Here is a 44,255-nt window from a genome sequence, read left to right as displayed (position 1 = left end):
TCACTCTTCCTTGTCTACGGTCGCTGAGCGAAGTCGAAGTGATGGTCTACCTGTCTACCTTGTCTTACCTCAACCCCAATCTTAAAAAACCTACCCTTGTGAGCTACAAGAGGGGGGAGGACTAAGGATGCTTCGCTTTTTGTTTCATGGGGGAGACCAAAGGATTCTTCGCTTTTTGTTTCATGAGAAAATCCAGAGGATGCGAGCATATTTTTGTATCTGGGGGAACAATAAATTTCTCAAAGTCCCCCTTTTTAAGGGGGATTTAGGGGGATCTCTTATTTAGTAGGGGTTTCAACATGAAGTTGATACAGATGTTCATGAAGAGTCCCCAACAAAAGGTTTCTTAACCTTAATGAATTAGAGGTAAATCGCGCAAGAAATAGAAGCGATCGCGGTTCAATTCATTACCCTTACTTCTCCCTAAGTAGCCTGTTAACGGCGAGGATAGTTCAATGAGAATATCACGCAATTCATTCGGCATTAAGGGTTTGGGGGGACTCGAACCGATATACGCACCATAAATCGCATCAACTCCCACTTCGCCTAACCCTGCATTTTCCTGGAAGGATTTAACGGATTGGACGATGTGCGATCGCACGGCGATGTCTTGACGCACTTCTACTAGGTATTGCTCGATTTTATCATCGGCTAACCCATAGGCATCTTGCAAGCAGGCTTTGAGTTTCAGTAAGTCTATCGCACCCTTATACTGGGCTTGCAATTCCACGAGATGTTGGAGAGTTTCTGGACGAATCACGCTAATCTGATTATTTAAAGTTGTTCGTAAAGCATCTGGGGTTAATTCACCGGCGGCGACAATGAGTTTTATACAAGGATCGTAGTCTTGTTGCAGGTGATTTTTACCAAGTTGAATTAATTGTCCTGGAGTTCTGCTGGGTACTTTTTCACTTTTAGTTGCTTTGCATTCGCCAACGATGGGATAAGGTGCATCCGCATAAAAATCAATCCCGCCAGCACCGCCAGTTGCTTCGGGATTTAGGCTAGCTTTTGGGTCATTTCTAGAGTTGGTAAATCCTAATTTTAGTAAGCTTTTTCGTACCAGTTTTTCAAAGTGATGACCATCGCTAGAGTTACCGACATCGGCGATTGTTTTAATCCAGATGAAATCAGAATCAAATCTCCCGATTGATTGGCTACTCCAGCCTAAGAATTGTTTGATATCTTGGTCAAGTTCTTTAGCCGCTAGATTACTGTTTGATAATAGCGCGATCGCACTCTGTAATTCCTCTAATTCCGGATGTTGAGGCGGCTGTCGTTCTTCCATCTGGCGACAGCGCTGTTCAAAGAAGGTTTGACTCAAAACAGGTGTGTCTTGAGTCACGGTTAAAGGTTGGGGAAGCGGAATAAATCGGGGACTCGGATGGACAGGAATTTCAATCGGTTGCGGGAGTCGATAAACCCGCAAGTAGGCTAAAAAAATATGACCCCGTTTGACGCGAGTTTGCTCTAATCCGGCTTTTGTCCATACAGTTAACTGGGATAAAAAATCAAGGGATTCGGAATCATCCAAGACTTGACAACGTTCGCATTTTGCCCAGGCTTTAATTTGAACTGTCTCAGAACCAAGTTCAGCCAGACTTTTTTGGGCAGTGGGGATGAAGTTAGAGCGATAATATTGTTCGATAGGCAGAGCGTTACTAGATACATCTGAGGGATAAAGCGCAAATTGTCGTCCCGGATTCAAGAATATTCGAGGAATAGCGGCGATCATTCGCCCTTCGATCAAGGCTTCGATATCTGGGGTGGGTAGACAAAATGCGGTTTGAAGTAAAACCTGCTGGTTCATTTTTATCAAGTTATACGTTTAATTCGATATTATTGTCTACATCAGCAACAGTCTGAGGAATTCTCATCGGCAAATCATCATCCGTTAGATTATCAGGTTCTTGACCCGACGGATCACTTAAAATTTCTCGAATGAGTGCGTTATCAATGGCTAAACGCTTCTGCTTGATAAAATCAAATATCTGATTATTGCTGAGTTCGTAACTTTCCCGATTTTTATAGACGAATAGAATAGCCAGAAGTGGAGTTATATCTTTAGTTTGCAAAAGCACCCATTCTCCGCCTTTCTCTTGCAAAAGCTTCCCGACATTATTTTGAGCTAATCTCGCTCCAGAGTTAATTTTCTTAGAACGAACTAAGCAACCACGAGTTAAGTCAAATTTTTTATAATCAATTAGCCGCTTTAAGGCAGCCCCCTGATACCTTCCTCCCGATTGCTCAAGAACAGCCACTCCAATTTTAACCTCTTGCTCATTTTCTCTGCCAACGATTTTGAAGTGAATATATCCTTGATCCACGCTGTTACATTGGATTTCTTCTACTCTATCAATAGTTACTCCCTCTATTGTTTGCTGGCAGAGCGTTGAGAAAGCTAATTCTAAAGCATCAGCAATGTCATTATTGTACTCTTCTGATAATATATCTATATTTCGCGGAATATCATCTAACTGTGTTTGATAACAAAGCTCAACAATATTTTTGGTTTTGCCATTTTCTGAAAGCTTAAAGTTTTCTGCACACCACCGAATCACTGCCCTTACCGTAGGTTTTTGCTTACCAAGCTCCCTTAATTTGTTTTCATCAAATGGATAAATCGGATCAGGTGGTGTTTGTTGATTTTCATCATAGAATTCTTGGAGCCAATAGGAAACAAGTTCAATTACCTTATCTGAGTTTAAATAGTCCAGTTTTAGCGGTTGCATATCTGCTCTTTCACTAGCCAAACGAGCCACTACCGCCTCAGCTTGAGGTAAACTTCTCACTTGCTGACTCCAAGTATCAGCATACATAGCGAGCAAGAAAGCACCGCGTTTGAGAGTGTTATACAAGTCCTTGACCAAACTGGCAACAAGTTGGGCTACAGTAAAGCCATTATCATCAATCGCTACAATATCTAACTCATCAAAGCAAATCACGGGTACTCGATAATCACTGGTGATGTCGAGAATTTGGCGAGCATTATTTAATGCGTCGGCTTCTCTGTCTTCTCCTTTAGGATTGGGTAGCCCCATTGTCTCAGCTTGTATCTGACTTAACTCGCCACCAGAAAGCCAATGAATTGCATATCGAGCATGAGCAGAAGAAAGCGTCCACAAAATTGCTGTTACGATATAAGGATTATCAATATCTGGTTTAATCTGAAGCACAGGATTGGCGAGCATATCGATGGTTTGGTTTGAGTATTTGCTCAACCACTTGGGAAAAATTGCTATATATTGTCGAGGAGTGTAATTCCAGTTTTTGGCTTCATTAATCAAAGCAGCCGCCAATTCTTGCCACTGCATGACCCCTTGGCTACCAAAGGCTTTAAGGCTAGTGGCTACATTTTGGTTAAATAGAGTATTGATCTTATTTAAGTTGTCATATTTATTCATGTATATAAACAACGCATCACTATTGGCTTGGTAGTGATGGCGAATCCGACTGATAATATGGCTTTTGCCTAACCCTTTTTCAGCCGTAATCGTAATTCCTACGGTTTGACGTTCCCCGCGACGCACTTTAGCCACCGCATCAAATACAGCATCAGATGCATGAGCATTTATTGAGGGAACATCAGGAAAGCTTTTTCCCCAGATCTGTAGTGGTGTAACTACAGTATGTCCTGCAAAGGGATTTTTATTTGTGATTAATTCTTCAATGGAAGACATGAACCTAATCCTTGTTGTGTGATGTGAAGTGAATCAGTAGTACACCCAAGACGATATAGAGAGACTGTAGACTTTATGATGTTAAACGTCGGGCATAGCAGCGTAATCCATCCAATTCGGTTGTGATGGAATCTTCAATCTTGTCCGGTGCGCTATCTTCTACGCTGCCACCTTGAAGCTGTAAGATATCGTTAGCCTGCATTTCCAGCATCCAGTCATTGAACTGGGAACGAGACACGCGATCGCCAATGGTTCGCCTTATCCGATAAATCGGTACTAAGTCATCTAAGTTATAGTCGCGGTTAAGCTGATCGTAGACATCCAACGCCACTTGCTTAAACTGATCATAAGACGCGATCGCCTTTGGCGCTGAGCTTTGCTCAATCGCACTCTCCCCAGTCTTCCCGGCTGCAACCGCCCCATCACCAACGCTACCCGCCGACACATCTTGTTCTCGAATCCATTTGAGTAACGCATTCGCGGTTTTCGCGCCAATCTGACTCTCAAACTCAAACGCCTCACTTTTCAGCCCTGCTTCCAGCATTTGCAATCCCTTGGGCTGTTCCAGAGATACCTTATACCGAGAAACCGCGATCGCACCCTCGTTTTCTAACGTCTCATAACTATCCTGATAATCAGCGGCTGTTTCCTTCTTCCGTTTCAGTCGTTTAGTCAGTTCACCCCTCTTAACATCTGAACCTCCCAGATCCCACAAGTAAAGCAGTAGGCGGACTTGCTTCGCTTTCGCTTCAATATCTGTATCTGTCTTCGCATCAACATCGTTGGACATCGTTGTTACCCTATCCGTCATGGAAATTTCTGAGTCTAAAGAATGAACTTTTGTAAAAATACTCCCTGCTATACTAACCCCATCATCTAATCACTTGCCAGTTCAGTCGCGATCGGTATAAAGCCAGTACAGCGCCAGTAGGAGCAGTTTAGAGAACAATCAATGCATTCCATTGATAACCCCCAGTAAAACCCACCCTCACGCCACAAATTATGTGTTCTGCAAATAGTCTCTAAGTATTTTTACTTAATCCAGAGATTGAACTGTTCAATTTGATCCTGATTTTCGACTGGTTCAGGATGATCGCCGGATCATCAATTGTTGCCCATAATCGTAACTTAACTTAATATTTTTCGAGCAAATGTTAACTTCCATATCATTTCCTTGTCTTTCAACTTGAGAGTGGTAAAGTAAAAGTATGAAGCAAATAAAGCTTCACCGGACAGATACAAAAGCAACGTTTAGATTCAAAGAAAGAGGTAAAAACGCTGGCTAAATCAATCAATCTGTCTTCTCTAAAAACAACAGCAGCAAACCATTTAGACGCTGATATTTCCTAAGCTAGTTAATAGGGAGTAAGGCAACTGAAACTTGAATTCAGTGCAACTCCAGATAGGATTACTAAAAGAAGGAAATCACTCAGCAAGTCGATCGGACGTGCTGCTGTTGTTTTAGCATTTCCAGCCAAATGAATAGGAGAGGGCGACCTGACGAAGAGGAGACGCAACTTCTACAAGCAATGCGCTCAACTCATCGTCGTGTCATCGAAGGAGAATGGTAGTTAAACAAGGTTTGATTTGCAAGCATTCTGAACTTACTTTATCTTTTAGACAGATTGTAGTTCGACAGTCAAGTAAGCGTGAGTTTGGCATTTTGTCAATATAAATATACCTGGTAGGGGCGACCCGCTTGCATTAATTAACAATTGTAGTCCACTCAATTTGATCGGGTCGCCCTCTCCTCTCAGCTCAGATGTAAGCAAGTGTTTCAGGAAGGGAGAAACCGCGATCGCGAGGAGGCTCTCCTCTGCTCCTAGTGGTCTGTCAAGCATATCCAAATCGGGAAAGCATTAATCAAACTTCACATTTTCCTCCATAAAAGTAAACTTACGTATCATTCCCTTGTCCTTTCAATCAAAGGTGGTAAAGTAGAAATATGAAGCAAATAAAGCTTCACCGGACAGATACAAAAGCAACGTTTAGATTCAAAAGAAGAGGTAAAAACGCTGGCTAAATCAATAAATCTGTCTCATCTAAAAACAACAGCAGCCAACCATTTAAACGCTGATATTTCCTAAGCTAGTCAATGGGGAGCAAGGCAACTGAAACTTGAATTCAGTGCAACTCCACAGAGAATCATCAAGAGAAGGAAATCACTCGGCTAGTAGAACTGAAAGGCTGCTGTTGTTTTAGCATTAATTAGCCAAATTAATAAGACAGGGCGACCCAACCCAATTAAACGGATGGAAGTTTTTAATTGATGCAAGCGGGTCGCCCCTACAGGTGGTTAATCCTGGATTTGTCACCATAAATGTGATCGCACTTCGGGGAACCTCCAGCTAGATGAAACCCGCGCAGGCGGGTTTAGTGTGTGTAGCTGCGGTTACCCTACGGGAAGCCGCTCCGCGTCTACAACCGCCCCGTTCTATCATATCCGGTTCAACTCCTTAATGGGTTTGAGCCTTCAGTCGGATATTCATCTCCTGACTCACAGCAACTTGACGATTTTGTTGCACCGGAATCTCAATAATAAACTCAGTTCCTTGTCCAGGAGTAGAGTGACATTGCAAAATTCCCTTATGCTTATCTACAACAATCTGATAACTAATCGAGAGTCCTAAACCCGTCCCTTTACCAATCGGCTTAGTCGTAAAAAACGGATCAAATAACTTTAACTTCACATCATCCGTCATCCCTGAGCCATTATCACTAATTCTCACCCGAATATAATCAGCCGATGGCGCTTCTGACTGAATCCGAATCATCGGCGAAAAATTTGTCTCATTCCGGGCGACAACTTCCTCTAACGCATCAATTGCATTACCCAGGAGATTCATAAACACTTGATTAAGCTGCGACGGATAGCACTCAACCAAGGGTAACTCCCCATACTCTTTCACTAATTCAATCTCTGGATTGTGACCATTCCCTTTTAGCCGATTCCGCAATAATAGTAAGGTACTCTCCATCCCCTCATGAATATCCATGGGTTGCATTTGGGCTTGATCCAAACGCGAGAAATTCCGCAAACTCAACACCAAATGACGAATCCGTTCCGCCCCAATCTCCATGGAACCCAGAGTTTTGGGCAAGTCTTTGATCAGAAACTCTAACTCAATCGCTTGGGCATGATCTTGAATTTCGGGTGCGGGTTCAGGATAATACTCTTGATACAACCGCAGCATTTCTAATAAATCCTCGGTGTATTCTTTGGCATAGTGGAGATTACCGTAAATAAAACTGGTGGGATTATTAATTTCATGGGCTACCCCGGCGACTAATGTCCCTAATGTGGACATTTTTTCCGTCTGCACTAACTGCGCTTGATAGGCTTTTAAATCATGCAACGCTTGCTTCAGTTGTTCCGCTTGCGCGGTGGCTAAGGCGGCGGTTGTGCGACTATGGGCATACAGTTCAGCTTGATCAATGGCACTCGATAGTTGGTCAACTACTGAAACAATTAATTCAACTTCCTGTTCACTCCAGTAGCGACTCTCCTGATAATGTTCACAAACCACCACACCAATTTTATTGCTGCGAGTTTGTAGGGGTACAATTAGCAAAGCTTGCAGTCCAGAATTGAGGAAGCGATCGCGCGTCTTACCCTTAAGCTGACTATCGCTGGCAATATCGTCAATCCGTAGCAACGATTGCTGCTGAATCATTGATGGAAAATCCGGCAAAAGTTCGTCCGCCGTATTCCATTGCACTCCCTTATTTTCACTTAACTCTCCCGCCACTTCCATGGGTTCAAAGCGAGGAGGAGTACCGTAAGGATGATACCACAAAAACTGGCAGCGATCGATATGCAATAAACTACAGATTTCACTCACCGCCGTCTTCAAAATCTGTTCTAATTCCAACGAACTGCGAATTTGACTCGACAAGCGACGTTTCAACAGTTTTTCTTGATCTTGTAACTCGCGAAATTGGGCTTCGGCTTGCAATAATTGGTCTTGAGTGCGTTGCAACTTTTCATTCGTCGTCACCAGTTGCGCCATCGCCGCTTCCAATTCACGGGACTTTTGTTCCAGTTGGCAGTTATATTGAATTGATTGGGAAACCTCTGCCAGCATATCAATGACCACGGGTGAGATCTGATTACTTAACTTTTCAATTCCCAACCAAGGCTGAGGTTTAAGGCGTCCGACACTGGTAAAGACAATTTCAAATTGACCACCCTCCAAAATCTTACCAATCCGGCAATGTTTACTGACATGGTTATTTGTCTCAATCCGAATCTTCCCTCCCGGCGCTGCAAACGTTTGCCCATACGCCGCTTCTCGCACTGATTCCACATCAAAGCCACCCGCTTTTTCTACGGCTTGTTTCCAGAGATAAACCTGGGTATACGCCGACTCAATCGGATCACTGGTCACCCGTTCTTGACCATAACGTGCCTGAAAGTTCTGGACAAATTCGCGGTTTTTCGGGGTATTAATACTCTGAAAGTAACTCCAACTGGCATAATGACCTGCCGCGATATTCCCCCCCATTCGCCGCAGTTCCTCTTCAGCGACACTCACCGCTAAGATAGGAATCTCCGCTGCCGTGATTCCGGCTTCTTGGTACTGTTGATAAAACGCTAAATTACTGTCCCCATTCAGGGTATTAAAGACCACATCCGGTTTAGCTTCTTTAATTCTAGCGATCAAATCGCCAAACTCTGTCATCCCTAAAGGAACATATTCTTCCCCCGCTAAACTTCCCCCTTGCTGTTTAAGTTGCGCCTTAATTAACTTGTTCGCGGTTCGGGGAAAAACATAGTCAGATCCAATCAGATAAAAGCGCTTCCCCTTATGTTCCAGCAACCAGTTAACCGCTGGACCAACTTGTTGATTTGGACAAATACCCGTATAAAAAATGTGGCGAGAACATTCGAGTCCTTCATATTCAACCGGATACCACATCAGGGCGTTGAGTTCTTCTAAGATGGGTAAAACCGCCTTGCGACTTGCAGAAGTCCACCCGCCAAAAATGGTAACCACTTGATCTTGTTCGATCAGCTTTCTGGCTTTAATCGCAAACGTCGCCGATTCGGATGCGCCATCTTCGATCACGGGTTCTATCTGATGTCCTAAGACACCACCCGCTTGATTAATTTCCGCGATCGCCATCAATTCTGCATCCTTTAACGAGGCTTCGCTAATCGCCATCGTGCCGCTTAAAGAATGTAAAATGCCAACACGGATCGCAGCACCAGATCTGATCACTGACTGGTTGAATTCGCTCATTACTGATGTTCCCGAAATGTTCTCCCGTTAAGTGCCTCTCTACTGTCCAATAATCCTTTAACCGTTGCTTTTTGTTGTTGACGTGATCAATTAATTAATCATCTTATTGCAATCTGGATTAATTATTCCGTTTAAGATTTCTCAGTTCTTCCCTGTTTAATTAAAACCTGGGGAAGTGACAAAAGCCAAACACCCTGAGCGCGAATCCCTGGTATTCCATGAAGCTGCATAAAGCAACGATAGGTCAAATGCACGATTGAGGCAAATGCTAAACATTTGACTATTGCTTTTCACAATGTCCCTTTGAATACTAACCTACTGTACTGATGGAGAATTGTATCGATTTTTACCTTTAATTAAATCGGTGACAATTCTAATTATTCGTTACCAAAACTTTACATTTTCCCTGTTCCCTGTTCCCCGTTCCCCGTTCCCCGTTCCCTGTTCCCTGTTCCCTGTAACTAATGCAAAACTTCCTCAATCTGGTGCTGACTCCACAAGTCTTGATAAAGCCCTGGACGTTGGATCAGTTCAGAGTGAGTCCCCATTTGCACAATCTTCCCCGCATCCATGACAAAAATCCGATCAGCGGTAGCGGCGGCGGAGAGTTGGTGGGAGATGAAAATCACCGTTTTGCGGTCAACGCCTGTGGCAAGATTTGCCAAAATTTGGGTTGCCGTCTGATTATCCACACTAGAGAGGGCGTCATCTAAAATCAGAATCGGCGCATCCATCACTAAAGCCCTAGCCAGGGCGATGCGCTGACGCTGACCGCCAGACAGAGTAATTCCCCGTTCTCCCACCATTGTTTCATACTGTTGGGGAAAATTGAGAACTTCGGAGTGAATTTGGGCTTGTTTAGCCGCCTGTTCTATCTGCGGCTGTTCGCTTCCCGGTGCGCCGTAGCCAATGTTATTTTTTAGGCTGGTACTAAATAAAAAGCTATCTTGGGGAACGTAGGCGATCGCGGATCTTAAATCGGGTAAGCGTATCTGAGTGACATCGGAACTATCCAGAAATAACTGATTCGGGGCAATATCTAACAGGCGAGGCAAAACATTTGCCAGGGTTGATTTTCCGGAACCAATCGCCCCGACAATTGCCACCGTTTCACCGGGATGAATATGAAAGTCAACGGCTTGCAGGGCGGGAGTTTTGGCATCAGGGAATGTATAGCTGAGGCGATCGGCTTTCAACTCCCCCTGAATCGGTTCTGGAAGCGCGATCGCATCGGGGGCATTTTTAATTTTGGGTTCAATGGTTAAAATTGACTCTACTCGGTCAATACTCACCTCACCCCGTTGATAGGTAGTAATCGTGAATCCGAGTAAGGCGGTGGGGAAGACTAAGCGTTCCGCATAAAGAATCAGGGCGACAAAATCTCCTATAGTAATCGCCCCCCGCGCGATCGCACCCGATCCAAACCACATCAACAGGAGTAAGCTGATATAGGATAGGGCTTCAATCACTGGAAACAGGACATTACGAGTGCTGGCTAATCCCAGATTTGCCGATAACAGTCGTTGATTCAAACCTCGGAAGGCACGGCGTTCATTTTCTTCCTGGGCGTAAATTTTAATCAGGGAGATACCACTCATATCTTCCTGAACCAATTCGCTAAGATTAGAGAGTTCTTCCTGAACCGCCTGCTGTTGGGTACGCAGCTTATCACTAAACAGACGCACTGTGATCAACATAACTGGATAAACCGCCAGCGCCAAGAACGTCAGCCGCCACTCAATCGACATCATCACGGGTAGCGTCAAACCGTAGGCAAAGACAATATTGGCTAAACTCAACACCGCAAACCCGACAAGACGGCGGATATTGTCCACATCACTCGTGGCGCGGTTAATCAAATCACCGGCTGTATTCGTCGAGAAATAAGACGGTTCTAGGGTAAGCAGATGCTGAAAAATCTTTTGCTTGAGGTCAAATTCTACCCGACGCCCCACTCCAAAGATGAGGATACGCGACGCCATGCGAATCACCCACATCAAGGATGCCAGGATAAAGATCAGTCCGACAACCTGATCAAAGGCGAAGGCGATGCGGAGTTCCTCAATACTATCCCGAATCAAGAGGGGAATATAGACTCCCACAGCATTGACAATCAGCAAAGCCAGGATACCCAAGGATACCTGAGTGGTATGAGGGCGCAGATAGCCCAATAATTTTTGGATACGAGAATTAGCCATGTTACAAATCCTAACAAGTTTTTGGCACAGACAATGGCTTATTTCTACGGTAATCGCCACAGAGAACACAGCCAGAGAACACAGCGCCTAGGGTTTGAGACCATTGACTCGCCGCGATCGCAACTCCTCACAGGAGTAGGGACTACACATTTTAGGTTGTAGGTTGGGTTGACGCAAGGAAACCCAACGGAATCTAGGGTTTGCATCCCCTACTACAAGCCGAATCTAATCTATCTAATTAAGTGTGTCACGCCACTACTTAAACCCATGGATTTTTTTCACAAAATTCCCCATTTCTTTCATGATCCACTTTTTCTCTAACGGGGTTAATAATGTACCAAATATTATATCTTTATGCTTTAATTTAAATACACATAATCTAAGTGTATTGTTACTAATAGGCGACTGAATAGTTTTCAAATCGACCTGATCAATGTCCCCCGTATTCCCCTTAACCGTTTGATAAGCTGTCATGCATTTAAATTGGGTATTAGTAGCGAGCAAGATGCAAAGCCTGCGGCATGGCTTCGCTTCACGCACTACAAGGCTTTCGCCGTTATTGATATTAAGGTTTAAATGCCGAACAGCATAGCACGAACCCAGTAACCACTTCTGTAACTGGAACTCCTGCTCTTTAATTTCTACTCGTGTCCGAGATAATGTGCCGTAGAGAAATCGAGTTAACAACCATAAGCCTATTAGCACACAAATCCCTAAAGGAATCAGATTAGAGGATTTCAGAAATAATGACAATTCTAAAACCATCCAAATCGTTAACGCTAACAATCCATTCCAAACCAGATTGATCAGAGCTAAAACCTGACTCAGTTTACTTCGCAATCCCACGTTTAATATCGCGATGAATTACAGGTGCAATATAGAAACTGCGATCGTCAGTCGTATCAACTTGGAAGTAGTCGAAATAACGGGGAATGGCAGGATGCTTGAGTTGAGCTAAGATGCGGGCTTCTCGCTCAAAGAGTTCTATCTTTTTCCAGTCTTCCATGCGACGCAGCGATAGAACTTTTAGGGCAACGTTTTGACCCGTTTTTAAGTCTTTAGCCGCGTAAGTTATGCCAACACCTCCCTGACCCAAGGTATCGAGTATGCGGTAACGTTCGGTAATAATATCTCCCGGCTGATGTAATTGTTCCATAATTTAATCGTCAGGTTGGTGGGCAATGCCCACCCTACGGTATATCAAAGGTTTTGGCGATCTCACACTGTTTATTTCAGTGCCATTCATGCTAAGAGTTTAATCAGTGCTGTTGTAACCGTAAAATAAGTCAGCAACCTCTTGGTGCGATCGCGCTAACTCCAAAGGGGTGTGACTGGCTTTGTTTGGGGCATGAATATCAACACCTTGAGTAATCAGAAATTCGACAACATCCCGTGAAGGTTTGCGTCCAGTCAAACTCATACCGTAGTAATAGGATGTATTTGGCTTTGTCAGAGCAAAATGGAGACAGTTATTGCCAAAGTTATCCGTCGCGTGAACATCTGCACCCTGCTCAACGAGAAGTTCTGCCATCGCTTTTGTGTCATGCTGCACAGCAATGTGCAATACAGTATGACCATCCGCATCATAGCGGATATGAAGATCCGCCCCCCGATCAATAAGCAGTTGGGCAACTTCAGGTTTATTATTACTCACCGCCCAGTGTAAGGGTGTATGATTCTGATGTTCTCTGGCATTTACATGAACGCCTCGGTCGAGATAGTATTTAACGGTTTCAATATCTCCGCCCATAATCCCCTCATACATGGCTCTGGGCGTAAATCCGATCGCACTCAAAATCGGATACTTGTAATAGTTGAGAACACCCACAACCACAAGCGTCGCCGCCGCTACACCCGCGATCGCACGCCAGGGTGTCGAGGAAGAGGAACAGGATTGGGGACTAGCCTTGGGTTTACGACGCATCGCGAGGCAACAGGAAAAATGTCCTAACCTGCCTTGGTAAGGCTATAGAGGACAGAAGGCATAAGGCAGGAGGCTCCAGGGCAGGTCAAAGGAATAATGACTATTTAGGCGGACATGATATGACGAATGGCAAATGACAAATGACGAATGACGAATGACGAATCAAGAAACCACCTGATAATTAAAACTCAAGGTTGCCCAAGCATTCACATCCAATGCATACACATCAGAACCGATACCCAACTTATCGGGAGTAATGTTACTCGCCTGATGCAAGTCTTGTAGAATCGCCCGTGTGACTTCCAGGGGATTAAACAAATCACCAACTCGTTCTCCCTCTCCCTTGGGACGCATGGCGGCTTCTAATGCCGCGATCGCACCTTTGAACGGAGAAGGGCTGCAAATCAGTTGAATTTCCGCCACACCCACAGGACCGGGAATCATCCAATTAAAGGATGCCGAAGGTTGGGGCAGAATCAGAGTTTCCCCAGGTTTGATCGCACCACTAATCAACGGTGGATTTTGCTCTGACTCCAATCCTTCCGGGGAAGGGAGTTGTTGATAAAACGCGATCGCACCGCCGCTACTTTCCAAACCCAACACCATGAAATACAAAGGGCGATCGCTATAATTTTCTACGCGATACTGCACCCGACTACCAATGGGTAACTTGGGCATTGTTGCTGATCCCACCGAGGGCGATGTATTACTCGCATTTTTCTTCGTTTTATTGGTAGCGAACCCAACAGACGTGCGCCAGGTTTCCCGTTGGATGATTGTCTTGGTTTCCGGGGCAATCATTTCCAGCGACGCCCGCATCCCCAGGCGCGATGACCCTTCATTCGCGGTCAACCGCAGCCATTTCATTGCCAACAAGGTTTTAAATTTGGGATTTAAGCGATTCACTGCTGATTTAACTGCCTCAGCCTCCTCGCCTAAACTATTCGGAATGGGATTCCGGGCACGGGAAAAGAGTCCATAGCCTCCTTTAAACTTCGGTTCTGATGTTTCTGTTGCCTGTTTTTTTCCTCTGCCAAACACATAATCTGTTGCTTGTTCCCCAGCAACGACAACGGATGACACCGAAGGAATACTCGCAAAGGCACTGGTTGCATCCACCCGTTCAATGCGTTCTAAGTGAGTATCCAGGGCGATCGTTAAACCCATATTTCGGGGTAAAACTCTAATCCGTTCGCGTATCAGTTGACCCACTTGCGGTTGCACTTTTTCCCCACCATTGCCACTCAGGATACGTGCCTTGGCGGTTAACCCGTCTTTGGATCGCAGTTGGAGTTGAACGGATTTAGGGACAGGTTGGGCGGGGTTATCCGTAGCTGAGGAATTTTCGGGCGGCGACGGCGGTAAACTCAGCGATTCATCGAGCAACTCTAGAACCGAATTGGGACTATAGTAATCCAGCACAGGTGCCGGTAATCCCGCTAACCATAGCTGTGCCACTTTGCCATTCTCTTCAATCCCCGTGACAACTCCATCTGCCCCCAAGGGAGGATTGGGGGATAAGTAATAGGCAAGCAAGGAATTTTGGCTCTTTTGACCCGTTAACTGAGGCTGTTGATCATTACCCGCGAATTGATTAATCATCCCAGTGGCGCGACTGACGCTAATCTGAACGCTGGTTGCAGCCGTGGCTTGCCACAGATGCTGAGTTAGAGCATAGGTGAATAAACCCGCACTAAAGCCATTCCACTGCATCTCGGTTGCGGGTTGAGACGAACCCGCCGCCGTTAACACCAATCCCGGCATTTGCATGGATTTATCTAATGATTTCCAGGGTTTGGATGAGGCTTTGAGCCGCTGCACGAGTTGTTCTCGAAACGCCAGTTCGTCTGGATTCGGCGCTAGGGCGGGTTTGCGGGGAGAAGAGCGTACTTTTAAACTGCCTTTGAGGATATTCACCGCTTGCGTATGACTGGTATCAAGGACTGTTGTCACCTGATCCGTCTTTAGCGATCGCAACAGCAATGCCAAGGTTTCTGCTAAAAAATCATTAGCAGCAGGTTCGCCTTTTGTGGGTAAGATCCCATCAACGGGTACAAAACTGTTTTGCCAGCGTACCGCCGAGGCTACGGTTTCATCTTGCTGAGGCATCTGCACTTGGCTACCGTAACCACTAAAGTGGAAGACAACCACATCACCTGCCTCGGCTTGCTTGGTCAAATGTTCAATAAACGTGGTTTCAATCGTCTCGCGAGTGGCTTGGCTATTCGTCAGCGTCACGATATCGTTCGCCTGGAACCCAAACCGATGAATTAACAGTTCTCGTTGCAACTCTACATCCGTTACGCACCCCGCCAAAGCTGTCGTGCGCGGATACTCATTGATCCCCACCAGAAGTGCCAACTTACGTCCACCGGGTTGTGCCAGCACCTGAAAATAACGCTCCAACAAAGGCACGGCTAAACTTTTATCACCAAGGAGTGATAGTACCGTTTCACTGACTCCCAGTGCCGCTAGACCCCAGCCAGCTTTTTGCAGGAAAGTCCGCCGATTCAGTCCCATATTAGCCATCTACGCTGTTAATCTCAGCTATCAGCCTACCAGGAATAGGTTAGCGCGTTGTTATAAAGTTTTGAGTGTTGAAGTGTGTAGGGGCGGGTTTTACCGATAACGTTTAGGAGAAAACCCTAATTTCACTAAACCCGCCCTGGCTGAATCCCCATCTCGCCCATCTCCCTCATCTGACACACCGAGCGAAGTCGAGGTGTTCCTCATCTCCCCCATCTCCCCTATCTCCCCCAGCTTCTCCTGCTCAGAGCTGTGGCGTCTTTCCCGACGACTGTTCCGAGTTGAGATTCAGAAAGAGGCGAATGCAGTGAGCCACTTTTTTGTAGTCCCAGAATGGATCAGCATCAGGAGTGATGGCTAAATGCTTACCCGAATTCAAAACCAGAGCCACTCGCTCTATCTGGCGATCTTTGGCATCTCTAATCGTTTCTATCGTCACATCAACAATCTCGGCAAGAGGGAGTTCTATGGTTGTACCCCTGAGCAAACCCCGTTGCTTGAGCATCATGCGATCGCGCACTTTATCAAAGCTCAAGGTAACGACTTTCCCTTTACGCACCGCCACGAACAACCCCACCCCGATCAATAAACTGCCAAACAGATAGCTAAACCAGCGATCGTCTTGCTGCACGTTCAGGGATACCTGGTCTTGATTCATAATAAAAGTATTAATTTGGGAAGCAATAGATTCTTGCTGATTACTATCGGAACTATAGTTCGACGTCAAGGGAATCTCACTGCTTCTAGTCAAGAGGACAACCCGATAAGTATCATTACTCTCATTCCTGGGATTGCTCTCAATGCTGGCATCTCGTAAACTGTCTAAAGGAATAGTTCTAACCTTTGCTCCGACCAACCTGGAGTTAACCAATTCACAACTGCCCGTTTGTCCAGTTCGCTGACAGGTTAGGGCTGAGCCGCCTTGAAAGGCAATTACCCCTAGCCCAACGGCGGCGAGAATACTACTCAAAAGCCACAGCAAAAGAGGTCGATGGCGGATGGTCAGCTTGATGCGATTGTATTCTACGATATCCATTCGTTATTTGCCTTTACCCTGAATTAGCCAATGATCTGACTAATTTTTCTTTAGATAACGTCTAGGATATCTTGACTACAGATATTTGAGTTAAAACAAAATAAATCTTAATTGTTTACTTGTTTCCGAAAACAGAGAACATGTCAGCCGTGTTTTGGCTTTTTTTACGCTTTATTTTTGATGAATAGGACTTTTATTAATTTATAATTATCTGATAAATCCGCTGATAAGTACCGAGACATCAATTTTGTTAATTGAGTTAAAGATTATCAACACGCCTAGGTTGAATAGCACGCTCCTTAAGCATTTAGGGAGTGCCAAAACCCTTTATCTATCGTAGGGTGGGTTTCGACTTCGCTCAACCCACCAGCATACCAGTCAGTGACATTCCGCCTAGATTCCTTGTTCTTTTTTCCTATTACATCATGCCTGACTAAGTCGGTTTGTGGAAAAAGCCCAAACTATATTAAGTTCTGTAAATAGTCCTCAAACCTTTACATAAGACATAAGACAAATTGCCCTTGTGTCAGAATAAGGTAACGTCTTGGATTTACAGGTAATGGCTTGGATAACGGGACAGACGTTACAAAATGGCAAGTACACGATACAACAGGAATTAGGACGAGGACGTTGTGCGATTACCTATCGGGTTCAGGATGATACCGGAAAGGATTTTGTTGTCAAAACCCTCAATCAGGATATTCTCAGTCAACTTCCGGATGTAGAACGAACCAGTATCGAGTCAAAGTTTTGTGATGAGGCGCTGAAGCTGGAACGTTGTAAACATCCTCATATTGTCCGAGTTTACCGCACGTTTCAAGAGGAGTCACTGTTTTGTATTTTGATGGAGTATATCGCCGGGATTAAACTTTCTGACTTGACGCTACCCATACCCCAACAGGAAGCTTTGGTTTATATCCAGCAGGTGGGTGAAGCGTTAATTGAGGTGCATCAACAGGGATTGCTGCATCGGGATGTGAAGCCAGAGAATATTATGGTACGCGCTGGAAAGCAGCAGGCGGTGCTGATTGATTTTGATTTAGCCGGAGAGTTTAATAATCCGTTAACTTCTCGTTGGAAAGATAAGCAATTCGCCCCGGTGGAGTTAAGTTCAACGAACCGAAAACAGGGGGCGTATACAGATGTTTATTCGTTAGCTGCAACATTATATGTTTTACTCACCGGGAAATTTCCCGCAACGGCGTTAGATCGTTTGGATGATATTGCTGAGTTAGTTGAACCGAAGACGCTAAAATTTGATATTTCTGAGCGGGTAAATCAGGCGATTGTCCAGGGTATGAAATTGGAATATGGCGATCGCCCGCAAACAATGGAGGAGTGGTTAGCGTTATTGGGTATCAGGCGGGGGATAAGGGTTCCTGGATTTCCGCAAACGAAGGCGGAATGGGTGAAGGTGGGGAAAATAGTGGGGGGAATTCTGGGAATAGCCGCCGCGATCGCAGGTATTATATCGATGACGGTTGATATTGGGGTTTGGTCTCCGGATTCTTCTTCTCCCTCACCAGAGGAAACCAACTGAAGGTAAGCCAGCCCTCATCCCCTAACCCCTTCTCCCATCATGGGAGAAGGGGAAACAATCACTCCCCGATGCTTCAAAATCACGTCTGTAACACCGCTTTCTTCTTCTCTTATCTTGCTCCCCTCTTTTCATGGTGAGAGAGTGGGATAAGGCGTGAAAGTGAAATAGAAATGGCTCAATTATAGTAAATTTACTTGTACCATTGAATGCCTTGAGCGGTCAATTGTAGGGGCGGGTTTAGGAAATAAAATCAGCCATTCAGAAATAACTGAACAACAAAACCCGCCCTATCTCACCGCTAACTGACAACTGCCTTAATTCAGCAGTCACCAGGGTAATTGGGACATCAAATACATTCAGAAATTAATCAAAGTCCCCCTTTTTAAGGGGGATTTAGGGGGATCTAAACGCTAGGATTGAAGTCAGATGAAAACTGTTGCCTGTTCCCTAATTGACGTTACAACGCTTCATCCAATGCTTCAGCTTCTTCCTCAGAACCCGATAAAGGAACTAACGCCACCGCTGCGATCGCATCCTCTTCATCTAAGCGCTGTACTCGTATCCCTGTCGCCATTCGGGATTGGGGGGAAATGGCATCCAAGGCTTGGCGAATAATAATCCCTCGCATTGTCACCATCATCAACTCATCCCCTTCATTCACCACCCGCAATGCAGCGAGTTTATCTTTCTTATGGCGGAACTTAATTGTCACTAATCCCATTCCTGCCCGATTTTGCAGCCGGAATTGAGACACTGGTACTCGCTTACCTAAACCGCCTGTGGTAACCACCAAAACCCAAGGTCCTTGACCGGCGGTTTCGTGAACTTCTTCCCCATTCACTTCATCGCTGGTATCGTCTTCTGTTTCCACCTCTTCACTGTTAGCTGTAGCAATCAGCCTCTCGACAACTTGAGCCGGGAGAATATCCATACTGATCAACTCATCCTTAGAGCGCAGTTTCATCGCCTTCACCCCTCGTGTCGCCCGACCTAGGGGACGCAGTTGATCGTGATCGGCTTTAAAATGAATTGCCATGCCCTGACTCGAACCAATGATAATACTATCTTCGGCTCGGCATAGACGCACCCAGCGCAGTTGATCGCCTTCACCCAAAGAAATGGCAATTAAACCATTTGCCCGGATATTACTAAAGGCATCCAACGCCGTTTTTTTGATATACCCTTTACGAGTTAACATCACCAAATAAACATCATCGGTGAACTCAGAAACAGGTACAACCGAGGTAATTTTTTCATCGTGGGGAATCGGAAGCATCTGCACGATGGGAACCCCTCTGGCGGTGCGAGATGCGGCGGGGATTTGGTAGGCGCGTAGGGAATAAACCACACCGCGATCGCTAAAAAATAGGAGGCTGTCATGATCACAGCAGGTGAGGAAATGCTCAACCCCGTCATCTTCCTTCATCCGGGCGGCGGCTTTGCCCCGTGTTGCCCGGGCTTGGGCGGCAAAGGAGTGAATCGGCATCCGTTTGATATACCCTTGTTCAGTGACTAAAATCACCGCTTTTTCATTGGCGATTAAGTCAATATCATCCAGTTCCCCTTCCACCTCTTGAATTGCAGTGCGACGGGGTGTATCGTGGGTGGTTTTAATCTGCAGCGCTTCGGTTTCGATAATTTCCAGAATCCGCGATCGATTTGCCAGAATGTCTTGCAGATCGGCAATGCGAACTTGTAACTCTTCGTGTTCCGCTTGAATTTTCTGGGCTTCTAATGCCGTTAAGCGTCGCAGTTGCATTTGCAAAATGGCATCAGCTTGGGGTTCAGACAGTCCGAATTGCTCGATTAATTGACTCTTGGCGGTGGCGGTATCATTAGCAGCGCGAATGACGGCAATTACCGCATCTAGGTTATCCAGGGCAATGAGTAACCCTTGCAATAGATGATCCCGTTCTTCCGCTTTGCGGAGTTCGTATTGGGTGCGCCGGGTAATTGTTTCAATGCGGAACTCCAGGAAGACTTCGAGGAACTGCTTGATTGTCAACAGTTGCGGTTCATTCCCGACTAATGCCAACATATTGGCACCAAAATTGCTTTGCAGGGGGGTTTGCTTATAAAGATTATTGAGAACTACACGGGGATAGGCATCCCGCTTCAGTTCAATCACCACCCGCATTCCCCGGCGATCGCTTTCGTCGCGAATATCGGAAATGCCTTCAATGCGCTTATCATTCACCATTTCGGCAATTTTTTCAATCAGTGCCGCCTTATTGGTTTGGTAGGGCAATTCGGTGACAATAATCGCTTCTTTATCGGGGCGTCCCCGGTGTTCAATGGTTTCAACTTGCGCTACACCCCGCATGGTGATGGAACCGCGTCCGGTAGTGTAGGCGTCTTTGATGCCGGATCTGCCCAGGATTTGACCGCCAGTGGGAAAGTCAGGGGCGGGAATATACTGCATCAATTCTTTTTCGGTGATTTCTGGGTTATGGATTAGGGCGACTAAGCCATCTACCAATTCCCCCAAATTATGGGGCGGGATATTGGTTGCCATACCAACGGCAATACCCGATGATCCATTCAGGAGTATCTGGGGAACCCGGGCGGGGAGAACGATGGGTTCTTGTTGTGATCCATCGAAGTTATCCAGAAAATCGACCGTTTCTGACTCAATGTCCCGGAGTAGGGAGTCTGTGGCTAAGGATTGCAAGCGGCATTCTGTGTAACGCATTGCCGCAGGTGGGTCATTATCCACCGACCCAAAGTTACCATGTCCGTTAATTAGGGGCGATCGCATGGAGAAATCTTGTGCCATGCGAACTAAGGCATCGTACACCGCTGTATCGCCGTGGGGATGATATTTACCCAAGACTTCACCCACAACACGGGCGCATTTACGGAACGGGCGATCGGGCGTGAGTCCCAGTTCATGCATCGCATAGAGAATCCGCCGATGTACAGGCTTGAGTCCATCCCTCGCATCGGGTAGCGCCCGACCCACGATGACGCTCATGGCATATTCTAGGTATGACCTAGACATTTCGCTGCGAAGATTTGTCGGGACAATCCGCTCTTGGGAGGTACTCATAGAACGAAAAACTCCATAAAAATTCAGGATTTAGGCAAAAAAAGCGCAAAAAGTGAGCTAAACCGCCATGTTTAACCCAAATAGTTGCTAAAATGTGCTACTTTCTTTTAAGATTTTAACACAACTTTACCCGGACTCGAAGTTAGGGAAAGCCTTATTGGGATAAGGGATAGGCGTGTTTTCTAGGGGTTGCGATCGCGTAGAGTCCAAATGAGCAGTTGCTCACTACTGACTTATGAGCGGTTTTGAGATAGTTTAGAGTTACGTTGCCGAGTGCCGTATAACGTATAGGGGGAACCCGTACACAAGCCAACCCGACAGAAACCGACAAATCTTGTCCACGAGGAATCGGGTTAAAGGTAACGGCTGATTGATAGTAGGCGATCGGTTAGGCTTTCCGCCTTGCTAAACGCCCTGTAATTACCCGAAACAAGGAAACACAAACCATGGAAGTAGCCATTGCAATAATCGCATTTTGCATCATTGCGACTCTGGTAATGCCGGGGCTGCTGTCTCGGAATCTGACAATTGCGTTACTTGGCTTTGCTGTCTTGTATCTAGTCAGACCGAATCTACTGACCACAGAACAAGCTCTGGCGATTATTGTTTTCGGTATTCTTTTTATGTTGGTTATCCCTGATCTGGGGAAAAAATAGTGAGTATTATCAACAGGATGGGTAGGGGCGCACGTCGGTGCGTCCCTAAATGTTTTCTATATAAATAAGCAAATTTTCAGTATCATTTTTTCGTAAGCATCATTCCTTTTAGTCGAGGTGAGCCTGGGGAGACGAATTTGTAGATACTCCAACCATCCAAATCAAACAACCTAAAATTTGGTCTACTGGAGGTAGAGCATAATCCATCAAATCTATAGTTACTGTTGACCCTTCTAATTTCAAAAAACGCCATTGAGTCCCGTTACTAACTGACCCGTAAATTGTCGAGATACTCACCTGATTAGCTTGATTAAACATTTGAGCAGCAACCATTTCTGCGATGCACTGTCCCAAGCCTTCATTCAGATTATCTCGTTTGGCTTCCCCCACCACAACCACTGGTGCTTCAATCTCCAATTGTTCTTGAGAACTACTAATCAAGTAATCAACATAGCCATTCAATCCTTTACTCATATCCACCGTAAAATCCCGACCCGAAAAAAGGCTGATCTGATTTCTAAAAATTCGTCTCACCTCTTGCAAAATGGGATAAATAATCCCCTCTGACTTAGCCTTTTCTGAGCCAACCGCAATAGCCCACGGCAAATCGGTCAACGCTTCTTGTAGCCTAGCACTAGGAGCTATAGGATCAATGGGTGGTAGAAACCGTCCTCCTTCAACAGTCGTTAAGTTAAACTCTTTTTTAGCTTTAGCTAAGGTGAAACTACTGTATGCCATCGATTAAATATACCGAATCAATAAACCTCATGATCTTTCTCCTATTGTACCCATACCTCTGCCATTTCCATTGACCGCCATGCTATACTGCTGCAATTTCTTCTATTAATTAGAGCTTATATGATTGTACATCACCAAGGGCGCAAGCCTTGCGCCCCTACATCTGACGTAACATCCCTAGGACTTAGACAAAGCCTCTATAATGATCTTGAGCGATTTGCCCAGAGTGATGATAGAGCAACTTTCCCAATCTGGTTCATCAATCAGTTCAAGTTCATCCAAAACAATTACATCCGATTCATATCCAGAATAACCATCTAAAGAATGGGCAATGATTCACCTCGTTTTAGATCTATCTTACTGCGATCGCTCTTGGCAATTCCTGGTGATAAGTCGGAATTGGTTTGGGTAGGGACGACTCAGCTTGCTAGGATAAATGAAATTATGCGATCACGATTATTCGAATGACCAGCGGTATTATCGACTCTGCACTATATGACAAGTTAGAAGCAATTGCTGACCAGACAAGTATTGAAATAGATGAGTGGTCTCGGCTAGAAATAGAACGCTTTTTAGCAAAGCATCCAGAAATTAAATATAGATACTTCAGTAAATATTAGAAGTAGCTATATCTCGATTATAAATTATATCTAAATTTTAATTAAAATAGTAACTTTTACATTACAATTATCCGCAAAATAAAAATTATATTTGCATAAGTAGCGATCGCACAATCTAATAATCTCAATTCGTACTGCTTTGCTCCCGATTTGTTGCCTGAGACTTTAGCAATTCTTCTTTAGTAATCGGAGTTCTTCTCAGCGTATCTAAAGGAATTAAAAACTCCCCGTTTTGAATTTTAATATCTAGGGCATCAATCACAAATCTGACATCCAGGAAACTGGCATCTTCGTAATCATTACCTTCATAGCGTTTGATTTGCTCTTCCGTAAGTCCAGCTAAGTTCGCTAGTTCTTGATGGCTGAGTTTAGCCGCCATACGCGCTTTAATTAAAACTTGCGGGAAATAGTCAAGATCGTCGAGATTCAGTACGATAGGGCTGTGGCGATCGTGGGATGTAAGCCTTTCATATTCAGCGATTTCTGCTTTTAATTTATCGAGATGAGATTGTAATGAACTTCTCATCAGCTCCCAGCCGTCAGGATCATTTGTTTTCCTGGCTTCATCCCTCTCTGTTGCGGCTATAGATTTTTCAAATTCTCCGATAAGCCCCTGAGTAACTGTATACTCTTTTTCATCTTTAATCATAATTTCCACCTCACTAAATCTATGGCAATAATCCCTTTTTTATTGTACTTTCTATCTTGCTGAAATAATTCAAAAGAATCCATTCCGTAATTGCCGATGGGTTGGTCGGATGGAAAGATTTCACCTCCATATTTAGCTTTCTGTCCAGCACGGTCATAATGATTCAGTAATCGAGGAGCATGAATTCTGAGATAGTCTATATCTACCTCTTCTCTATCCCAACAGGCATCGAAATCCCTTGGGTCTGCTTTGATGGTAACAAAGCTGCCATTGATATATATTGTCCGGCAACCTGCTGCTTTTAGCTGATCCATTGCCATTTGCAGTCCCCGTATTAAACGCAACCTAAGCGCATTGGTTCCAAATCGTTCTACAAATTCCTCCCATTCGCAAAAATGCACTCCTGGTGGTAGATTGCCGTTTTCGTCGAAGTCTGGAATCACTCCCTTACACCTGTTCCACAAATTAATTGTCCAGCTTTTGAGCGTACCATTTAAGGTGGAGGCTTAGACCAGGTGCATGGCGGGTTGGCGGGTTCCCCGGATTGTGAATGAGCGTGCGGCTTTCCAGGCGAGCTGACTCGGATGCATAAAATTGTCGCCAATTTCCTAGACAAAGTTAGGGAATTATTCTATACTGAGCAATTGTGACCAAATTGCTAGGTTGCGCGATCGCGACTTACTCGATCGCAACTTAGGTTAACAGAAGCTGTGGTCTTGGATTTATCCAGTCAAACTACCAAGTTGAGGTATGCTAGTTCTACAGTGGAACTAGAGTGAACTCAGATCAAAAAGCCAGATAGCTCTTGTAGTAGCAGCTTTTGACCTTTGGCACTTGCACTGCGCCTCGTGGGGATACTGAGGAGATAACTCTTTAAGTCCCAGCGTTCCAAGGCGACGCGGTTAGTCAGTAACTAACCCAAATTTCCACAACTAACCAGGCAAGAATTACCCTCAATCGAGGAAATCCCTGTCGATTAGTCAGGAAGATAACCTGCTGAGGTAGAGCGGATTCACTTGTGAATCAACGCCAAATTTGCCTCGCTGTACCGTCTAGAAAGGAGAAGCCAGTGTCTGTCGGTATCCTCGGCACGAAACTCGGCATGACCCAAGTCTTTGACGAGGAAGGACGCGCCCTTCCTGTCACAGTCGTTCAAGCGGGTCCTTGTCGGGTGACTCAAATCAAAACCAAGCAAACGGATGGCTACAGTGCTGTGCAACTGGGCTATCACGAAGTTAAGGAAAAGGCAGTCAATAAGCCAGAAAAGGGGCATTTAGCCAAATCTGAGGCTCCCCCTTTACGTCACCTGCGCGAATATCGCCTAGATAACACTGACGAATTCCAACTCGGTCAAGTTATTAATGCGGAGATATTTAGTGCGGGTCAACTAGTTGATGTCTCTGGAAATACCATCGGTCGCGGCTTTGCTGGCTATCAAAAACGCCATAACTTTAAGCGCGGACCTATGGCGCATGGTTCAAAAAACCACCGCTTACCCGGTTCCACTGGTGCTGGAACAACGCCCGGTCGTACCTTCCCAGGGAAGAAAATGGCGGGTCGTTATGGTGGTAAACGTCAGACCATTCGCAAACTACAGGTGGTGCGCGTAGACACAGAGCGAAACCTACTGATTATTAAAGGGGCAGTTCCCGGTAAGCCAGGAGCGCTTTTAAATATTGCACCCACGAATAAAGTCGGGCGATAGTCATGGATTGTTGATTGTTGATTGTTCATTATTCATTGTTTATGCCCACCGATGAATCATGAACAACCAGAATAAAGACTAAGGACTAAAAACTATGGTCGATTGTATAGTGCGAAACTGGCAAGGGGAAGAAGTGGGACAGGCAACCCTAGAGCTGAAAGTCGCCAAAGAAGATAGTGCGTCTCACATTGTTCATCGAGCATTAGTTAGACAAATGACCAATGCTCGTCAAGGAACCGCATCCACAAAAACCCGCGCCGAAGTTAGAGGCGGCGGACGGAAACCGTGGCGGCAAAAAGGAACGGGTCGCGCTCGGGCTGGCTCAAACCGCTCACCCTTGTGGCGAGGTGGGGGCATTATCTTTGGTCCCAAGCCCAGAGACTATAACCTGAAGATGAACCGCAAAGAGCGGCGCTTGGCATTGCGAACAGCATTGCAGGGTCGAGCTGAGGATATGATTGTCGTCGAAGAGTTTGCCGATCAACTGCCCCGTCCTAAAACCAAAGACTTGATGGACGCGATCGCGCGTTGGGGAATTGATCCCAAGCAAAAAGTCCTTTTGATTTTACCGCAACCCGCACAGCAGGTTTATTTGTCAGCGCGTAATGTGCCAAGCATCAAGCTAATCTATGCGGATAGCTTAAATGTCTACGATGTATTGAACGCTGACAAAATTGTCACCACCAATACAGCCCTTGCCAAAATTCAGGAGGTTTACAGTGACTAAATCAACTAACCCCCGCGACCTGGCAGATATGGTGCTGCGCCCAATTGTGACTGAAAAAGCCACGTTGCTTTTAGAAGATAATAAATATGTCTTTGATGTGGTTCCCAAAGCCACTAAACCTGAAATCAAAGCGGCAATAGAAAGCCTTTTTGATGTCAAAGTTACGGGTGTAAATACCTTAATGCCACCTCGCAGAAAGCGTCGCGTCGGCAGATTTATCGGGTACAAGCCCCAGTATAAACGGGCAATTGTCACCTTAGCGCCTGAAGACTCAATTACGCTGTTCCCAGACGTATAAAACAATGGTGAGTGTTGAATGTGTCGGGGGCAACTAAACCCGCCCCGACCGAGTTTTCAGGGACAAATGACAAATGACAAATAAAGGATAGTTTTATGGGAACTCGTAGTTATAGACCCTATACCCCTAGTACCCGTCAGGTTACGCTCTCAGACTTTGCGGAGATTACCCGCGATGAACCAGAAAAATCGCTAACGAAATCTAATCACCGTCCCAAGGGTCGCAATAATCGGGGGGTGATTACCAGTCGGCGTCGAGGAGGTGGACACAAGCGCCTCTACCGGATCATCGACTTTCACCGGAACAAGCACAATATTCCGGCTAAAGTAGCATCCATTGAATATGACCCTAACCGGAACGCCCGGATTGCCCTGCTTTACTATCAGGATGGCGAAAAACGCTATATTTTACATCCGGCTGGTTTAGAAGTAGGCGCATCTGTGATTTCTGGACCCGATGCTCCGATTGAGGTGGGTAATGCTTTACCTCTGAGCAATATCCCTCTAGGAACCAGCGTGCATAACGTAGAACTGATACCCGGAAAAGGCGGTCAAATCGTCCGTGCGGCTGGAGTAAGTGCCCAAGTCGTTGCCAAAGAAGGAAAGTATGTCACGCTGAAGCTACCCTCGACGGAAGTTCGCATGGTGCAGCGAAATTGCTATGCCACGATTGGACAGGTGGGGAATAGTGATGCTCGTAACCTCAGTTTAGGGAAAGCCGGTCGTAGCCGTCGCTTAGGACGCCGTCCTAAAGTCAGAGGAAGCGTCATGAACCCGGTTGATCACCCGCATGGTGGTGGTGAAGGCAGAGCGCCTATTGGTCGCTCAGGTCCAGTCACACCATGGGGTAAACCTACTTTGGGTGCTAAAACTCGGAAGCCGAAAAAACAAAGCACGGCTTTAGTTGTCCGCCGTCGGCGCAAATCCTCGAAGCGAGGACGAGGTGGGCGTCAAGCTTAACGCTTGCATCCAATCACTGACCATTTACCATATTGAGATTATGGGTCGTTCATTAAAAAAAGGTCCATTTATTGCCGACAGTCTTCTGAGTAAGATTGAAGCCTTGAATACTAAAGGCGAAAAGCAGGTAATTAAAACCTGGTCACGCGCCTCAACCATTCTGCCGCAAATGGTGGGTCATACCATCGCCGTTCATAATGGCAGAACCCATGTGCCGATTTTTATCAATGAGCAGATGGTGGGGCATAAACTGGGCGAATTTGCCCCAACTCGTACCTTTCGCGGTCATTCTAAAAGCGATCGCCGGGCGCGTTAATCGACGCGGAGTTGGCAGCTTTTATCTCGCTCTTCCCCATTAGAGATCACAAAAACTATGGCGACGATAGATACGACAGTAGAAACCAAAGCGATCGCACGTTACATTCGCATGTCCCCCTTTAAAGTCAGGCGGGTTCTTGATCAGATTCGCGGACGTTCCTACCGCGAAGCCCTGATTATTCTAGAATTTATGCCGTACCGGGCGTGCGAACCCGTGCTGAAAGTCCTACGATCCGCCGTGGCAAATGCCGAACATAATGCGGGTTTAGATCCAACAAACTTGGTGATTAGCCATGCTTCTGCTGATATGGGACCCAGCTTTAGGCGCTATCGCCCCAGAGCCCAAGGTCGAGCTTATCAGATTCGCAAGCCAACCTGTCATATAACGGTGGCGGTTTCACCCCAAGTTGAGGACTAGTTAATCGTCATAAATTAAATGATGCACGATTGACAACGGATAAACAAAAAGTAAAGGAAGGATTCGTGGGACAAAAAATTCATCCAATTGGTTTTCGCTTAGGTGTCACTCAAGAGCATCGCTCCCGTTGGTTTGCTGATACCAAGCGTTACCCAGAAGTCCTGCAAGAGGACTACATCATCCGACAATATGTCGAAAAAAACCTGAGTAACGCCGGAATTTCGATGATCCGGATCGAACGCAAAGCCGATCAAATTGATTTAGAAGTTCATACAGCCCGACCCGGTGTCGTGGTTGGTCGGGGCGGTAGTGGCATTGAATCCTTGCGTACAGGTCTACAAGACCTTTTGGGGAGCAATCGTCAAATTCGCATCAATGTCATTGAAGTCGCTCGGGTGGATGCCGATGCGGAGCTAATTGCGGAGTATATTGCCCAACAGCTCGAACGCCGCGTGTCCTTCCGTCGAGTTGTTCGTCAAGCGATTCAACGGGCGCAGCGGGCAGATGTCCAAGGCATCAAAGTGCAAGTGAGTGGTCGCCTGAATGGGGCGGAAATTGCGCGAACGGAGTGGACTCGTGAAGGTCGAGTTCCCCTGCATACCCTGCGGGCGGATATTGATTATTCCTACCGTACCGCTAGCACTACCTATGGGATTCTCGGCGTGAAAGTTTGGATCTTCAAAGGCGAAATTATTCCGTCTACCGAAGATGTCGCCCCGCCGCCCACCGCTCAACCCCGTCGCCGTCAACAACGGCGTCGCCAGCAATTTGAAGATCGTTCCAATGAATAGTCTTTTGTCTTTTGTCCTGAAGCAGGTGACAACAGACAAAGGAGAAACAATCACGACTAACTGATAACGGACAAAAATCACTATGTTAAGTCCTAAACGTACAAAATTCCGCAAACAGCATCGCGGGCGGATGAGAGGTCAAGCGACGCGCGGCAACTCCCTCAATTTTGGGGACTTTGGCTTGCAAGCGATTGAACCGTCTTGGATTACGGCGCGTCAAATTGAAGCAGGTCGTCGAGCCATGACTCGCTATATTCGCCGGGGCGGAAAAATCTGGATTCGCGTGTTTCCAGATAAACCTGTGACCATGCGTCCGGCGGAAACTCGTATGGGTTCCGGGAAAGGGTCACCTGAATATTGGGTAGCTGTGGTTAAACCCGGTCGAATTCTCTATGAAATCGCTGGTGTTCCCGAACCCCTTGCCCGCGAAGCCATGCGTCTAGCGGCTAACAAATTTCCCATTAAAACAAAGTTCGTTACTCGTGAAGGGGAATAAGTATTTATGCCTTTGCCCAAAATAGACGACGCCAGAACCTTAAGCGATCAAGAGTTAGCGGATGAAATTTTAGCTGCCAAGCGTGAGCTATTTGAACTGCGGTTGCAACAAGCCACCCGCCGTTTGGAAAAACCCCATCAGTTTAAGCATCTCAAACATCGCATTTCTCAGATGATGACTGTCGCGCGAGAGCGGCAATTGGCAGCAGTGTCTGAAGAGACAACCCCACAAACGGTGAGTGATTCAGCCGATGCCGCGACAACGGCTACAGCCACGACTCAACCCCCTCAAGCCGAGGTAAAAGAGTCGGTTCAAGCCGATGAGCAAGAGTCAGTGAGTGAACCCGATGCGACTGAAGTCACCCCTGAATCCTCACCATCTGAGGCAAAAGAAGAGGAGTAAATCACGATGGCAGTAAAAGAACGAGTTGGTTTGGTTGTGAGCAACAAAATGGATAAAACTGTAGTTGTTGCTGTCGAAAACCGATCGCCCCACCCGAAGTACGGCAAAATTGTTGTCAATACCAAGCGATACAAGGCACACGATGAAGAAAATCGCTGCCAAGAAGGCGATCGCGTCCGCATTCAAGAAACCCGACCTCTCAGTCGCACGAAACGCTGGCAGGTTACGGATATTCTCAATAGTGCCTCAATTTAATTAAGGCGTCTTGACCCTTCGCCACCCTCGAAGGAACTTGGTTTTGGGAAATGGTCACGAATCGGTGAGAAACGATCGTGAAATCCACTCAGACTTGCCTCACAACTCATAACTCTGAATCAAGAGTACAAATCAGATGATTCAACAACAAACCTATTTAAATGTGGCTGACAATAGCGGTGCGCGTAAAGTAATGTGCATTCGCGTCGTCGGTTCCGGAAATCGACGTTACGGTAGTGTGGGTGACGTGATTATTGCTGTGGTTAAGGATGCGATTCCTAACATGGCAATTAAAAAGTCCGATGTGGTTCGGGCTGTTATTGTCCGCACTCGTAAAGGATTGCGCCGGGAAAGCGGCATGAGTATTCGTTTTGACGATAATGCGGCTGTGATTATTAACCCGGAAGGTAATCCCAGAGGAACTCGTGTATTTGGTCCAGTAGCGCGAGAACTACGGGAAAGAAATTACACGAAAATTGTGTCCTTAGCGCCGGAGGTACTCTGATGGCTAAAAAGACAGAAAATGCGCCACCGCGTTACAAAATGCACGTTAAAAAAGGCGACACGGTGCAAGTGATTAGTGGTCACGATAAAGGTAAGGTCGGAGAAATTCTGCAAACCTTACCGAAAGACAGTAAGGTTGTCGTCAAAGGCGTGAACATTAAAACCAAACACGTTAAGCCTCAGCAAGAAGGGGAAACAGGTCAAATTGCTACCATTGAATCCCCGATTCACAGTTCCAATGTCATGCTGTATTCGGAAAAGCAAAAAGTGGCAAGTCGTATCAGTTACACCTTGACTGAAGAGGGACGCAAGGTACGAATGCTGAAGAAAACGGGTGAAATCATCGACTAAATATCTTCGCCAAGTCCTTGGATTCATCCCAAAGGACGAATGACAACGGACATAAGACAAAGGACATAAGACACCCCCTGACAAAGCCCAGGGAAAAAGGATAACCATCATGTCTGACCGATTGAAAACACTCTATCAAGACACAATTGTTCCCAAACTTAAAGAACAGTTTGGGTATACAAACATCCATCAAGTCCCGCGTGTGACCAAAATCACCGTCAACCGGGGATTAGGAGAAGCATCTCAAAATGCTAAAGCCCTGGAATCCTCATTGAGTGAACTGGCGATCATTACCGGTCAAAAACCTGTGGTCACCCGTGCCAAAAAAGCGATCGCGGGATTTAAAATCCGTGAAGGAATGCCCGTGGGGGTCATGGTGACCCTGCGTTCAAAACGGATGTACTCGTTCTTGGATCGCCTAATTAGCTTAGCCCTGCCGCGAATTCGTGACTTTCGCGGGATCAGCCCTCGCAGTTTCGACGGTCGCGGTAACTACACCTTAGGCATCCGAGAACAACTGATTTTCCCGGAAATAGACTACGACAGTATCGATCAAATTCGTGGCATGGATATCTCAATTATCACCACCGCAAACACCGATGAAGAGGGTCGCGCTTTACTCAAAGAGATGGGAATGCCTTTCCGGGAGAAATAAGCCTGTAAGAATAGGAAGGAACTAATGGCGGCAAACGATACAATTGCAGATATGCTGACCCGCATTCGGAATGCGTGCTTGGTGCGGCATCAAACAACAAATGTCCCAGCAACAAAAATGACCCGTGCAATTGCCCAGGTCTTGAGAGAGGAAGGTTTTATTGCCGAGTTTGAAGAAGCTGGGGAAGGCATCAAAAAATACTTAGTTATTTCTTTGAAATACAAAGGAAAAACTCGTCAACCCATTATCCGAGCGCTGAAACGGGTGAGTAAACCCGGTCTCAGAGTTTACAAAAATCGCAAGGAATTACCGCGAGTTTTGGGTGGTATTGGTATTGCGATTATTTCCACGTCCAGTGGCATCATGACTGACCGGGAAGCCCGACGACAAGGAATCGGTGGTGAAGTGCTGTGTTACATCTGGTAGCACGGCTCAAATCAGCACTTGAGCTCTTTTGAATTCTTTTGCCCGGATAAGGAGTATAAAATCATGTCGCGTATTGGCAAACGCCCAATAACAATTCCCAATAAAGTGACCGTGACCATTGAAGGTCAACAGGTTACCGTCAAAGGACCAAAAGGAGAACTCCAACGAGTTCTACCCAAACAAGTCACTATTGAACAAGAAGGAGAAACCATTCACGTGCGGCGACGGGATGAATCCAGACTTGCCCGTCAGCGTCACGGATTGTCTCGTACCTTGGTTGCCAACATGGTTGAAGGGGTATCCAAAGGCTTTGAGAGGCGTCTAGCCATCCAAGGGGTCGGTTATCGCGCCCAGGTGCAAGGACGTAACTTAATTCTGAATGTCGGATACAGTCAACCTGTGGAAATTGTCCCTCCTGAAGACGTGCAGCTTGCGGTTGAAGGGAATACTAACGTGATTGTTAGCGGGATCAATAAAGAAATCGTCGGCAACACAGCGGCTAAAATTCGCGCGGTGCGTCCCCCTGAAGTTTATAAAGGGAAAGGCATTCGCTATGTCGGTGAAATGATTAGACGTAAAGCTGGTAAAGCAGGTAAGAAGTAACAATGAAACTTACTCGTAAAGAATCAGTCCGCCGTAGACATCGGCGCGTGCGCCGGACAGTCCAAGGTAGTGCTGAACGTCCAAGATTAGCGGTCTTTCGCTCAAATCAGCACATTTATGTGCAGGTTATTGATGATCATCAACAACATACCCTAGTGGCAGCTTCGACGTTAGAACCTGGACTGAAGTCAGAGGTAAAATCAGGTGCCACTTGTGACGCCTCGGTTAAAGTGGGTCAGTTAATTGCCCAGCGAGCGTTGGAAAAAGGCATATCTCAGGTTGTTTTTGACCGAGGAGGAAACCTTTACCATGGTCGCGTGAAAGCTTTGGCAGAAGCGGCGCGTGAAGCTGGGTTAGACTTCTAGAAGTAAGTAAAGCAACATTTAAATTATGGCAAATCGTCGCAAAGGTAACCGCGCCAAAGAAAAAGACAGCACATGGCAAGAGCGGGTTATTCAAATCCGTCGGGTTAGCAAGGTGGTTAAAGGCGGTAAAAAATTAAGTTTCCGGGCAATCGTTGTCGTTGGCAATGAGCGTGGTCAAGTTGGTGTGGGTGTGGGCAAAGCCAGTGATGTGATTGGCGCTGTTCGTAAAGGGGTTGTCGATGCCAAAAAGCAAGTCATCGACGTTCCGTTAACCAAGTCGAATTCCATTCCTCACCCCTCTAATGGAGCGGCTGTTGGAGCCAAGGTTATGGTAAGACCTGCTGCACCCGGTACAGGGGTAATTGCTGGCGGCGCGGTGCGGACGGTGTTGGAATTGGCAGGAGTTCGTAATATCTTAGCCAAGCAATTGGGGTCTAATAATCCCTTGAATAATGCCAGAGCTGCTATCAATGCCCTAGATGCGCTCCGGACATTCAAGGAAGTAGCGCAAGAACGCGGGGTTGAAATTGAGAAGCTCTATGTCTGATTGTGTAGGAGCGGGTTTAGGAACTCGCTTTTCGCCATGAATAGTAACCTTTGTCCAAAACCTGCCCTAAATGAGAGAGTTTTCAGTTTAACAACGATCTAAATTATGAGAATCCATACTGTAGCACCCCAAGACGGTGCAAAGAAACGTCGTCGTCGTGTTGGTCGCGGGATTAGCGCGGGTCAAGGTGCTAGCTGTGGCTTTGGCATGCGCGGGCAAAAATCGCGATCGGGTCGGGGTACAAGACCGGGGTTTGAAGGGGGTCAGATGCCTTTGTACCGCCGCTTACCTAAGCTAAAACACTTTACGGTGATTAATCCCAAACATTACACTACGATAAATGTAGGTAAGTTGGCATCGCTCCCTGCCAATACAGAGGTGACTTTACCGTCACTGATGGAAACGGGTATCGTCACCACTAACGACGGACCGCTGAAAATTCTGGGCGACGGGGAGTTGAATGTATCGCTAAATGTTAAAGCTGCTGCTTTCACGACGGGTGCTCGCCAAAAAATTGAGGCGGCTGGCGGAAGTTGTGAAGTGATTGAGGCGTAACTTTTTTTAGGGTTGGCGTCTGTGGCGGCGTAGTCCCCTTACCACTGTGTCCTCTAGAGGTAGCCTTTTGTTATGGTCGTTAGTCGAGATAAAGCTCCAACGGCTCAAGAAACATTTATGCAGATGGCACAAGCTGCCGGTCTTAGAGGTCGGTTGCTTTTGACCATCGGTTTGTTGATTCTAGCCCGATTTGGTGTCTTTTTACCCGTACCGGGAATTGATCGGGAACAACTTTCCACAGCTATCCAAAGTGGAAACGTTCCCATCGCTGGCATTTTAGATTTTTTCTCTGGGGGAGGATTCTCGGCTTTGGGAATTTTTGCCCTGGGAATTTTGCCCTATATTAATGCGTCGATTATCTTACAGTTGCTGACGGCAGCTATTCCCACTCTGGAAAATTTGCAGAAGAATGAAGGGGAAGCCGGACGTCGGAAAATTTCTCAGATTACCCGGTATGTTGCCCTCGGTTGGGCGATATTGCAAAGTGTAGGTCTGGCAATCTTTGCCAGCCAATTTGCCACAAATCCGGGAACTCTGTTCTTTGTGGAAACTGTGCTGGCAATCACGGCGGGTTCAATGTTTGTGATGTGGATTTCGGAAGTGATTACCGAACGCGGGATTGGTAACGGCGCATCCTTGTTGATTTTTGTCAATATTGTGGCAGTTCTGCCTCGGACATTGGGTCAAACGATTGAATTGGCACAGACAGGGGGGCGAGAAATGGCTGGTAAGGTGGTCATTTTGCTCCTGGTTTTCCTGGTGATGATTGTCGGAATTGTCTTTGTGCAGGAGGGAACGCGCCGGATTCCGATTATCTCGGCAAGACGACAAGTTGGGCGTCGCCTCTATCGGGAACGAACGAGCTATCTGCCGCTACGACTGAACCAAGGTGGGGTAATGCCGATTATCTTTGCCTCAGCGGTGTTGATTCTGCCCACGTCTCTGGCTGGCTTTGCTCGTGGTGGTACAGGTGAAGGCTTTTTAGGTTCGCTCATGCAAGGGGTAAATCAGGTGGCACTGTATATCAGTCCGAATGGTCCGACACCCTGGCTGTATGTACTGGTGTATCTGATGTTAATTCTCTTTTTCAGCTATTTCTATGCGTCGTTGATCGTGAATCCGGTTGATATGTCGCAGAATTTGAAGAAAATGGGAGCGAGTATTCCGGGAATTCGTCCGGGTAAAGCGACAAGCGACTATATTGAGCGAGTGCTGAATCGGTTAACATTTTTGGGTGCCATTTTCCTGGGACTGGTGGCGGTTGTGCCAACGGCTGTCGAAAGTGCGACGGGAGTGACCACGTTTAGAGGGCTGGGCGCTACCTCGTTACTGATTTTGGTCGGTGTGGCAATTGACACGGCGAAACAAGTTCAAACGTATGTGATTTCACAGCGCTACGAGGGTATGGTCAAGCAGTAAAATTTCTGCTAGGTCATTGGTTACTTGTCCTTTGTTCGTCGTTGATTAAACCAAAATGGGGTGTCTCGATAATTCAAAGCTGGACTTGAGCAGACATCAAATTGACAAAGGACAAAGGACGAATGACAAATGACAAATGACAAATGACAAATAACCAATGACACGATTAGTTTTTTTAGGACCACCAGGGGCAGGAAAAGGAACCCAAGCTCAGCATATCGCTCAGCTTTATCAGATTCCTCACATCTCTACTGGGGATATTCTACGGAGTGCGATCACCGCATCTACATCACTCGGACAAAAGGCGCAGTCTTATATGGATGGCGGCGAGTTGGTGCCAGATAAATTGATTCTGGATCTAATTCGCGATCGCCTCAAGCAACCGGATACTCAAGCGGGTTGGATTTTGGATGGGTTTCCCCGCAATGTCAGCCAAGCGGCTTTTCTGGAAAATCTACTTCAGGATCTCGATCAGCGGTGCGATTATGCCATTTATTTGGATGTCCCCGATGAATCAATCCTGAAACGGTTACTCTCACGGGGACGCCAAGATGATAATGAGCAGACGATTCGGCGACGCTTAGACGTCTACCGCCAACAGACGGCACCGGTGATTGAGTTTTACCGTGATCACTCAATCTTACGCGAGATTGATGGAGATAGACCAATGGAGGCGGTTACGGACTCTCTCAAGCAGGTGATGTCGAGTTAAGTCATCAATGCCCAAACCGAAAAACGAACGCCGTCTCACTTTTGAGGGATGTTCTCCTCTGGGGTAAGTCGTTACTATTTCTAAGGCTTCCCTTAATTCGGGACAGGCTCTTTGTGGGAGGATTTTGATAACATAAGTTAACACTCCCTGGACAAATCTCTATCTGTGTGGAGGGGAATTAGTGACCAATTGTATTGAGGAACGACAAAATTGGCTAAACAAGACTTAATTGAAATGGAAGGGACGGTAACCGAATCCTTGCCGAACGCAATGTTTCGGGTTGATTTGGATAATGGCTTCAACGTCCTTGCCCATATTTCTGGCAAAATTCGCCGTAACTACATCAAAATCTTACCGGGCGATCGCGTCAAAGTTGAACTCACCCCTTATGACTTGAGCAAGGGGCGAATCACCTACCGACTTCGCAAAAAATAAAAATCGGTAGGGTTGATTTCTGGAGTTATTTGACGCGAAAACCAAAAAATGATATGATAATGTGCTTGCGTTGTAACTAAAAAAACCATGAAGGTTAGAGCATCCGTCCGCAAAATTTGCGAAAAATGTCGCGTTATTCGACGTAGAGGTCGAGTAATGGTTATTTGTCCAAACCCCAAGCACAAACAACGTCAGGGGTAATCCACCAGACTCTATAAGACTCATTTGTAGCACAAAACCAGCAAAAGGGAGAAAAATACCGTGGCAAGAATTGCCAGTGTAGACCTACCTCGCGATAAACGAATAGAAATTGGTCTAACCTACATCTACGGAATTGGTCTATCTCGCTCCAAAGAAATTCTGGCAAAAACGGGCGTCAATCCGGATATCCGCGTCAAGGATTTAAGCGATGCTGATGTAGCCACCCTGCGATCGGTGGTCGAGGGCGACTATCAGGTTGAGGGTGACTTAAGGCGCTGGGAAGCCATGAATATCAAACGCCTTGTTGATATTGGCACCTATCGCGGGCGTCGTCATCGCCAAGGGTTACCTGTGCGCGGTCAACGAACCCGCACCAATGCCCGTACCCGTCGGGGTAGACGTATTGCCGTTGCCGGGAAGAAAAAAGCACCAGCGAAGAAGTAACACTCTTATTCAGTTCACACCCATCATTAAGATAGCCAACTAAAGCGATATGCCGCGACCAACTAAAAAAACTGGTACAAAAAAGCAGAAACGAAACGTTCCCAATGGAATGGCATTCATCCAGTCCACCTTCAACAATACCATCGTCACCATTTCTGACACGCGAGGTGATGTTGTTTCCTGGGCATCAGCGGGATCAAGTGGGTTTAAGGGAGCTAAGAAAGGCACCCCCTTTGCCGCTCAAACCGCTGCCGATAACGCCGCCCGTCGAGCGATAGACCAAGGAATGCGTCAAATTGAGGTAATGGTTAGCGGTCCTGGTGCAGGTCGAGAAACGGCTATTCGCGCCCTACAAGGGGCAGGACTAGAAATTACCCTAATTCGGGATGTCACGCCAATTCCTCATAATGGTTGCCGTCCCCCGAAACGACGTCGCGTCTAGGATTGGGAAATTGGGAACGGGAATTGGGGAAGCCAAACCCAGAGTTTGATTTACTCAATCAAACCTTCACGTTGGTTTAACCCCCATCCGTCTCGACTCGACAACAAAATCAAGTGTCAGCATCGAGCGAATTATGCCAACCACTAATACTTTGCTTAGTGCCACTTGTCCCAAATGGTGGGTTAGGCGCAACAACAATTCAAAAGTACTCGCTTGGTGCTTTTGATGGGTTCCTATGAATTAAAGGAGGGAGGTCACTCCGTGGCGCAGTTTCAGATTGAGTGCGTAGAATCCAAAACACTAAAGAATCAAAGTCAATATAGCAAATTTGTCCTAGAACCTCTCGATCGTGGTCAAGGTACAACAGTTGGCAACGCCCTGAGAAGGGTTCTCCTGTCTAACCTAGAAGGTACAGCAATTACTGCTGTCCGGATTGCTGGAGTCAATCATGAGTTTGCCACCATTGCGGGAATCAGAGAGGATGTCCTAGAAATTCTCCTGAATATGAAGGAAGTCGTCCTCAAAAGTTATACGCCCGGACCCCATATTGGTCGAGTCATGATCACCGGACCCTCAACCGTGCGATCGGCTCAGTTTGACCTACCGTCGGACGTAGAATTTGTTGATCCGGGTCAGTATATCGCGACCCTAGCCGACGGTGCCAAACTGGAAATGGAGTTTCGCATCGAACGAGGCAAAGGATATCGCTCTGTAGAACGGGGGCGTGATGAAACATCTTCAGTCGATTTCCTGCAACTTGACGCCGTATTCATGCCGGTGACTAAGGTGAACTACAGCGTCGAGGATACCCGTGTTGACGGTTCTCTGGAAAAAGACCGTTTAATTTTAGATGTTTGGACAAATGGCAGCGTGTCACCCCAGGAAGCACTGAGTCAAGCCGCTAATATTCTGGTGGATTTATTCAATCCCCTGAAAGATATCGAGCTGAAGCCAGAGCCTGTGGGTCGTCCGGAAGATGAAGATCCAACCAGCCAAATTCCGATTGAAGAACTGCAACTGTCGGTGCGGGCGTATAACTGCCTCAAGCGAGCGCAAATTAACTCCGTTGCTGATTTACTAGATTATAGCCAGGAGGATCTGCTCGAAATCAAGAACTTTGGTCAAAAGTCTGCCGAAGAAGTCATTGATGCTTTGCAAAAACGCTTGGGGATTACATTACCCCACGAAAAATCGGCTAAACCAACTTAAGGATTGAGACTAAATGGCTAATCGTCAACTCGATTAGCCATTCGATTGAAAAAGTTTTCGTTGTTGTGGGATTGTAGAGGAATAAAAGAAAATGCGTCATCGTCGTCGCGTACCTAAACTGGGAAAACCAGCCGACCAGCGTCGAGCGCTGCTCAGAAGCCTAGCTACGGAGTTGATTCGTCATGGTCGGATCACCACCACTAAAACGCGGGCAAAAGCTGTGCGTTCCCAAGTGGAAAAAATGATTACCTTGGCAAAAGATGGCTCCCTAGCGTCTCGCCGTCAAGCCTTGGGCTATCTTTACGACAAGCAGTTAGTTCATGCTCTGTTTGAAGGGGCAAGCGATCGCTATGGTAATCGCAACGGTGGGTATACTCGCATACTCAGAACCCTGCGCCGTCGTGGGGATAATGCAGAAATGGCAATTATCGAGCTGGTGTGAACTCAAGTCATGTCCGAGTGCGAGGCTAAGCCAACTCAACGCATTGCTCTGGTGATTCAATACCTGGGTACAAAGTTCTCTGGTTGGCAACGACAGCCTCACCATCGCACGGTACAAGCGGAGATTGAGCAAGTTCTGTCCACCGTCGAAGGAAAACCTGTAACCTTACACGGGGCGGGGCGTACTGATACAGGGGTTCATGCCGCTGCCCAAGTCGCCCATTTTAATAGTAGCCGTCCGATTCCGGGAGAGCGGTGGATGCCTATTCTCAATAGCCGACTACCGGAGGATATCCTGATTCGGGCATCAGCCCCCGTACCCGCCAATTGGCATGCTCGCTTTTCGGCGATTTGGCGTCGGTATCGGTACAGTATCTATACAGATGCTTGTCCCAACCTGTTTGTGCGACCGTTTTGTTGGCATTACTATCACGCTCCCTTAGATGAACATCGGATTCAGGAAGCACTGAATCCGCTATGGGGAAAACACCACCTCGCGGCGTTCCATCGCGCCAACTCTGGACGGAAGCATTCCTGGGTCACGGTTCAGGACACCCACTGTTACCGGAATGGTTCATTTATTCATATTGAAATTCAGGCGGATGGATTTTTATACGGCATGGTGCGGCTACTTGTCGGCATGCTGGTAGAGGTAGGGCGGGGCAACCTTAATCCCCACGAGTTTACTCAACTGTGGGTGAATCAACAGCGGGAGCGGATCAAATATTCAGCGCCAGCCAAGGGGCTGTGTTTGTTAAGAGTGGGGTATCCCAATTCGCCGTTCCCGCCAAAAACCTGGTTTGATACTCAGCCTAAGTTCATCTTGCCGACTGAGATGCCCCCCCAATTGTGTTTAGGTTAACTGTATACGTAATCAAAAAAACTCATGCAAAAAACTTACCTGCCAACTCAGGATTCTTTAGAACAAAATTGGTACGTTATCGATGCCGAAGGTCAACGTCTGGGACGATTGGCAACTGAAATTGCCATGATTCTTAGAGGGAAAAATAAACCGACCTATTCCCCGCATATGGATACAGGGGACTTCGTTATCGTGGTCAATGCCGAGAAAGTCGTCGTCACCGGAAAAAAAAGCAGTCAGAAGCTCTATCGCCGCCATTCCGGTCGTCCGGGTGGGATGAAGACGGAAACCTTTGCCCATTTACAAGCCCGCCTACCAGAACGGATTATTGAAAAGGCGGTGAAAGGGATGCTGCCCAAAAATTCCCTCGGTCGTAAACTTTTTACTAAGCTGAAAGTTTACGCGGGTGCAGCTCATCCCCATGACGCTCAAAAACCTCAAACCTTAACCATTGACACCATTCCAGGAGAACAAGACTAATGCAAGCAACAGAACCGATGGAAAATCGCGCTGTTTACTGGGGAACGGGTCGCCGTAAATCCTCAGTTGCCCGGGTGCGCCTAGTTCCAGGGACGGGTCAACTGACTGTTAACGGGCGTCCCGGCGATGTTTACTTTAATCTCAATCCAGCCTATTTAATGGTGACCAAATCACCATTGGAAACTTTGGGTCTAGAAAATGATTACGACATTTTAGTCAATGCTCACGGTGGTGGGTTGACGGGACAATCGGATGCCATTCGCTTAGGTGTGGCGCGGGCGCTTTGTGAACTTGATCCGGCAAATCGCTCTCCGTTGAAGATGGAAGGGTATTTAACTCGCGATCCCCGTGCCAAAGAACGGAAGAAATATGGCTTACATAAAGCCCGCAAAGCTCCCCAATACTCGAAGCGTTAGAATTGGGAGAAGAGAATACGAATCATCAGGGGTGATTTCGCCCCAAACGACACAAACGACAGAACGAAGAAACGCTTGCTCAAAGAGGAAAGTAACCATGCCAAAACCTGATATTCATCCCCAGTGGTATCCAGACGCCAAAGTCTATTGCAACGGAGAAGTTGTGATGACGGTTGGTTCAACCCAGCCCGAAATTCATGTTGATGTATGGTCGGGAAATCATCCCTTCTACACCGGAACCCAAAAAATTATTGACACAGAAGGTCGTGTGGAGCGCTTTATGCGGAAATACGGCATGTTAGAAGGGAATGCCTCGGAGCAGCAATCGTCTAAAGAGAAATAGCGAGGTAGCTTGAAGTGTGTTCGACGCTAGCGGAGCCTAACTCTTAATCGTTAGACTTCGCTATTCAATGCTTTTTTAGGCTATTTCAATGGAGCGATCGCTGTAACCATGGCGGAAACTTACCTACTCGATAAATTACAATCGGTTGAACAAACCTTTCACGAATTAACGCGCCGTTTGGCTGACCCTGATATTGCCACTGATCCGGTGGAAGTGCAACGGGTGGCAAAAGCCCGTTCGTCCCTAGAGGAAGTGGTTATCACCTACGAACTCTGGAAAACAGCCCAGGAGGAACTGACGGGCGCTCGCCAAATCCTCAAGGAAGCCAATGGGGATGGTGAAATGCACGAAATGGCATCCCTGGAAGTTGAGGAACTGCAAACGAAGCTGGAGGAGTTGGAAAAACGCCTGAAAATTTTACTCTTGCCCCGTGATCCTAATGATGATAAGAACATCATGTTGGAGATTCGGGCAGGAACCGGGGGCGACGAAGCCAGTATTTGGGCAGGGGATTTAGTGCGAATGTACTCCCGCTATGCCGAAACTCAGAACTGGCGGGTGAAGCTATTGAGTGAATCTCCGGCTGACATGGGTGGGTTTAAAGAGGCGATTCTGGAAATTCAAGGGGAACAGGTTTATAGCAAGCTGAAGTTTGAAGCGGGTGTTCATCGGGTGCAACGAGTCCCGGTGACGGAAGCAGGAGGACGAGTTCATACCTCAACCGCGACTGTGGCGGTAATGCCAGAAGTGGATGATGTGGAAATTGAGGTTGATCCGAAGGATTTAGAAGTTTCCACAGCCCGTTCCGGTGGCGCTGGTGGACAGAATGTGAACAAGGTGGAAACGGCGGTTGATCTGTTCCACAAGCCGACTGGGATTCGGATCTTCTGTACTGAGGAGCGTTCTCAACTGCAAAACCGAGAGCGGGCGTTGCAAATTCTCCGCGCTAAACTGTATGAAATGAAGCTGCGGGAGCAACAGGAAGCTGTAACCTCGATGCGGCGATCGCAGGTGGGGACGGGTTCGCGATCGGAGAAGATTCGCACGTATAACTATAAGGACAATCGGGTGACGGATCATCGCTTGAGTCAAAACTATTCGCTGAATAGTCTGTTGGAAGGGGATATAGAGTCTGTGATTCAAGCCTGTATTACCCAGGATCAACAGGAACGTTTGGAAGAGTTGGCAACGTCGGACGAACAAGGGGAATCGCTTTTGGCTTAATTGGTATTGGTCATTGGTCATTGGTCATTTGTTTGTGTCATACTCGCTCTTCTTCAAGCAAGCTACGTCATTTGCCATTTGGCTTAAATATAAACGACAAGAGGGCGGGTTTTGTTGTTCCGTTATCGGTGAAGAGGGCGGGTTTTGTTGTTCCGTTATCGGTGAAGAGGGCGGGTTTTGTTGTTCCGTTAGTGGTGAAGAGGGCGGGTTTTGTTGTTCCGTTAGTGGTGGGGAGGGCGGGTTTTGTTGTTCCGTTAGTGGTGATTAGCTGAATTTAGCCCCTAAACCCGCCCCTACAATTGCCCCTAAACCCGCCCCTACAATTGCCCCTAAACCCGCCCGCCCCTACAATTGTCCCTAAACCCGCCCCTACAATTGCCCCTAAACCCGCCCCTACAATTCCCTACAATAAGGCATAACTTCTGCCTTCTGCCTTCTGCCTTAAAGTCATCTGTCTTGACAACCATGTTAAATAATAAATTTGAACAACTTACCCGCTTATTTGCTCAAATGGATCGGGCATTGATTGCCTATTCTGGAGGAGTTGATAGCACCTTAGTTGCCAAGATTGCTTATGATGTTTTAGGCGATCGCGCTTTAGCGGTAACCGCCGAATCCCCATCTCTGCTACCTGAAGAATTGGAAGATGCCCGGATTCAAGCGGCGGTAATTGGCATTCCCCATGAATTGGTGCAAACCGATGAAATGAATAATCCCAATTATACGGCGAATCCGGTTAACCGTTGCTATTTTTGCAAAAGTGAACTTCACGATACGCTGAAACCTTTGGCGCTGCAACGGGGTTATCCCTATGTCGTGGATGGCGTCAATGCTGATGACTTAGGGGACTATCGCCCTGGAATTCAAGCCGCGCAAGAACGAGGGGCGCGATCGCCTTTAGCCGAAGTGGGGGTGACGAAAGCCGAAGTGCGCCAACTTTCGCAACAGTTAGGGCTTCCCTGGTGGGATAAACCTGCCCAACCTTGTCTAAGTTCTCGCTTTCCTTATGGCGAAGAAATTACGATCGCGAAACTGCAACGGGTAGGGCGGGCAGAAGTTTATTTACGGAAACTAGGGTGGAAAAATTTGCGGGTGCGTTCTCAAGGGGATACCGCACGCATTGAATTATCGCCGGAACAAATTAAACAATTTGTGTTGACCATGGATTTACCAACCCTGGTATCAGCGTTTCAAGATTTAGGCTTTTTGTATGTCACCCTAGATTTAGAAGGATATCACAGTGGTAAGTTAAATCGGGTCGTGAATCAAGATGATAAAGCAATAGTCTAGGGATAGGTTTAGGGACAATTGTAGGGGCGGGTTTAGGGGCAATTGTAGGGGCGGGTTTAGGGGCAATTGTAGGGGCGGGTTTAGGGGCAATTGTAGGGGCGGG

Annotated in this window: 49 protein-coding genes; 35 read left to right on the top strand and 14 right to left on the bottom strand. The window is 46.7% G+C overall.

The features are described from left to right. Positions 1-352: 352 nt before the first annotated feature. The 10 genes from RH949_RS05705 to RH949_RS05660 all read right to left on the bottom strand — a co-directional run bounded on the left by RH949_RS05705 (position 353) and on the right by RH949_RS05660 (position 16,607). A complete protein-coding gene (locus RH949_RS05705; protein ID WP_446352184.1) occupies positions 353-1,810 on the bottom strand; it encodes a DUF1802 family protein in 1,458 nt (485 codons plus the stop codon). A gap of 10 nt (positions 1,811-1,820) precedes the next feature. Then, positions 1,821-3,680, bottom strand: coding sequence for a hypothetical protein (locus RH949_RS05700; RefSeq protein WP_446352183.1), 1,860 nt, complete (start codon positions 3,678-3,680; stop codon positions 1,821-1,823). Between the two features lie 73 nt (positions 3,681-3,753). Then, positions 3,754-4,470 carry a hypothetical protein gene (locus RH949_RS05695; RefSeq protein WP_446352182.1) on the bottom strand — a complete coding sequence of 239 codons (717 nt, stop codon included), beginning with the start codon at positions 4,468-4,470 and terminating at the stop codon, positions 3,754-3,756. 1,666 nt (positions 4,471-6,136) lie between these two features. Continuing rightward, the gene (gene urtA, locus RH949_RS05690) at positions 6,137-8,923 is read right to left on the bottom strand and encodes an urea ABC transporter substrate-binding protein (RefSeq protein ID WP_446352181.1); all 2,787 of its coding nucleotides are present in this window, start codon (positions 8,921-8,923) and stop codon (positions 6,137-6,139) included. Between the two features lie 461 nt (positions 8,924-9,384). Then, the gene (locus RH949_RS05685; protein WP_446352180.1) at positions 9,385-11,121 is read right to left on the bottom strand and encodes an ABC transporter ATP-binding protein; all 1,737 of its coding nucleotides are present in this window, start codon (positions 11,119-11,121) and stop codon (positions 9,385-9,387) included. A gap of 255 nt (positions 11,122-11,376) precedes the next feature. Beyond that, positions 11,377-11,967, bottom strand: coding sequence for a hypothetical protein (locus RH949_RS05680; protein WP_446352179.1), 591 nt, complete (start codon positions 11,965-11,967; stop codon positions 11,377-11,379). Next, positions 11,951-12,277: a protein kinase domain-containing protein gene (locus RH949_RS05675; RefSeq protein ID WP_446352178.1), complete on the bottom strand. Its 327-nt coding sequence runs from the start codon at positions 12,275-12,277 to the stop codon at positions 11,951-11,953. The genes RH949_RS05680 and RH949_RS05675 overlap by 17 nt, the downstream gene beginning before the upstream one ends. 99 nt (positions 12,278-12,376) lie before the next feature. Then, complete coding sequence (locus tag RH949_RS05670) at positions 12,377-13,045, bottom strand: ankyrin repeat domain-containing protein (protein ID WP_446352177.1); 669 nt, start codon at positions 13,043-13,045, stop codon at positions 12,377-12,379. Between the two features lie 162 nt (positions 13,046-13,207). Beyond that, positions 13,208-15,574: a caspase family protein gene (locus RH949_RS05665; RefSeq protein WP_446352176.1), complete on the bottom strand. Its 2,367-nt coding sequence runs from the start codon at positions 15,572-15,574 to the stop codon at positions 13,208-13,210. Between the two features lie 241 nt (positions 15,575-15,815). Next, entirely contained in the window at positions 15,816-16,607 is a 792-nt protein-coding gene (locus RH949_RS05660; RefSeq protein ID WP_006100448.1) for a hypothetical protein, read from the bottom strand. Between the two features lie 559 nt (positions 16,608-17,166). Between RH949_RS05660 and RH949_RS05655 the strand changes: the two genes are divergently transcribed. Then, positions 17,167-18,147: a serine/threonine protein kinase gene (locus RH949_RS05655; protein WP_446352175.1), complete on the top strand. Its 981-nt coding sequence runs from the start codon at positions 17,167-17,169 to the stop codon at positions 18,145-18,147. A 457-nt stretch (positions 18,148-18,604) separates the two neighbouring features. Here the strand turns inward: RH949_RS05655 and gyrA are convergent, their stop codons facing one another. After that, positions 18,605-21,196: a DNA gyrase subunit A gene (gene gyrA / locus RH949_RS05650; protein WP_044206581.1), complete on the bottom strand. Its 2,592-nt coding sequence runs from the start codon at positions 21,194-21,196 to the stop codon at positions 18,605-18,607. 446 nt (positions 21,197-21,642) lie between these two features. On the opposite strand from gyrA, the gene RH949_RS05645 reads away from it, so the two are divergent. Then, positions 21,643-21,852: a hypothetical protein gene (locus RH949_RS05645; RefSeq protein ID WP_044206585.1), complete on the top strand. Its 210-nt coding sequence runs from the start codon at positions 21,643-21,645 to the stop codon at positions 21,850-21,852. Positions 21,853-21,960: 108 nt separating this feature from the next. On the opposite strand, the gene RH949_RS05640 is transcribed toward RH949_RS05645, so the two are convergent. After that, entirely contained in the window at positions 21,961-22,590 is a 630-nt protein-coding gene (locus RH949_RS05640; protein ID WP_006100492.1) for a hypothetical protein, read from the bottom strand. Positions 22,591-23,054: 464 nt separating this feature from the next. On the opposite strand from RH949_RS05640, the gene RH949_RS05635 reads away from it, so the two are divergent. Further along, positions 23,055-23,210 (top strand): hypothetical protein, encoded by a 156-nt coding sequence (locus RH949_RS05635; protein ID WP_446352174.1) that lies wholly within the window; start codon positions 23,055-23,057, stop codon positions 23,208-23,210. Positions 23,211-23,334: 124 nt separating this feature from the next. On the opposite strand, the gene RH949_RS05630 is transcribed toward RH949_RS05635, so the two are convergent. Both RH949_RS05630 and RH949_RS05625 read right to left on the bottom strand, forming a co-directional pair. Further along, on the bottom strand, positions 23,335-23,859 hold the full coding sequence (locus RH949_RS05630; RefSeq protein ID WP_446352173.1) for a helix-turn-helix domain-containing protein: 525 nt from the start codon (positions 23,857-23,859) through the stop codon (positions 23,335-23,337). Continuing rightward, a complete protein-coding gene (locus tag RH949_RS05625; RefSeq protein ID WP_044206588.1) occupies positions 23,856-24,302 on the bottom strand; it encodes a DUF6932 family protein in 447 nt (148 codons plus the stop codon). Before RH949_RS05625 ends, RH949_RS05630 begins: the two co-directional genes overlap by 4 nt. Before the next feature lie 626 nt (positions 24,303-24,928). Between RH949_RS05625 and rplC the strand changes: the two genes are divergently transcribed. The 32 genes from rplC to larE all read left to right on the top strand — a co-directional run bounded on the left by rplC (position 24,929) and on the right by larE (position 44,152). Then, positions 24,929-25,564 carry a 50S ribosomal protein L3 gene (gene rplC / locus RH949_RS05620; protein ID WP_006100706.1) on the top strand — a complete coding sequence of 212 codons (636 nt, stop codon included), beginning with the start codon at positions 24,929-24,931 and terminating at the stop codon, positions 25,562-25,564. A gap of 94 nt (positions 25,565-25,658) precedes the next feature. Beyond that, a complete protein-coding gene (gene rplD / locus RH949_RS05615; protein ID WP_044206591.1) occupies positions 25,659-26,291 on the top strand; it encodes a 50S ribosomal protein L4 in 633 nt (210 codons plus the stop codon). After that, positions 26,284-26,589, top strand: a complete 306-nt coding sequence (locus RH949_RS05610) for a 50S ribosomal protein L23 (protein ID WP_006100514.1) — start codon at positions 26,284-26,286, stop codon at positions 26,587-26,589. The genes rplD and RH949_RS05610 overlap by 8 nt, the downstream gene beginning before the upstream one ends. Positions 26,590-26,684: 95 nt before the next feature. Then, positions 26,685-27,548 (top strand): 50S ribosomal protein L2, encoded by an 864-nt coding sequence (gene rplB, locus RH949_RS05605; RefSeq protein WP_006100464.1) that lies wholly within the window; start codon positions 26,685-26,687, stop codon positions 27,546-27,548. Between the two features lie 40 nt (positions 27,549-27,588). Further along, positions 27,589-27,864: a 30S ribosomal protein S19 gene (gene rpsS, locus RH949_RS05600; protein WP_006100735.1), complete on the top strand. Its 276-nt coding sequence runs from the start codon at positions 27,589-27,591 to the stop codon at positions 27,862-27,864. A gap of 57 nt (positions 27,865-27,921) precedes the next feature. Continuing rightward, positions 27,922-28,284 carry a 50S ribosomal protein L22 gene (gene rplV / locus RH949_RS05595; protein ID WP_006100589.1) on the top strand — a complete coding sequence of 121 codons (363 nt, stop codon included), beginning with the start codon at positions 27,922-27,924 and terminating at the stop codon, positions 28,282-28,284. 65 nt (positions 28,285-28,349) lie between these two features. Beyond that, the gene (rpsC, locus tag RH949_RS05590) at positions 28,350-29,075 is read left to right on the top strand and encodes a 30S ribosomal protein S3 (RefSeq protein ID WP_446352172.1); all 726 of its coding nucleotides are present in this window, start codon (positions 28,350-28,352) and stop codon (positions 29,073-29,075) included. Between the two features lie 82 nt (positions 29,076-29,157). Beyond that, positions 29,158-29,571, top strand: coding sequence for a 50S ribosomal protein L16 (gene rplP, locus RH949_RS05585; protein WP_006100407.1), 414 nt, complete (start codon positions 29,158-29,160; stop codon positions 29,569-29,571). Positions 29,572-29,577: 6 nt separating this feature from the next. Then, entirely contained in the window at positions 29,578-29,973 is a 396-nt protein-coding gene (gene rpmC, locus RH949_RS05580) for a 50S ribosomal protein L29 (protein ID WP_446352171.1), read from the top strand. A 6-nt stretch (positions 29,974-29,979) separates the two neighbouring features. Beyond that, positions 29,980-30,228, top strand: a complete 249-nt coding sequence (rpsQ, locus tag RH949_RS05575; RefSeq protein WP_044206595.1) for a 30S ribosomal protein S17 — start codon at positions 29,980-29,982, stop codon at positions 30,226-30,228. A 136-nt stretch (positions 30,229-30,364) separates the two neighbouring features. Beyond that, positions 30,365-30,733 (top strand): 50S ribosomal protein L14, encoded by a 369-nt coding sequence (rplN, locus tag RH949_RS05570; protein WP_006100476.1) that lies wholly within the window; start codon positions 30,365-30,367, stop codon positions 30,731-30,733. Further along, positions 30,733-31,083 (top strand): 50S ribosomal protein L24, encoded by a 351-nt coding sequence (gene rplX / locus RH949_RS05565; RefSeq protein WP_446352170.1) that lies wholly within the window; start codon positions 30,733-30,735, stop codon positions 31,081-31,083. The genes rplN and rplX overlap by 1 nt, the downstream gene beginning before the upstream one ends. A gap of 109 nt (positions 31,084-31,192) precedes the next feature. Further along, positions 31,193-31,738: a 50S ribosomal protein L5 gene (gene rplE / locus RH949_RS05560; RefSeq protein ID WP_006100399.1), complete on the top strand. Its 546-nt coding sequence runs from the start codon at positions 31,193-31,195 to the stop codon at positions 31,736-31,738. A gap of 24 nt (positions 31,739-31,762) precedes the next feature. Next, positions 31,763-32,164 carry a 30S ribosomal protein S8 gene (gene rpsH, locus RH949_RS05555; RefSeq protein WP_006100562.1) on the top strand — a complete coding sequence of 134 codons (402 nt, stop codon included), beginning with the start codon at positions 31,763-31,765 and terminating at the stop codon, positions 32,162-32,164. A 63-nt stretch (positions 32,165-32,227) separates the two neighbouring features. After that, positions 32,228-32,767, top strand: a complete 540-nt coding sequence (gene rplF, locus RH949_RS05550) for a 50S ribosomal protein L6 (RefSeq protein ID WP_006100646.1) — start codon at positions 32,228-32,230, stop codon at positions 32,765-32,767. A 2-nt stretch (positions 32,768-32,769) separates the two neighbouring features. Beyond that, positions 32,770-33,132, top strand: coding sequence for a 50S ribosomal protein L18 (gene rplR, locus RH949_RS05545; protein WP_044206597.1), 363 nt, complete (start codon positions 32,770-32,772; stop codon positions 33,130-33,132). Between the two features lie 25 nt (positions 33,133-33,157). Then, positions 33,158-33,679 (top strand): 30S ribosomal protein S5, encoded by a 522-nt coding sequence (gene rpsE, locus RH949_RS05540; protein ID WP_006100391.1) that lies wholly within the window; start codon positions 33,158-33,160, stop codon positions 33,677-33,679. Between the two features lie 105 nt (positions 33,680-33,784). Further along, complete coding sequence (gene rplO / locus RH949_RS05535; protein WP_446352169.1) at positions 33,785-34,234, top strand: 50S ribosomal protein L15; 450 nt, start codon at positions 33,785-33,787, stop codon at positions 34,232-34,234. Between the two features lie 72 nt (positions 34,235-34,306). Next, positions 34,307-35,653 (top strand): preprotein translocase subunit SecY, encoded by a 1,347-nt coding sequence (gene secY, locus RH949_RS05530; RefSeq protein WP_446352168.1) that lies wholly within the window; start codon positions 34,307-34,309, stop codon positions 35,651-35,653. Between the two features lie 157 nt (positions 35,654-35,810). Next, positions 35,811-36,365, top strand: coding sequence for an adenylate kinase (locus tag RH949_RS05525; RefSeq protein WP_006100616.1), 555 nt, complete (start codon positions 35,811-35,813; stop codon positions 36,363-36,365). Between the two features lie 210 nt (positions 36,366-36,575). Next, a complete protein-coding gene (gene infA / locus RH949_RS05520; RefSeq protein ID WP_006100613.1) occupies positions 36,576-36,800 on the top strand; it encodes a translation initiation factor IF-1 in 225 nt (74 codons plus the stop codon). A gap of 87 nt (positions 36,801-36,887) precedes the next feature. Beyond that, positions 36,888-37,001, top strand: a complete 114-nt coding sequence (gene rpmJ / locus RH949_RS05515) for a 50S ribosomal protein L36 (protein WP_071777214.1) — start codon at positions 36,888-36,890, stop codon at positions 36,999-37,001. A 60-nt stretch (positions 37,002-37,061) separates the two neighbouring features. Continuing rightward, positions 37,062-37,445, top strand: coding sequence for a 30S ribosomal protein S13 (gene rpsM, locus RH949_RS05510; protein WP_006100714.1), 384 nt, complete (start codon positions 37,062-37,064; stop codon positions 37,443-37,445). A gap of 49 nt (positions 37,446-37,494) precedes the next feature. Further along, the gene (gene rpsK, locus RH949_RS05505; RefSeq protein ID WP_006100602.1) at positions 37,495-37,887 is read left to right on the top strand and encodes a 30S ribosomal protein S11; all 393 of its coding nucleotides are present in this window, start codon (positions 37,495-37,497) and stop codon (positions 37,885-37,887) included. 261 nt (positions 37,888-38,148) lie between these two features. Further along, positions 38,149-39,096 carry a DNA-directed RNA polymerase subunit alpha gene (locus RH949_RS05500; RefSeq protein WP_006100457.1) on the top strand — a complete coding sequence of 316 codons (948 nt, stop codon included), beginning with the start codon at positions 38,149-38,151 and terminating at the stop codon, positions 39,094-39,096. 91 nt (positions 39,097-39,187) lie between these two features. Beyond that, positions 39,188-39,538: a 50S ribosomal protein L17 gene (gene rplQ, locus RH949_RS05495; RefSeq protein WP_446352167.1), complete on the top strand. Its 351-nt coding sequence runs from the start codon at positions 39,188-39,190 to the stop codon at positions 39,536-39,538. A gap of 9 nt (positions 39,539-39,547) precedes the next feature. Further along, complete coding sequence (gene truA, locus RH949_RS05490) at positions 39,548-40,399, top strand: tRNA pseudouridine(38-40) synthase TruA (RefSeq protein ID WP_006100545.1); 852 nt, start codon at positions 39,548-39,550, stop codon at positions 40,397-40,399. Between the two features lie 24 nt (positions 40,400-40,423). After that, positions 40,424-40,879: a 50S ribosomal protein L13 gene (gene rplM, locus RH949_RS05485; protein ID WP_006100413.1), complete on the top strand. Its 456-nt coding sequence runs from the start codon at positions 40,424-40,426 to the stop codon at positions 40,877-40,879. After that, positions 40,879-41,295, top strand: coding sequence for a 30S ribosomal protein S9 (rpsI, locus tag RH949_RS05480; RefSeq protein WP_006100720.1), 417 nt, complete (start codon positions 40,879-40,881; stop codon positions 41,293-41,295). The genes rplM and rpsI overlap by 1 nt, the downstream gene beginning before the upstream one ends. Positions 41,296-41,392: 97 nt before the next feature. Continuing rightward, on the top strand, positions 41,393-41,638 hold the full coding sequence (gene rpmE / locus RH949_RS05475; RefSeq protein ID WP_006100490.1) for a 50S ribosomal protein L31: 246 nt from the start codon (positions 41,393-41,395) through the stop codon (positions 41,636-41,638). Positions 41,639-41,746: 108 nt separating this feature from the next. Further along, the gene (gene prfA / locus RH949_RS05470; protein ID WP_006100678.1) at positions 41,747-42,862 is read left to right on the top strand and encodes a peptide chain release factor 1; all 1,116 of its coding nucleotides are present in this window, start codon (positions 41,747-41,749) and stop codon (positions 42,860-42,862) included. Between the two features lie 465 nt (positions 42,863-43,327). Further along, positions 43,328-44,152 carry an ATP-dependent sacrificial sulfur transferase LarE gene (gene larE, locus RH949_RS05465; RefSeq protein WP_006100721.1) on the top strand — a complete coding sequence of 275 codons (825 nt, stop codon included), beginning with the start codon at positions 43,328-43,330 and terminating at the stop codon, positions 44,150-44,152. Positions 44,153-44,255: the final 103 nt, after the last annotated feature.

This window comes from Coleofasciculus sp. A1-SPW-01 (assembly GCF_040217205.1).
GTDB classification, from domain to species: Bacteria; Cyanobacteriota; Cyanobacteriia; order Cyanobacteriales; family Coleofasciculaceae; genus Coleofasciculus; species Coleofasciculus chthonoplastes_A.
Note: the sequence above shows the minus strand (reverse complement) of the source record. Positions and strands in the feature narration are given on the sequence as shown.

Coding starts and splice junctions, on each gene's coding strand:
- RH949_RS05705 (WP_446352184.1), bottom strand. CDS start 1,810: ATGAACCAGCAGGTTTTACTTCAAACCGCATTTTGTCTACCCACCCCA.
- RH949_RS05700 (WP_446352183.1), bottom strand. CDS start 3,680: ATGTCTTCCATTGAAGAATTAATCACAAATAAAAATCCCTTTGCAGGA.
- RH949_RS05695 (WP_446352182.1), bottom strand. CDS start 4,470: ATGTCCAACGATGTTGATGCGAAGACAGATACAGATATTGAAGCGAAA.
- urtA (WP_446352181.1), bottom strand. CDS start 8,923: ATGAGCGAATTCAACCAGTCAGTGATCAGATCTGGTGCTGCGATCCGT.
- RH949_RS05685 (WP_446352180.1), bottom strand. CDS start 11,121: ATGGCTAATTCTCGTATCCAAAAATTATTGGGCTATCTGCGCCCTCAT.
- RH949_RS05675 (WP_446352178.1), bottom strand. CDS start 12,277: ATGGAACAATTACATCAGCCGGGAGATATTATTACCGAACGTTACCGC.
- RH949_RS05670 (WP_446352177.1), bottom strand. CDS start 13,045: ATGCGTCGTAAACCCAAGGCTAGTCCCCAATCCTGTTCCTCTTCCTCG.
- RH949_RS05665 (WP_446352176.1), bottom strand. CDS start 15,574: ATGGCTAATATGGGACTGAATCGGCGGACTTTCCTGCAAAAAGCTGGC.
- RH949_RS05660 (WP_006100448.1), bottom strand. CDS start 16,607: ATGGATATCGTAGAATACAATCGCATCAAGCTGACCATCCGCCATCGA.
- RH949_RS05655 (WP_446352175.1), top strand. CDS start 17,167: ATGGCTTGGATAACGGGACAGACGTTACAAAATGGCAAGTACACGATA.
- gyrA (WP_044206581.1), bottom strand. CDS start 21,196: ATGAGTACCTCCCAAGAGCGGATTGTCCCGACAAATCTTCGCAGCGAA.
- RH949_RS05645 (WP_044206585.1), top strand. CDS start 21,643: ATGGAAGTAGCCATTGCAATAATCGCATTTTGCATCATTGCGACTCTG.
- RH949_RS05640 (WP_006100492.1), bottom strand. CDS start 22,590: ATGGCATACAGTAGTTTCACCTTAGCTAAAGCTAAAAAAGAGTTTAAC.
- RH949_RS05635 (WP_446352174.1), top strand. CDS start 23,055: ATGACCAGCGGTATTATCGACTCTGCACTATATGACAAGTTAGAAGCA.
- RH949_RS05630 (WP_446352173.1), bottom strand. CDS start 23,859: ATGATTAAAGATGAAAAAGAGTATACAGTTACTCAGGGGCTTATCGGA.
- rplD (WP_044206591.1), top strand. CDS start 25,659: ATGGTCGATTGTATAGTGCGAAACTGGCAAGGGGAAGAAGTGGGACAG.
- rplB (WP_006100464.1), top strand. CDS start 26,685: ATGGGAACTCGTAGTTATAGACCCTATACCCCTAGTACCCGTCAGGTT.
- rpsS (WP_006100735.1), top strand. CDS start 27,589: ATGGGTCGTTCATTAAAAAAAGGTCCATTTATTGCCGACAGTCTTCTG.
- rplV (WP_006100589.1), top strand. CDS start 27,922: ATGGCGACGATAGATACGACAGTAGAAACCAAAGCGATCGCACGTTAC.
- rplP (WP_006100407.1), top strand. CDS start 29,158: ATGTTAAGTCCTAAACGTACAAAATTCCGCAAACAGCATCGCGGGCGG.
- rpmC (WP_446352171.1), top strand. CDS start 29,578: ATGCCTTTGCCCAAAATAGACGACGCCAGAACCTTAAGCGATCAAGAG.
- rpsQ (WP_044206595.1), top strand. CDS start 29,980: ATGGCAGTAAAAGAACGAGTTGGTTTGGTTGTGAGCAACAAAATGGAT.
- rplN (WP_006100476.1), top strand. CDS start 30,365: ATGATTCAACAACAAACCTATTTAAATGTGGCTGACAATAGCGGTGCG.
- rplX (WP_446352170.1), top strand. CDS start 30,733: ATGGCTAAAAAGACAGAAAATGCGCCACCGCGTTACAAAATGCACGTT.
- rplE (WP_006100399.1), top strand. CDS start 31,193: ATGTCTGACCGATTGAAAACACTCTATCAAGACACAATTGTTCCCAAA.
- rpsH (WP_006100562.1), top strand. CDS start 31,763: ATGGCGGCAAACGATACAATTGCAGATATGCTGACCCGCATTCGGAAT.
- rplF (WP_006100646.1), top strand. CDS start 32,228: ATGTCGCGTATTGGCAAACGCCCAATAACAATTCCCAATAAAGTGACC.
- rplR (WP_044206597.1), top strand. CDS start 32,770: ATGAAACTTACTCGTAAAGAATCAGTCCGCCGTAGACATCGGCGCGTG.
- rpsE (WP_006100391.1), top strand. CDS start 33,158: ATGGCAAATCGTCGCAAAGGTAACCGCGCCAAAGAAAAAGACAGCACA.
- rplO (WP_446352169.1), top strand. CDS start 33,785: ATGAGAATCCATACTGTAGCACCCCAAGACGGTGCAAAGAAACGTCGT.
- secY (WP_446352168.1), top strand. CDS start 34,307: ATGGTCGTTAGTCGAGATAAAGCTCCAACGGCTCAAGAAACATTTATG.
- RH949_RS05525 (WP_006100616.1), top strand. CDS start 35,811: ATGACACGATTAGTTTTTTTAGGACCACCAGGGGCAGGAAAAGGAACC.
- rpmJ (WP_071777214.1), top strand. CDS start 36,888: ATGAAGGTTAGAGCATCCGTCCGCAAAATTTGCGAAAAATGTCGCGTT.
- rpsK (WP_006100602.1), top strand. CDS start 37,495: ATGCCGCGACCAACTAAAAAAACTGGTACAAAAAAGCAGAAACGAAAC.
- rplQ (WP_446352167.1), top strand. CDS start 39,188: ATGCGTCATCGTCGTCGCGTACCTAAACTGGGAAAACCAGCCGACCAG.
- truA (WP_006100545.1), top strand. CDS start 39,548: ATGTCCGAGTGCGAGGCTAAGCCAACTCAACGCATTGCTCTGGTGATT.
- rplM (WP_006100413.1), top strand. CDS start 40,424: ATGCAAAAAACTTACCTGCCAACTCAGGATTCTTTAGAACAAAATTGG.
- rpsI (WP_006100720.1), top strand. CDS start 40,879: ATGCAAGCAACAGAACCGATGGAAAATCGCGCTGTTTACTGGGGAACG.
- rpmE (WP_006100490.1), top strand. CDS start 41,393: ATGCCAAAACCTGATATTCATCCCCAGTGGTATCCAGACGCCAAAGTC.
- prfA (WP_006100678.1), top strand. CDS start 41,747: ATGGCGGAAACTTACCTACTCGATAAATTACAATCGGTTGAACAAACC.
- larE (WP_006100721.1), top strand. CDS start 43,328: ATGTTAAATAATAAATTTGAACAACTTACCCGCTTATTTGCTCAAATG.